The organism is Streptomyces spiralis (assembly GCF_014654675.1).
Lineage (GTDB): Bacteria > Actinomycetota > Actinomycetes > Streptomycetales > Streptomycetaceae > Streptomyces > Streptomyces spiralis.
On the sequence record NZ_BNBC01000034.1, the window covers coordinates 1 to 55,745 of the forward strand.

Sequence of the window (55,745 nt, forward strand, 5' to 3'; positions counted from 1 at the left end):
GCGGCCTCGGGGACGGGGTTGCCGTCGCCCTTGGGCATGATCATCAGGGTCTGCACCGTCTGGCGCAGGACGTTCCACAGACCGGCGTCGTAGGCCCACGCCGGGTCGAGGGGCGCGGGGGCTTCCTTGGAGGCGGCGAACCGGTCCGTGGTGCCGACGACGATGGCGTCGCCACTCTGGCTGCCGCTGTCGGACCCGCCGCACGCGGCGAGTACCGGCGCGAGCAGACCGGCCACGGCCGGCAGCACCAAAGTCTTGCGGTTCATGCTCGAGTTTCTCCAGGGCTGTCATGTCCGTGTACCCGGCATGCAGGGGTGGTGCGGCCGTTCACGGGAGTGGGGCGATGTTCTCGCGACGAGATTAGTCCGCGCCCGCAGAAGGGTTCGCGGCCACCGGAGTTGAGTCGCCATCACGCAGCGGAATCGGGTGTGGACGCACCGAAAACGCGCCACTGGAATGATTCGTGCAGCCTCTCATCAATCGGGACACAAAGACGCGTGGACGGCTCCTCGTGCGAGGGGGGCTGCACACACCGACGCCCCTGTCGACCCCCCATCGAGTGGCGAACGTCACACCACTAACTCGACGCGGGGGTATCGGGATTCGGTCATCCCGCGACCGGGGTCCTGCTCGGGCCTAGGGGGTGTCTCGTCGATCAGGCCGGATCAGGGAGCGGTGGCTGGTGGTGGGGGCACCTCCCACGCCGTTCAGGCAGTGGGGGAACATCGCAAGGCGGAGGAGGGAGCCGATGCGGAGCATCGGCGACCGACGACAACGCGGCGAGGTGCGGTGCCAGGCGCCGCGAGCCCGGCATGATCGGCGAGACACCCCCTAGCCCAGGTACGTCATCAGCCCCTGGAGGAAGGGCAGGTCGACCTCTTCGAGCGAGGTCACGACGGTGCGCCGGGGTGCCGGGGGGATGGGGGCCACGGAGGGGACGGCGACCACACGGCAGCCGGCGGCCTCGGCCGCGGCGACCCCGGTGGCGGTGTCCTCGACGACCGCGCACCTGGCCGGATCCGCTCCCAGGCGGGTGGCGGCCAGCAGATAGGGGTCCGGGTGCGGCTTGGTGCGCGCCACCTCGTCACCGGCCACCGAGAAGGAGAAGTGCTCGGGGCCGAGCGAGATCATGACGCGGTCGATGATGCGCCGGTGGGAGGCGGAGACCAGGGCGGTGGGGATCTCGTGCGCCGACAGTTCGGCCAGCAGCCGCGCCGCGCCCGGCATCAGCGGCAGGGCGCGGTCGATACGATCCTCGAAGCCCTGGTTGAGCAGCACCGTGAGCTCGGCGAGGGTGATGGCGGCGCCGGTGGCCTCGATGAGGAAGCCCGCGCTGCGGGTCATGGGGCCGCCGACGACGACATGTCTCCATGCCTCGTCGAGCGTGTGGCCGAGGGCCGCGAACACCTCGACCTCGACGTCCCACCAGAAACCCTCCGTGTCCACCAGGGTTCCGTCCATGTCGAGGAGCACGGCCTGCAGGGCGGAGCCTTCGGCCGTTCGGGTGCCTAGCGCGGGGACCGTACTGGTCATCCGGCGTACCTCCTTGAGGGACGATCAGGCCGGTTCCCGCGCGGGGAACCGGCCTGCAGTGGACCGACCAGTGTACGACGTGCAAGGGACGAACGCCTCGTCGAGACCACGCCCGGCCGGGATGTCCCCTGTTCAGCGGTCTCAGCGTGCGTTGAAGTACTTCGCCTCCGGGTGGTGGATCACGATGGCGTCGGTGGACTGCTCGGGGTGCAGCTGGAACTCCTCGGAGAGGTGCACCCCGATCCGCTCGGGCTCCAGGAGCGCGGCGATCTTGGCACGGTCCTCCAGGTCGGGGCAGGCGCCGTAGCCGAGGGAGAAACGGGCTCCCCGGTACTTCAGGGCGAACATGTCCTCGATGTCGCTCGGGTCCTCCCCGGCGAAGCCCAGCTCGGCGCGGACGCGTGCGTGCCAGTACTCGGCGAGCGCCTCGGCCAGCTGCACGGACAGACCGTGCAGCTCCAGATACTCACGGTAGGAGTCGGACGCGAACAGCCGGGCCGTCTCCTCGCCGATCTTCGAGCCGACGGTGACGACCTGGAAGCCGACGACGTCCCGCTCCCCGGACTCCTCCGGGCGGAAGAAGTCCGCCAGGCACAGGCGGCGGCCGCGGCGCTGGCGCGGGAAGGTGAACCGGGTGCGCTCGTTGCCCTGCTCGTCCAGGACGATCAGGTCGTCGTCCTTGGACACGCAGGGGAAGTAGCCGTGGACGACGGCCGCCTCCAGCAGGTTCTCCGTCTGGAGCCGGTCGAGGAGGCCGCGCAGCCGGGGCCGGCCCTCGGTCTCCACCAGCTCCTCGTACGTCGGCCCGTCGCCGGTACGGGCCTGGCGCAGGCCCCACTGGCCCTTGAAGAGGGCGCCCTCGTCCAGCCAGGACGCGTAGTCCTTCAGCGGGATGCCCTTGACCACCCGGGTGCCCCAGAACGGAGGCTCCGGGACCGGGTTGTCGGTGGCCACGTCCGAGCGGACATGGCCCTCCTGCGGCCGCTGGTCCTCCTCCACCACCGCCGCGGTGGCGCGGACCCGCCGCTGCCGCAGTTCGGGCAGCTTGGCGCCGGGCACGCCGCGCTTGACGCCGATCAGGGCGTCCATCAGGCGCAGGCCCTCGAAGGCGTCGCGGGCGTAGCGGACCTCGCCCTGGTACAGCTCGTGCAGGTCCTGCTCCACGTACGCCCGGGTCAGGGCGGCGCCGCCGAGGATGACCGGGAAGCGGGCGGCCAGGCCGCGGGCGTTGAGCTCCTCCAGGTTCTCCTTCATGATCACCGTGGACTTCACCAGCAGCCCGGACATGCCGATCACGTCCGCCTTGTGCTCGTCGGCGGCCTCCAGGATCGCCGAGACCGGCTGCTTGATGCCCAGGTTGACCACGTTGTAGCCGTTGTTGGACAGGATGATGTCGACCAGGTTCTTGCCGATGTCGTGCACGTCGCCGCGCACGGTGGCCAGCACGATGGTGCCCTTGCCGGCCTCGTCGGTCTTCTCCATGTGCGGCTCGAGGTGGGCGACGGCGGCCTTCATGACCTCGGCGGACTGGAGCACGAACGGCAGCTGCATCTGCCCGGAGCCGAACAGCTCACCGACGACCTTCATGCCGTCCAGCAGGGTGTCGTTGACGATGTCCAGCGCCTTGCGGCTCTGCAGCGCCTCGTCCAGGTCGGGTTCCAGGCCGTTGCGTTCGCCGTCGATGATGCGCCGCTTCAGCCGCTCCTCCAGCGGCAGCGCGGCCAGCTCCTCGGCCTTGCCCGCCTTCAGGGACTTGGCGGTGGCGCCCTCGAACAGCTGCATGAGCTTCTGCAGCGGGTCGTAGCCCTCGCGGCGGCGGTCGTAGATCAGGTCCAGGGCGGTGGTGACCTGCTCCTCGTCGAAGCGGGCGATCGGCAGGATCTTGCTCGCGTGGACGATCGCCGAGTCCAGGCCGGCCTTGACGCACTCGTCCAGGAAGACGGAGTTCAGCAGGATGCGGGCGGCCGGGTTCAGGCCGAAGGAGATGTTCGACAGACCGAGGGTCGTCTGCACCTTCGGGTGCCGCTTCTTCAGCTCGCGGATGCCCTCGATGGTGGCCAGGCCGTCCTTGCGGGACTCCTCCTGGCCGGTGCAGATGGTGAAGGTCAGGCAGTCCACGAGGATGTCCTCCTCGAGGATGCCCCAGTTGCCGGTCAGGTCGTCGATCAGCCGCTCGGCGATCTCGACCTTCTTCTCGGCGGTACGGGCCTGGCCCTCCTCGTCGATGGTCAGCGCGATCAGCGCCGCACCGTGCTCCCGGGCCAGCTTCGTGACCTTCGCGAACCGCGACTCGGGGCCGTCGCCGTCCTCGTAGTTGACGGAGTTGATCACCGCGCGGCCGCCCAGCTTCTCCAGCCCGGCCTCGATCACGTCGACCTCGGTGGAGTCCAGCACGATCGGCAGCGTGGAGGCGGTGGCGAACCGTCCGGCCAGCTCGGCCATGTCGGCGACGCCGTCCCGGCCGACGTAGTCCACGCACAGGTCGAGCATGTGCGCGCCCTCGCGGATCTGCTCCCGGGCCATCTCCACACAGTCGTCCCAGCGGCCCTCGAGCATGGCCTCACGGAACTTCTTCGACCCGTTGGCGTTCGTCCGCTCCCCGATCGCCAGGTACGACGTGTCCTGGCGGAAGGGGACGGTCTGGTAGAGGGAGGCGGCGCCCGGCTCCGGGCGCGGGCTGCGCTCCACCGGGGCCAGCTCCCGCACCCGCTCCACCAGCTGCCGCAGATGCTCCGGCGTCGTACCGCAGCAGCCGCCCACCAGCGACAGGCCGTAGTCGCGGACGAAGTTCTCCTGCGCGTCCGCGAGGCCCTCCGGGTCCAGCGGGAAGTGCGCGCCGTCCTTGGTCAGCACCGGCAGACCCGCGTTCGGCATGCACAGCAGCGGGATACGGGAGTGGCGGGTGAGGTAGCGCAGGTGCTCGCTCATCTCCGCCGGGCCGGTGGAGCAGTTCAGGCCGATCATGTCGATGCCGAGCGGCTCCAGCGCGGTCAGCGCCGCGCCGATCTCCGAGCCGAGCAGCATCGTGCCGGTCGTCTCGAACGCCATCGACACCAGCAGCGGCACCTCGATGCCGGCGGCCTCCATGGCCCGGCGGGCGCCCAGCACCGACGCCTTCGTCTGCAGCAGGTCCTGCGTGGTCTCCACGATCAGCGCGTCCGCGCCGCCCGCCAGCAGACCTTCGGCGTTGGCCTGGTAGCCGTCGCGAATGGTGGTGTAGCCGACGTGGCCGAGGGTGGGCAGCTTGGTGCCGGGGCCGATCGAGCCGAGCACCCAGCGGGTGCGGCCGTCGCGGGCGGCGTACTCGTCGGCGACCTCGCGGGCGATACGGGCGCCCGCCTCGGACAGCTCGTGGACCCGGTCGGAGATCTCGTACTCCGCCGCCGCCGTGTGGTTGGCGCCGAAGGTGTTGGTCTCCACGCAGTCGACGTCCGCCGCGAAGTAGGCGTCGTGGACCGAACGGACGATGTCGGGCCGGGTCAGGTTCAGAATCTCGTTGCAGCCTTCCAGGGTCTGGAAGTCCTCGAGCGTGGGCTCCTGGGCCTGGAGCATGGTGCCCATCGCTCCGTCGGCCACCACCACTCGGGTGGCGAGCGCCTCGCGGAGGGCGGACACACGGGTCCGGCTGTCGGCGGAAGGGGTCGGCGGCAACGAGGCCATGAAGGGGCTCCCTTAGGTGCGACGGCTGTCGGCTTTGCGCCTTCCCAGGTGGTTCGCGAGGACTCACACCGGAGCCTCCCGAGGAAGGCGCACGCGGCAAGCCTAGCCGGGTCCGCCACCCGATGGTCGGGGCGTCCACCACGCGGACGAGGATGACCGCCGGGCCACCCGCCGGAGGCCCGGCTCGTAACAGGTGTCGACCGACCATTAGCGGAGAGTCGACAAGGACCGGTAGTGTTCGACATTGCCGAACGGCGGCAGACGAGGTCGACCGCCGGCGGTCGAAGGGGACGGAGGCAGGACGGCGATGGCACGGAACATCCAGTCGCTCGAACGGGCGGCCGCGATGCTGCGCTTGCTCGCGGGCGGCGAACGACGGCTCGGCCTGTCGGACATCGCCTCTTCTCTGGGCCTCGCCAAAGGCACCGCCCACGGCATACTGCGCACCCTCCAGCAGGAGGGGTTCGTGGAGCAGGACGACGCCTCCGGCCGCTACCAGCTCGGCGCGGAGCTGCTGCGCCTGGGCACCACGTACCTCGACGTGCACGAGCTGCGGGCACGCGCCCTGGTGTGGACGGACGACCTGGCGCGCTCCAGCGGTGAGAGCGTCTACCTGGGGGTGCTGCACCAGCAGGGCGTGCTGATCGTGCACCACGTCTTCCGCCCGGACGACAGCCGGCAGGTGCTGGAGATCGGGGCGATGCAGCCCCTGCACTCCACGGCCCTGGGCAAGGTCCTGTCGGCGTACGACCCGGTCGCGCACAGCGAGGCGGTGGAGGCCGACCGCAAGGCGTTCACGGACCGGACGGTGTGCGACATGGAGGACTTCGAGCACATCCTCGACCTCACGCGCGCGCGGGGGTACGCGGCCGACGTGGAGGAGACCTGGGAGGGCGTCGCGTCCATCGCGGCGCCCATCCACGACCGGCGCAGGATGCCGGTCGGCGCCGTCGGGATCACCGGAGCGGTGGAGCGGGTGCGCCGGGACGGCGAGCTGCGTCCCGAGCTGATCGCGGCCGTGCGGGACTGCGCCCGCGCCGTCTCGCGGGATCTGGGCGCCGGGCGGTTCTGAGCGCCGCGAGAAGAGCCGCGGAAGACCGCGAGAAGACCACGAGAAGACCACGACAGGCCGGTACACCGTCGGTGTGCCGGCCTTTCGCATGCCCGCGGCGGACTTTCGCGTGCCCGCGGCGAACGGCTCCCGACCCGGCGATCAGTAACGATCGTGCTTTCGACTACAGAACTCTTGACGCCTGTGTCACGGCGAGGTGAGACTCGCGTCCATCGGTCGGCATTGTCGAACACCTTGCGGCAATACGCGCTAGAGTGTGGCAGCGCCAAGGGCCGGCATCGCTCTCACCCCCGAGGGCGCCAGACCCCCGGAGGGACCCGGGGTTCGGCTACCCCTGGACGAAGGACAAAGGAGTCGCGGGTGTCCAGCTCCGACATCTTCATCGGCGAGACCATCGGTACCGCCATACTCATCCTGCTCGGCGGCGGCGTGTGTGCCGCCGTCACCCTGAAGGCCTCCAAGGCCCGTAACGCCGGCTGGCTCGCCATCGCCTTCGGGTGGGGTTTCGCCGTGATGACGGCCGTGTACATCTCGGGCCCGCTGTCCGGGGCCCACCTGAACCCGGCTGTGACGGTTGCCCTCGCCATCAAGGACGGCGACTGGTCGGACGTGCCGATCTACTTCGCCGGTCAGCTGCTCGGCGCCATGATCGGCGCGGCCCTGGTGTGGGTCGCCTACTACGGCCAGTTCCACGCCCACCTGACCGACAAGGAGATCGTCGGAGGTCCGGGTGCGCAGGCCACCGCCGCCAAGGCGGTCGAGGCCCAGGAGAAGGGCGCCGGCCCGGTGCTCGGCATCTTCTCGACCGGCCCGGAGATCAGAAACGTGGTGCAGAACCTCGCCACCGAGATCATCGGCACCGTCGTGCTGATCCTGGCGGTCCTCACCCAGGGCCTGAACGCCAAGGGCGACGGCCTCGGTGTCCTCGGCGGCCTGATCACCGCGTTCGTCGTCGTCTCGATCGGTCTGTCGCTCGGCGGCCCCACGGGCTACGCCATCAACCCGGCCCGTGACCTCGGCCCGCGCATCGTGCACGCGCTGCTGCCGCTGCCCAACAAGGGCGGCTCCGACTGGAGCTACGCCTGGATCCCGGTGGTCGGCCCGCTGATCGGCGGGGCGATCGGCGCCGGCATCTACAACGTCGCGTTCGCCTGACGACCGCCGCGCTCGCGGCCCCCGGGCGGCGAGCGCCGCGGCCGACCCCATGCGTCCGCACCACCGCGCCGTACTTCAGCACCACTGATCACCGACCACGGACCACGGACCTTCAGGACCTCAGGACCCTCAGGAGCACACAGTGACCGACGCCCACACCGCCGGCATCGCATCCCACGGGCACGGCCCGTTCATCGCCGCCATCGACCAGGGCACCACCTCCTCGCGCTGCATCGTCTTCGACCGGGACGGCCGGATCGTCTCCGTCGACCAGAAGGAGCACGAGCAGATCTTCCCCAAGCCGGGCTGGGTCGAGCACGACGCCGCCGAGATCTGGACCAACGTCCAGGAGGTCGTCGCCGGCGCCATCGAGAAGGCCGGCATCACCCGCGACGACATCAAGGCCATCGGCATCACCAACCAGCGCGAGACCACCGTGCTGTGGGACAGGAACACCGGTGAGCCCGTCCACAACGCCATCGTCTGGCAGGACACCCGCACCGACGCCCTGTGCAGGGAGCTCGGCCGCAACGTCGGCCAGGACCGCTTCCGCCGCGAGACCGGCCTTCCCCTCGCCTCCTACTTCGCCGGTCCCAAGGCCCGCTGGCTGCTCGACAACGTCGAGGGCCTCAAGGAGCGCGCCGAGGCGGGCGACATCCTCTTCGGCACCATGGACACCTGGGTCATCTGGAACCTGACCGGTGGCACCGACGGCGGCAAGCACGTCACCGACGTGACCAACGCCTCCCGCACCATGCTGATGAACCTCCACACCATGGAGTGGGACGAAAAGATCTGCGAGTCGATCGGCGTCCCCATGCAGATCCTGCCGGAGATCCGCTCCTCCGCCGAGGTCTACGGCGAGATCACCGGCGGCAAGCTGGGCGACCTGCTCGGCGGCATCCCGGTGGCCTCCGCGCTCGGCGACCAGCAGGCGGCCCTGTTCGGCCAGACCTGCTTCTCCGAGGGCGAGACCAAGTCCACGTACGGCACCGGCACCTTCATGGTGATGAACACCGGCGACAAGATCATCAACTCCTACGCGGGCCTGCTGACCACCGTCGGTTACAAGATCGGCGAACAGGACACGGTCTACGCCCTGGAGGGCTCGATCGCCGTCACCGGCTCGCTGGTGCAGTGGATGCGCGACCAGATGGGCCTGATCTCCACCGCCGCCGAGATCGAGACGCTCGCGCTCTCGGTCGAGGACAACGGCGGCGCCTACTTCGTGCCGGCCTTCTCCGGCCTGTTCGCCCCGCACTGGCGCTCCGACGCCCGCGGTGTGATCGCCGGCCTGACCCGGTACGTCACCAAGGCACACCTCGCGCGCGCCGTCCTGGAGGCCACCGCCTGGCAGACCCGGGAGATCGCCGACGCCATGACCAAGGACTCCGGCGTCGAGCTGTCCACCCTCAAGGTCGACGGCGGCATGACCGCCAACAACCTGCTGATGCAGACGCTCTCGGACGTCCTGGACGCCCCCGTGGTGCGCCCCATGGTCGCCGAGACCACCTGCCTCGGCGCCGCCTACGCCGCCGGTCTCGCCGTCGGCTTCTGGACCAGCACCGACGACCTGCGCGCCAACTGGCGCCGGGCCGCCGAGTGGACCCCCCGCATGGACGCGGAGACCCGCGACCGTGAGTACAAGAGCTGGCTCAAGGCCGTCGAGCGGACCATGGGCTGGCTCGAGGACGAGGAGTAAGAAACCGCAATGACCAGTCAGTCCACCCTGCAGTCCGTGCCTGCCCTGGGGACGCGTCCGGCCTCCGGCTCCCACGCGAGCCGCGCCGAGACCCGGGAGCAGCTCTCCAAGGCGACGTACGACCTCCTCGTGATCGGCGGCGGCATCCTGGGCATCTCCACCGCCTGGCACGCCGCGCAGTCCGGACTCAGGGTGGCCCTGGTCGACGCCGGCGACTTCGCCGGCGCCACCTCCTCCGCCTCCTCCAAGCTGCTCCACGGCGGTCTGCGCTATCTGCAGACCGGCGCGGTGAAGCTGGTGGCGGAGAACCACTTCGAGCGCCGTGCGGTCTCCCGCCAGGTGGCCCCCCACCTGGCGAACCCGCTCACCTTCTACCTCCCCGTGTACAAGGGCGGGCCGCACGGCGCGGCGAAGCTCGGGGCGGGCGTGTTCGCCTACTCCGCGCTCTCCGCGTTCGGTGACGGCGTGGGCCACCTGCTCTCGCCGGCCAAGGCCGCGCAGGACGTGCCCGAGCTGCGCACCGAGAACCTCAAGGCCGTCGCCGTGTACGGCGACGACCAGATGAACGACGCGCGCATGGCGCTGATGACGGTCCGCGCGGCCGTCGAGTCGGGCGCGGTCGTCCTCAACCACGCCGAGGTCACCGGCCTGCGCTTCACCAGGGGCCGGGTCACCGGTGCCGAGCTGAAGGACCGGCTGTCCGGTGACGAGTTCGGGGTCGACGCCCGGCTGGTGCTGAACGCGACCGGCCCGTGGGTCGACCACCTGCGCAGGATGGAGGACCCGAATGCCGCGCCGTCCATCCGGCTGTCGAAGGGCGCGCATCTGGTCCTGAAGCGCACCTCCCCCTGGAAGGCCGCGCTGGCCACCCCGATCGACAAGTACCGGATCACCTTCGCCCTCCCCTGGGAGGACATGCTGCTGCTCGGCACCACCGACGAGGAGTACGAGGGCGACCCCGCGGACGTCGCGGTCAACGACAAGGACATCGCGCAGATACTCGACGAGGCCGCGTACTCCGTCCGCGACCAGCAGCTCGAGCGCGACCTGATCACGTACGCCTTCGCGGGCCTCAGGGTGCTGCCGGGCGGCCCCGGCGACACCGCCAAGGCCAAGCGCGAGACCGTGGTCACCGAGGGCAGGGGCGGCATGCTGTCCGTGGCGGGCGGCAAGTGGACGACCTTCCGGCACATCGGCCGCACGGTGATGAAGAAGCTGGAGTCGCTGCCCGGCCGGCCGCTGGGCGAGGACTTCGAGCCGATCTCGACGCTGCCGAGGAAGCTGCCGCTGCCCGGCATCGCCAACCCGCGCGCGGTGGCGCACCGGCTGCTGGTGGACCGTCCGGCGCCCGGCCCGCGGATGGCCGCGGACACCGCCCGGCACCTGGCCACGCACTACGGCTCGCTGGCGTTCGACATCGCCCGCCTGGCCAACGAGAACCCGCAGCTGGGCGAGCGGGTCCACCCGGACGCCCCGGAGATCTGGGCGCAGGTCGTGTGGGCCCGGGACCACGAGTGGGCCGAGACGCCGGACGACGTGCTGCGCCGCCGTACGACGCTGACGATACGCGGTCTGGCCACGGACGAGGTGCGGGCCAAGGTGCAGGACCTGCTCGACAGGAAGTGACCGTGATCGCCGGGGGGCAGCGCCAGGCCCCGCCGGCCTGAGGACCGAGGGCCGGCCCCCGCCGCACCGGGGGCCGGCCCTCGTCGTTCGGGGTCCCCGCGTATTGGATCATGGGTGTTCGACCGTCTCGGACGGGGCAGTGATGCGTTCACTCCCCCGTGCAAGGGGGCTGCGGGCGCCCCCGCGGCACGCCGTAAGGTTGGTGGGTCAAGCGAGGGCACGTCGGAAGGAGGCACTGGGTGATCGAGCTCGAGGGGGTTCCCGAGCTGATCGACCCGGTCATGGTGGCCGCGTTCGAGGGCTGGAACGATGCCGGCGACGCCGCCTCGACCGCGGTCGCGCATCTGGAGAGGGAGTGGAAGGGCGAGGTGTTCGCGGCGCTGGACGCCGAGGACTACTACGACTTCCAGGTGAACCGCCCCACGGTGTTCATGGACAGCGGCGTGCGCAAGATCACATGGCCGACCACACGGCTTTCGGTGGTCCGGATCGGCGGCGACAAGCCGCGTGACCTGGTGCTCGTGCGCGGGATCGAACCGTCCATGCGCTGGCGCTCGTTCTGCAACGAGCTGCTCGGCTTCGCGCACGAACTGGGCGTGGAGCTGGTGGTCATCCTCGGTGCGCTGCTCGGCGACACCCCGCACACACGTCCGGTCCCGATCAGCGGGACCACGTCCGACACGGACCTGGCCCGCCGGATGGACCTGGAGGAGACCAAGTACGAGGGGCCCACGGGCATCGTCGGCGTACTGCAGGAGGCCTGCACGCACGCGGGCGTCCCGGCGGTCTCGCTGTGGGCGGCCGTCCCGCACTACGTCTCGCAGCCGCCCAACCCGAAGGCCACGCTGGCCCTGCTCAACCGCCTGGAGGACCTGCTGGACCTGCGGATCCCGCTGGGCGAGCTGCCGGAGGACGCGCGCGCCTGGCAGGTGGGCGTGGACCAGCTGGCCGCCGAGGACAGCGAGGTCGCCGAGTACGTCCAGACGCTGGAGGAGGCCCGGGACACCGCCGAGCTGCCCGAGGCGTCGGGCGAGGCGATCGCCCGCGAGTTCGAGCGGTATCTGCGGCGCCGGGACGGCGGCGGCCCGTCGTCCGGCGGGCACGCCACGGCGGACGGCGGCGAGGGCGGCTCCTATCTGCGGGACAGCCCCAGCGGACGGACCCGGCCGCCGAAGCCCCCGAAGCCGGAGACCGGGACGGGGCCGGAGAGCGAGACGGGGCCGGAGACGGGACCGGACGCCGACGACGAGGACTCCCCGGAGGACTGAACCGGACCAGGACGGACATCAGGGGCGGTGCGCTGCACAGCGCACCGCCCCTGATGGCGTCGGCGACCGGGTGCCGGCCGCCGGAGAGCCGTCAGACAGCCACACCCAGCAGGGCGTCCACCGCTCGCGAGACCAGGCCCGGAGCACCGGTGTCGGTGCCGCCGCGCTCCTGCTGGAGCGCCGCCCAGCGGTCGACCGCGGCGAGCGCGGCCGGGGCGTTCAGATCGTCGGCGAGGGCCTCGCGGATCTCCTCGACCAGCGCGTCGGCGGACGGGCCGTCGGGCCGGGAGACGGCGGAGCGCCAGCGGCCGAGCCGGGCCACGGCGTCCTGGAGGACCTGGTCGGTCCACTCCCAGTCGGAACGGTAGTGGTGGGCGAGGAGCGCCAGCCGGATGGCGGCCGGGTCGACGCCGTCGCGCCGCAGCCGCGAGACGAAGACCAGGTTGCCCTTGGACTTGGACATCTTCTCGCCGTCCAGCGCGACCATGCCGGCGTGGACGTACGCCTTGGCCATGGGGAACTCGCCGGTGAGCACCTGGGCGTGCGAGGCGCCCATCTCGTGGTGCGGGAAGGCGAGGTCGGAGCCGCCGCCCTGGACGTCGAAGCCCATGCCGAGGTGGTCGAGGGCGATGGCCACGCACTCGATGTGCCAGCCGGGCCGGCCGCGGCCGAGCGAGCCGCCGTCCCAGCTGGGCTCGCCCTCACGGGCCGCCATCCACAGCATCGGGTCGAGCGGGTTCTTCTTGCCGGGGCGGTCGGGGTCGCCGCCGCGCTCGGCGGACAGCAGCCGCATCGCGGCGGCGTCCAGGCGGGAGACCTCGCCGAAGTGCGGGTCGGACTCGACGGAGAAGTAGACGTCGCCGTCGAGTTCGTACGCGGCGCCCAGGTCCCGCAGCCGTTCGACCAGCGGGACGATGCCGGGTATCGCCTCCACGGCGCCTATGTAGTGCTTCGGGGGCAGCATTCGCAGGGCGGTCATGTCCTCGCGGAACAGGGCCGTCTCCTGCTCGGCCAGCTTCACCCAGTCGACGTCGTCGCGCTGCGCCCGCTCCAGCAGCGGATCGTCGACGTCGGTGACGTTCTGGACGTAGTGAACCTGCCGCTTGGTGTCGAGCCACACGCGCTGAACGAGGTCGAACGCGTTGTAGGTCGCCGCGTGACCCATGTGGGTCGCGTCGTACGGAGTGATGCCGCAGACGTAGATACGGGCGACGGGACCGGGCTGGAGGGAGACCAGACCCCCGGTCGCTGTGTCGTGGATCCTCAGGTCGCGGCCCTGACCTGGCAGGGCGGGGACCTCGGAAGCGGGCCAGGCATGCATGTCATGAGCGTAACCGGACCGCGGTCCCGTCTACGAACCGGACCGCTCCGGATGACCGGTAAGGCACTCTTGCGGGATCCCGGCGCGTGTGCTTGGCCACGCGCCGGGCGGCCCCGCTACACCGGTGGCCAGGGGATCGCCGGCCAGTCGCCGTTCGGTCCGGGGTGGGTGCCGGAGGCGAGGAGGGCGTCCACACGCGCGCGTGTGGCGTCGATCTCGTCCGGGGTGATCAGGTCGGCCAGCCGGACGGCGAGACGGCCGCCGTCGCTCAGGGCGTCCTTGAGGCCCTTGAGGACGTCGAGGGCCTCCGGGGGCAGAGGCTCGCCCGCCCAGCCCCACAGGAGGGTGCGCAGCTTGTTCTCGACGTTGAAGGTGACGCCGTGGTCGATGCCGTACAGCCGCCCCTGCGAGGTGGGCAGCAGATGGCCGCCCTTGCGGTCGGCGTTGTTGATCACGGCGTCGAGCACGGCCAGCCGGCGCAGCCGCTCGTCGTCGGCGTGCACGAGCAGCGCCGTGCGGCCCTCGCCGACCTCGGCGAGGGCGATCGCCTTCCAGCCGGGTCCGGGTTCCTCGGCGTCGACCAGCGCGAGCAGCCCGGCGTCGCCGCCCTCATCGCCGTCACCGTCGCCGTCGCCGTCGGTGGTCGCCTCGATCCACAGCTGGACCATGCCCTCGCCGTACGGGCCGTCGCGCAGCACGGTGGGCGGGATCAGGCCCCAGCCGGTCGCCTCGGAGACCTCGTAGGCCGCCACCTCGCGGCCGGCCAGGGTGCCGTCGGGGAAGTCCCACAGCGGGCGCTCCCCGGCGACCGGCTTGTACACGCACGACGCCTCCCGGCCGTCGTGGGCGATCGTGCAGAACAGCGCCGCGTTCGAGGCGTCGCGGATGCGGCCGCGCACGGTGAGCTCGCCGTGGGAGAGCAGCTCGACGGAGGCCGCGTGGGGCGGGGGCGTCACGCCCCGCGGCGGTATCCGTTCTGGCGCGGACATACGTGTCCTTCCGGGTCCAGGGGCAGGCTGCACAGCGGGCACGGCGGCCGCCCGGCGTTGACGACGTCGAGGGCGCGTTTGGCGAAGGCCCTCGCCTGGGCGCCGGTGAGACGGACCCGCAGCATCGGGGGGCCGTTCTCCTCGTCCTGGAGCAGCCGCTCCTCGGCCTCCGCGAGGTCCTCCTCGGACTCGGCGTCGAGCTCGACGAGGGCCTGTGCCTCGACGATCATGCGCTGCTCCTCGCCGTCCCAGGCGAGTGCCATGGTGCCGACGCGGAACTCCTCCTCGATGGGGCTGTCCAGCGGGGCGGTGTCGGTGATCTCGGTGGGCGCCATCGCGGGGACGGAGGCGTTGCCCCCGCTGCGGCGCACGACCTCGTCAAGCAGCTCGTCCATGCGTTCGGCGAGCGCGGCGACCTGGGTCTTCTCCAGGGCCACGCTGGTCACCCGGGAGCCGGCGGTGGCCTGGAGGAAGAACGTACGGCGCCCGGGCAGTCCGACCGTGCCGGCCACGAAACGGTCCGGGGGGTCGTAGAGGAACACCTGACGGGACACGTCCTGTCTCCATGGGAATCGTGGGAACGGGCGGATGCTGGGGGTCGGGAGGCCGACGGGGACCGCTTCACCCTACTGCGGCCGACGATCACGGTGCGCCCGCGCCGCCTCCGACCGGTGCGTCGTCGCCGGGCGGCTCCTCGCGCGGCGCCAGGGACGCGAAGTCGCCGGTGTCGCCCAGCCGCACGAGGAACGGCCGCAGCCGGGTGTAGCGGATCGCGGTGACGGAACAGGGTTCGACGGAGATCCGCTGGAAGAGGTCGAGATGCAGGCCGAGCGCGTCCGCGACGAGGGACTTGATGATGTCACCGTGGGAGCACATCAGGTATACCGCGTCGGCGCCGTGGTCGCGCTCCACGCGCGCGTTCCACTCGCGGACGGCCTCGGCGGCGCGGGTCTGCATCGCGCGCAGGGACTCGCCGCCGGGGAAGGCCGCCGCCGAGGGATGCGCCTGCACCACCTCCATCAGCGGCTCGTCCTTGAGCTCGCTGAGCTTGCGGCCGGACCAGTCGCCGTAGTGGCACTCCCCGATCCGCTCGTCGGTGTGCGCGGCCAGGCCCGGCCGGGCGTCAAGGAGCGGCTGTACGGTTTCCTGGCAGCGTTGCAGCGGGCTGGTGACGACCTCGGTGATCGGCAGCCCGGCGAGCCGGCCGGGCAGTGCGGCGGCCTGCTCGGTGCCGCGTTCGTCGAGGGCGACGCCGGGAGTCCAGCCGGCGAGCAGGCCCGCGGTGTTGGCGGTGGAACGTCCGTGCCTGACAAGGATCAGCGTGGGCATGCGGCCAGGGTAGGCGTACGGGCGGCTCCGGCGTCGGCCGGACGAAAGGGGAACACACTCCGTGATCGTCGACTGTGGCATCTACCGTGACGGGCACCGCGCCGAGGGTCCGCGGGACTTCTCCGACGCCCTGGCCGAGGCGCGGACGGCCGGGGGGTTTGTGTGGATGGGGCTGCACGAGCCGAGCGTGGAGGAGTTCGACCTGGTCAGCGCCGAGTTCGGACTGCATCCGCTGGCGGTGGAGGACGCGTTGAAGGCCCATCAGCGACCCAAGATGGAGATCTACGACGACTCGCTGTTCGTGGTGCTGAAACCGGTGGTCTACGAGCCGCGCAGCGACGCCGTCTCGACGGGCGAGATCATGATCTTCCTCGGTGACTCGTTCGTGGTGACGGTCCGCCACGGCGAGGGTGTCGGACTGAGCCTCGTACGGCGCCGCCTGGAGCAGGAGCCGGAGATGCTCGGCAAGGGGCCGACGGCGGTGTTGTACGCGATAGCCGACTCGGTCGTCGACCACTACCTGGACGTGGCGACCGAGTTGCAGACCGACCTGGAGGAGCTGGAGGCGGAGGTCTTCTCCCCCGAGCGGGGCGGCACCCGGCACACGGCGTCCGGGATCTACAACTTCAAGCGCCAGATCACCGAGTTCCGGCGGGCCACGGGTCCACTGGCACTGCCGATGTCCCGGCTCGGCGGCACGGCCCAGAGCGCCTTCGCCACGGCCGTCCCGTTCGTGGACGACAAGGCGCGGCCCTTCTTCCGGGACGTCAGCGACCACCTCACCCGGGTCAACGAGTCCGTGGAGAGCCTGGACCGGCTGGTCTCGGACATCCTGTCGGCGCATCTGGCGCAGACCAGCGTCCAGCAGAACGACGACATGCGGAAGATCTCCGCGTGGGCGGCCATGGCAGCGATCCCGACCATGATCGCCGGCATCTACGGCATGAACTTCGAGCACATGCCCGAGCTGCACTGGATCTGGGCGTATCCGGCGGTGATCGCCCTGATGGCCGTCCTGGAGGTGCTGCTGTACCAGATGTTCAAGCGGCGGGGATGGCTGTGACGGCGGGATGGCTGTGACGCAGAGCCGGCTGTGACGGCGGGGTCGGCGACGACAGGGGTGATGGCGGCTGTGCTCAGGCGAACTCGGGGGCCGGGGTGTGCGGGTCACCGAGGGCGTCGCGCCGCTCGGGCATCGCGAGGGTGACCATGCGGCGCCAACCCGCGAGGCGTTCGTAGGCGTAGACCACGTGGATGCCGGCCGCCAGGAGGGCGGAGCGCCTCCGTGACCAGCCGAGGATGCGGCCCATGCGGGCCATGACGGCCAGGCTCACGTCGCGGTGGACGCGGATCTCGGCGAGCGCGCAGGCGCGCAGGATCCGCTGGATGGTGCGGCCGTGTCCGGCGGCGGCGAGGCGGAGCAGTTCCTCGTGGCAGTAGGCGAGGTGATTGTCCTCGTCGCTCGCGATCATCTTCACGGCGCGGCCCAGGTCGGGGTGGTCGCCGAAGTGCCGGCGCAGCAGGCCCATCTGTTCGGAGGCGCGCTGTTCGGTGACCCGGCTGTGCGCGAGGTAGACGATGATGTCGGTGTCGGTGAGCGGTTCGTCGGACCTGAGCCGGTCGTGGGCCAGGCCGATGCCCTGCCGTTCCAGGAGCATGGTGTAGTCGGTCTCCGGGGGCACCGCGACGAGGTCCAGCCCGCGTCTCCTCAGCAGGGCGCGGAAGATCCGGCCGTGTTTGTCCTCGTCCGCCCCGTGCCGTGCGATCTTGGGGGCGAGTTCGCGGGCGGTCGCCGGTACGAGGGCGGCGATCCGTCCGTTCTCCCAGCCGCCCTGCGCCTCTCCGCCGGAGGCGATCGAGCAGAACAGACGGAACGACTCGTCGTGGTCGAGGACCTCCTGGAACAGACCCCTGGGTGAGAGCATCGTGGGCCACCTCCCTGCCGGACCGCCGGACCGCCGCGAAGGCCGAGTCAAGGCGAGTCAAGTGGGGGTGCGGGGGTGCCGCAACAGGTGCGGGAGCGGGCTGCGCCGAACGGAGCAGCGGCACGCCGGAGCGGTCGGCTGCGACGGGAGCGTAACCGCACGGTCCCGGGCGCGTTGTTCTCGGTGACGGCCGTGGCGGGGAAGACCCCCCGAGCCCCCACCACGGCCGCAGAAAGCCCGCGGAGACCCGCGGAGACCCGCCGACGGGCTCCGACCGCTCCTCGGTGCCGCTGGGTGCCGCTATGCCAGCCCGGCGCGCTCCAGGGCCTCGGTGCCGGCGCGGAGCGCGGCGATCCGCTCGTCCAGGGTGAAGCCCGCGGGGGCCAGGGTGAGCGTGGTGACTCCGGCCGCCGCGTAGGCCTGCATCCGGTCCGCGATCCGGTCGACGGAGCCCAGCAGCGTGGTCTGGTCGATGAGCTGCTGCGGGACGGCGGCCGCGGCGCCCTCCTTGTCGCCGGACAGGTACTTGTCCTGGATCTCGGCGGCCTCCTTCTCGTAGCCCATGCGCTGCGCGAGCTGGTTGTAGAAGTTCTGCTTGCGGCTGCCCATGCCGCCGACGTAGAGCGCGGTGTAGGGGCGGAAGGTGTCGGCGAGGCGCGCCACGTCCTTGTCGTCGCCGAGGGCGAGCGGCAGGGTCGGGCAGACGTCGAAGCCGTCCATGGTCTGCCCGGCCTTCTCGCGGCCGGCGCGCAGGTGCTTGAGGGCCGTCTCCTCGAGGTGGTCGGAGGAGGGGAAGATGAGCAGTGCGCCATCGGCGATCTCACCGGTCTGCTGAAGGTTCTTGGGGCCGATCGCGGCGATGTAGAGCGGGATGTGCTCGCGCTGCGGGTGCACGGTGAGCTTGATCGGCTTGCCGGGGCCGCCGGGCAGCGGCAGCGTCCAGTGCTCGCCTTCGTAGGTCAGCCGCTCGCGGCTCATGGCCCTGCGGACGATCTCCACGTACTCACGGGTGCGGGCCAGCGGCTTGTCGAACCTGACGCCGTACCAGCCCTCGGAGACCTGCGGGCCCGAGACGCCGAGGCCGAGGCGGAACCGGCCGCCGGAGAGGGAGTCGAGCGTGGCGGCGGTCATCGCGGTCATCGCCGGCTGCCGGGCGGGGATCTGGAAGATGGCCGAGCCGACGTCGATGCGCTCGGTCTGCGCCGCGACCCAGGCGAGCACGGTGGCCGCGTCCGAACCGTAGGCCTCGGCCGCCCAGCACACGGCGTAGCCGAGCCGGTCCGCCTCCCGGGCGACGGCCAGATTGTCCGCGTCCATCCCGGCACCCCAGTAGCCGAGGTTGATCCCGAGCCGCATACCGATCCCCTTACCCATGAGTAACGTGCCCTGTGCGCCAGACCCTAGCGCGTGGCCGTGGCGTACGGCAGGCCACGACGCGGGTGTGACCGGTGCCTCCCCGACGCGGCGGCACGGGGGAAAGTTGGGTTATCCACAGGTAACCCATGTGCCGGCCGTGGCCAGTAATCTCGGCGTTCATGGAGCAGAGGCATCTCGGCCGTACGGGCCTGCGCGTGTCCCGCATCGGCCTCGGCACCCTGACCTGGGGCCGGGACACCGACGAGCACGACGCCGCGGACATGCTGAAGGCGTTCTGGGAGGCGGGCGGCACCCTCGTCGACACGGCCGACGTGTACGGCGACGGAGAGGCCGAGTACCTGCTCGGGCGGCTCATGGAAGGACTCGTGCCCCGCCACGACCTGGTGATCTCGACGAAGGCGGGCAGTGTCCCGGACCCGGACCGCCGCTTCGACGGCTCCCGCGGCCATCTGCTGGCGGCGCTGGACGCCTCGCTCGTCCGGCTCGGCACGGACCACATCGACGTGTGGCACGTGCACGCCTACGACCCGTGCACCCCGCTGGAGGAGACCCTCCAGGCCCTGGACCTGGCCGTGAGCAGCGGCCGGGTGCGCTACGCCGGGGTCTCCAACTTCTGCGGCTGGCAGCTGGCCAAGGCGGCGACCTGGCAGCTTGCCGCGCCGGGCACCCGCACCCGGCTGGCCAGCACCCAGATGGAGTACTCGCTGCTCCAGCGCGGCGTCGAGCGCGAGGTGCTGCCGGCCGCGCTCGACCTGGGCATCGGCCTGCTCCCCTCCTCCCCGCTGGGCCGCGGCGTGCTCACCGGCAAGTACCGCAACGGGACCCCGACGGACTCCAGGGGCGCCTCCGAGCACCTCGCGCCGTTCGTCGAGCCGTACCTCGACGACACCGCGAGCCGCATCGTGGACGCCGTGACCACGGCGGCGGACGGGCTGGCGGTGACCCCGCTCCAGGTCGCCCTCGCCTGGGTCCGGGACCGGCCCGGGGTGGCCGCCCCGATCCTCGGCGTGCGCACCGCGCAGCAGCTCACGGCGGCATTGTCAGTGGAGGCGCTTAGTCTTCCTGACGAGATCTGCCGGGCGCTCGACGATGTGTCGGCGCCCGTGCACCGCTATCCCGATCACGACTGGAGCACGCTGTGAGCACGGAGCCGGAGACCACGGAGGGCACCGAGCCGGGGACCCCGGACACCGCGCCGCAGGCCGCCGCCCCGAGCGACGACCCGGCGACGGAGAACACCGACCCGGCGTCCGAGAGCACCGACCCGGCGGCGGAAAGCGCCGACCCGCCGGCCGAGGTCCCGGACGCCGGTGCCGACACCGGCGCCGCGGACGGCGGTGACGGCGACGCGGCCGAGAAGTCCGAGGCCGAGGCCGAACTCGCCGCCCAGCGGATGGAGCGGGAGCGGATCGAGCGCCGGAAGGCGGAGAAGAAGGGGCCGATCGAGAGCGGGGGCAAGCTCAGCGGCACGGCGGCCGATCTGCTCGCTGCTGTGCGGGCCGTGGAGAGCGGCGCCAAACCCGCCGCCACCGCCTTCGCCACACCCGAGGCGGAGCCGGTACGGCGACCGGGGCCGGTGTCGGCCGAGGCGGCCACCGCGCCCACGGCCCCCGCGTCGCAGACCGTCCAGGCCGTGCGCGAGGTGCTGAGCGAGGGGGGCGCCCCGGAGACGCTCGCCCTCCCGGCGGCCGCGGCCCTCGGCGAGGGCGCGGAGGAGCGGCTGCGGGCCGACCCCTGGCAGTTGCTGCGCGTCACCGGCGTACGGCCGGAGCAGGCCGACGGCTTCGCCCGGGCCCTGCTCGGCGCGGACTGCGGTCCCGACGACGAGCGACGGGGCCGGGCGTTCACCGTCTGGCTGCTGGAGCAGGCGGCGCTGGCCGGTCATACGTCCCTGGAGGCGCAGGCCCTCACCGCCGCCCTGGCCCAGCGCGGGGTGCCCGACCCGGACGCGGCCCTGCAGGGCGCGCTCGCCGAGGGCGACGCCCTGGTGTTCCAGGACGCCCTGGACGAGCCGGGCGCGCCTGCCGCCCAGGACGGCGACGAGGACGACTCGGAGCGCCCGGTGCGGGTCCTCGTCGGCCTGGAGCGGTACGCGCTCGCCGAGGAGAGCCTCGCCGACGGGCTGGCCCGGCTGGTCAACTCGGTGCCGAAGGAGGACGGCCCGGCGCAGGACTGGGAGCGGGCCGCCGCCTCCGCCCAGGGCTCCGCCGCCGAGCTGATCCGCGCGGTCGCCGCGCACGGCCTGGTGCTGCACACCGGCGGCGAGGCGTCCCGCGTCGAGCCGGCCCGTCTGCTGGACGAGGCGCACCGTCTCGGGCTGCGCGCCTGGGCCGCCACCCACAGCCCGCTCGGCCGCGACGGCTTCGCGGAGCTGACCGCCCAGGAGCCCGGCCCCGCGCGAGCGGACGGCCCCGCCGTCGTCACCGTGGCCGGGCTGCTGTCCGGCGCCGAGGGGCCCGGCCGGGACGCGGACGGAGCGCTCGACCTGGACCTGCTCGTCGTGCTCGACGCCCCGCAGCTGGACGTGGAGACGGCGGCGCTGCTCGTGGAGTCGCTGCCGGACGGGGCGCGGCTGGTGCTGGCCGGGGACCCGGCGGTGCTGTGGTCCGTGGGCCCCGGACGGGTCTTCGCGGATCTGCTGGCGGCCCGGGTGTGCCCGCACGTCGCCTCCCGGGTGCCCGACCCCGGACCGCTGGGCGAGCTGGTCTCCGGGATCGGCGTCGGCGAGCTGAACCAGGTGGAGGCGCCGGGCAAGGAGGTCGTGATCGTCCCGGTGCGGGACGCCGGCGAGGCCGTGCACCGGACCGTGCAGCTCGTCGCCGATTCGGTGCCCCGGGCGATCGGCGTCCCGCCCGAGCAGACCGTGGTGATCACCCCCGGTCACGGCGGTGCGGCGGGCACGCGCGCGCTCAACGCCGCGCTCAAGGAGCGCCTCAACCCGGGCCCCGGCCGTTTCGGCGGGTTCGACCCGGGCGACCGGATCGTCTACTCCCCCGTCCCCGGCCGTGCGCTGCCCGGCCATGTGGTGGGAGCCGACGCCGAGGGCCTGCGTCTGTCGTGCTCCGGTGTCCCCGTGGTGGTGCCGAAGGAGCACGTGGACGGCTGGGTGCGGCACGGATGGGCGCTGACCGCGCACCAGGCCGTGGGCGGCCGGTGGCCCGCCGTGGTCGTGGTGCTGCCCGGCGACGCGGCGCAGGCGCTCAGCCGCCCGTGGGTCTACACGGCGTTCGGGCGGGCGAGCCGTCATCTGTCCGTGGTGCACGGCGTGGAGCAGGCGCTTCCGCGCGCGGTGGCCGAGGTGCCGGCCAGACCCCGCACGACCAGGCTGCCCGCCCTTCTGGGCACGCAGACGCACGCGGAAGCACAGGCACCGGCACCCGCAGGGGACTGAGACGAGGCAGCGCCCGGGCGGTGGTCACGGAATCCGCCTTCCGTGACCGCCCCCGGCCGACGGCGGTCTCCTCAGCGCTCTCGCGCCTCCAGCGGCTCCGGTTCCCCGTCGTCCAGGTCGTCGTCCTCGTCGAGATCGGTGTCGAGGTCGTCGTAGTCCTCGATCTCGTCGTCCTCGACGTCGTCGCCCTCGTCCGGGTCGTCCTCGTCCAGTTCGTCGTCGAAGACCGCGCTGACGTCGAAGCGGCAGACCACCCGCTGCGGATCGACGTGCTCGAAGGGCGCCTCGAGCCATTCGCCCGGGTCCGCCGGCTCGTCCGAGGCCGTGACCCACAGGGTCGAGTCGCCCTCCTCCAGGCCGAACTCCTTGTGCCGGGAGGCGATCTCGTCCGGTTCGAACTCGCCGAACAGGGTGCCGAGCGCCCCGTGCACCGTGCCGGGGGCGCCGTCGCCGATGCCCGTGCCGGTCTCGACGTCCGCGGCCTCCACGCGCTGGGCCTGGGACAGCAGCCGCTGAGGCTCCACCACGGCGTAGTCGCGACGGATCAGCACGCTGATCGCGTTCGGCTCCTCCGGGCCCGTGTACGGCGGCAGCGTGTCGTCACCGGGGATCTCGAAAGGTGTGACCTCGTCGTAGCGGTCGTAGAGCAGCTCGTCGTACGTCTCCGCGGCCGCGGCCAGCTGGTTGAACGCCTCGTAGACGGCCGGGTCGTCCTCTCCCGACCTGCGCTCGACCGCGGCGAGATGGCGGTCGAGCGCGGCCTTGACCGCCTCGGCGGCGGCGCGTACCTCGGCAGCGGTGGGCTGCGCAGCATCAGACATAGTGCAGACGCTATCCGTACCGGGCCCCAGCCCGCACAATAGATGCGATGCCGGAATACGAATTTGTCGACGTGTACGTACCTCGCGGGGTTTCCCGCAAGGAGACGACGCGTCTGCTGACGGACCACGCCGAGTACGGACACTGGGAGTTGTACCGCCTGAGCGTGCTGCGCGACGGCAGCCGCAGGGTGCGGTTGCGCAGGAGGATCATCCGCCAGGTGCGCGCCACGTGGTGAGCTGAGACGGACCGGACCACAGCGGGCCCCGCACATGCGGGGCCCGCTCTGTCGTGCACGCGCACGCGTGTGGCCGTCGGACGCGTTCGGACACCCTTCTCACCGGACCGGGCGCCCTCCCGGGATCAGGCCGAGGCCCGCGCCTTGCGGTACAGCAGGGCGCCGGCCAGCAGCGCACCGGCGCCTGCCGGCAGGGCGAGGCCCATCGGCAGGTCGCTGCCGGTGTGGGCGAGCTGGGCCCCGCCGCCCGGCGCGGTGACGGTCTGCGTGCCCGGCTGGTTGACGTGCGTCGAGCCGCCGGGCGTGTTCCCGCCCGTGGAGGGCGGTGTGCCCGGGTGACCCGGCGTGCCCGGAGTTCCGGGGTGACCCGGCGTACCCGGGTGACCCGGCGTACCCGGGTGACCGGGCGTCCCGGGATTCCCCGGATGACCCGGGTGACCAGGGTGGCCCGGGTGACCGGGGTGGCCCGGGTGACCGGGCGGGTTGCCGTGGCCGCCTCCCGGAGGCGTCTGGTGCCCGCCGGAACCGCCCGCGTCGGCGCACTCGTTGCCCAGGGCCGCGTTGCCCACGCCGATCACATTGACGCTGTTGCCGCACGCGTTGACCGGTACGTCGACCGGCACCTGGACGTGGTTGCCGGAGCCTACGCCCGGTGAACCGCCGGTGTGTCCGCCGGCGTGCGCGCCGCCGCCCGAGCCGCTGTGACCGTGTCCGCCGTGGCCGTACCCCCCGGACGAGTCGCTGCCGCCGCCGTGGTTGACGCACGTGTTGCCCACCGCCGGGTTGAGCAGCCCGACGACGTTCACGGTGTTGCCGCAGACGTTCACCGGCACGTGCACCGGCACCTGCACGGTGTTGCCGGACAGCACGCCCGGCGAGCCGGACGCGGCACCGGCCGCGCCCGCGTCGGCGTGTGCCGCGCCGCTCGCGGCGGCAATGACGCCGGTGGCCGCGGCCACGGTCAGCAGGCCCTTGCGGGTGACCTGTCGCATTTTGCTGAATCCCTGCCTTCGACTTTTCCTTGCGAACCTTCCGGAACGCGCTTTCCCGTCCGGCGGGAATCCGCCGTCGTGACCGCGCGAGAAAACCGGTCGACCCCGGAGCGCATGGCTCGCGCTCCGGGGCCGACGGGTTCAGACCCCCCACGGAGTCGATGGAGTCAGACCCTCACGGGGCGGGCCACGACGTCACTTGTTGATGCAGGTGTTGCCGAAGGCGGGGTTCAGCAGCCCGATCACCGAGATCGTGTTGCCGCAGACGTTCACCGGCACGTGCACGGGCACCTGGATGACGTTGCCGGAGACGACGCCCGGGTTCTGCACAGCGGCACCCTGAGCTCCGGAGTCGGCGGCGGCCAGGCCCGCGCCCGCGAGGACCAGCCCACCGGTGGCAACCGCGGCAGCGACGACCTTCTTGATCATTATTCCTCCTAGTTGGCAATAGCGATCTCATGTTGCTGATCGCATTACCTGTAACGAGGAGGGAGTAATGGAGCTACGAGCTTATGGTCGCATTCACCCTTACCGGTCGTCGCCGCACATGCGGCCGATTACCGAGGTCAACCGCGTGATGACCGGGGTCAGGACGCGTCGATGAACCGGTCCAGGACCCGCACGCCGAACTTCAGCCCGTCCACCGGCACCCGCTCGTCCACGCCGTGGAACATGCCCGCGAAGTCCAGCTCCGGCGGCAGCTTCAGCGGCGCGAAGCCGAAGCCGCGGATGCCCAGGTCGTCGAAGGACTTGGCGTCGGTGCCGCCGGAGAGCATGTACGGGATGGCCTTGGCGGCCGGGTCCTCGGCGAGCAGCGCCGACTGCATCGCGGCCACCAGCTCCCCGTCGAAGGTGGTCTCGACGGCCTTGTCGGAGTGCACGTCCTCGCGCCTCACCTTGGGCCCGAGGATGCGGTCCAGATCGGCCAGGAACTCCTCCTCGTACCCGGGCAGGAAGCGTCCGTCGACGTGGGCCGTGGCCTCGCCCGGGATGACGTTGACCTTGTAACCGGCACCGAGCTGGGTGGGGTTGGCGGTGTTGCTCAGGGTCGCGCCGATGAGCTTGGCGATGCCGCCGAGCTTGGCGAGGGTGCCCTCCATGTTCTCCGGGTCGAGCTCGGTGCCGAGGGCGTCGCCGAGTTCGTCGAGGAAGGCCCGGGTGGTCTTGGTCACCCGCACCGGGAACTTGTGCCGTCCGAGCCGGGCGACGGCCTCCGACAGCTCGGTGATCGCGTTGTCCCGGTGGATCATCGAGCCGTGCCCCGCCGTGCCGGCCACGGTCAGCTTCATCCAGTGCATGCCCTTCTCGGCCGTCTGGATGAGGTAGAGCCGCCGCTGCTCACTGACGGTGAAGGAGAAGCCGCCGACCTCGCTGATGGCCTCGGTGACGCCCTCGAACAGGTCCCGGTGGTTGTCGACCAGGTGGCGCGCGCCGTACGTGCCGCCCGCCTCCTCGTCGGCGAGGAAGGCGAGCACGATGTCCCGCGGGGGCCTGCGTCCGCTGCGCAGCCGGTCGCGGACGACGGCCAGCGTCATCGCGTCCATGTCCTTCATGTCGACCGCGCCACGGCCCCATACGCAGCCGTCCGCGACCTCGCCGGAGAAGGGGTGGTGGGTCCAGTCGTCGGCGTTGGCCGGCACGACGTCGGTGTGGCCGTGGATCAGCAGCGCGGGCCGGGACGGGTCCTCGCCCTCGATGCGGGCCACGGTGGAGGCCCGGCCCGGGTGCGACTCGAAGATCTTCGGCTCCAGTCCCACCTCGGCGAGCTTCTCGGCGACGTACTCGGCGGCCTTGCGCTCGCCCGGCCCCGAGTGGTCCCCGTAGTTGCTGGTGTCGATCTGGATCAGCTCGCGGCAGAGGTCCACGACCTCGTCCTCGCCGGTGACGCCCCTGGCCGTGTCCGTCTCGCTCACGCTGCTTCCTCCCGCTGTGTACCGGTGGTCAGCTCATCCTCCCCCCTGCCCCGGTCCCGGCCCAAGAGCGGTCCCGCCCCGTCACACCCCGTTCACAGCGGACCATGGGATCCGCCGGGGGCGATGCAGTCGGCTCCACCGGCGATGATCGGTGATCGGGCACGCGCGAAAGCCTGGTAATGTTTACGTCGTCGCCGCGGGGAGAACCCGCACGGCACACACCCTGTCCGGGTGGCGGAATGGCAGACGCGCTAGCTTGAGGTGCTAGTGCCCTTTATCGGGCGTGGGGGTTCAAGTCCCCCCTCGGACACAGCGAGAAGCGGTGTCGACCGGAAACGGTCGGCACCGCTCTTTCGTGTGCTCACACATGGGCCGGCGCCATGTGGTCCGTGAACCAGTCGCGGGCCAGGTCGGTCACCTGTTCCAGCGTGCCCGGCTCCTCGAAGAGGTGGGTCGCGCCGGGCACGACGGAGAGCCGGTTCTCGCAGGTCAGCTGGGACTGGGCGCCTCGGTTGAGGTCCAGCACGGTGTGGTCGGCGCCGCCGACGATGAGCAGTGTGGGCGAGGTGACGACCGCCAGCCTGGGGCCGGCCATGTCGGGCCGGCCGCCGCGGGAGACGACGGCGGCGATGCGCGCGTCCGGTACCGCGGCGGCCCACAGGGCGGCCGCGGCCCCGGTGCTGGCGCCGAAGTAGCCGATGGCGAGCCCTTCGGCGGCGCTCCGGCCCCGCAGCCAGCCGGTGGCGTCGGCGAGCCGGGCGGCGAGCAGCTCGGTGTCGAACACATTGGCCCGGTCGCGCGCCTCCTCCTCGGTGAGCAGGTCGAACAGCAGCGTGCCGAGGCCGGCCCGGTTCAGCCCGGTGGCCACGAACTGGTTGCGGGGGCTGTGCCGGCCGCTGCCGCTGCCGTGGGCGAAGAGCACGACGCCGGACGCGTCCGCGGGCACGGTCAGATGCCCGCCGAGCCGTACGGCACCGGCTACCACCTCGACCTCCTGGTCCACGGACTCGGGGTCCCCGCCGGACGCCTCCGTGACGGAGGGCTGCCGCCGCAGACAGGCGACGACGTCCTCGTCCTCGAGCTGGGCGAAGTCCTCGTAGAACTGGCCGACCGCGAAGAAGCCGGGCGGGGTGTCCAGGGAGATGAGCTCGTCGGCCTCCCCGGCGAGCCGTGCGGTCCAGTCCGGCGGTGCGACCGGCACCGCCAGCACGGTCCGCGCCGCTCCCCTGGCCCGGACCGTCCGGCAGGCGGCCCGGGCGGTCGATCCGGTGGCCACCCCGTCGTCGACCACCACGACGGTCCGGCCCTCGACGGCGAGCGGCGGGCGCCCGCTCCGGTAGCGCTCGGCGCGCCGGACCAGTTCCTGGCGCTCGCGTTCCTCCACGTGCGACAGCGCGTCCGAGGGCACACCCGCCTCGCGTACGACCATGTCGTCGACGACGCGCACGCCGTCCTCGCCGATCGCGCCCATGGCCAGCTCCGGCTGGGAGGGCACCCCCAGTTTCCGTACCAGGCAGAGGTCCAGCGGTGCGCCGAGCGCCGCCGCGACCGCCGCGGCGACCGGTACGCCTCCTCGGGGCAGCCCGAGCACCACGACGTCCTGGCCGGCGAGGTGCGCGAGGCGGGCGCCGAGCCGCCTGCCTGCTTCGTCACGATTCGGGAAGAGCACCGCTGAACTCCCTCACTCCCTGGGCGACCAGAGCGGAGCGGGAGGTGTGGCCTCCGGTGCCCCCATCGCCTCGATGTCGCCCGCCGCGTTGCGCAGCAGCTCGCGGCCCAGCGCGATCAGCGCCCGGCCGGCGGCGAGTTCGTCACCGATCTCGGGCACGGCCGAGTCGTAGGGGTTGCGGCGGGCCTCCGCGCAGGTCTCCACGACGTTGTCACCGGTGTCCAGGACGATCCGGGCCGTTGTCTCCGGGTCGTGCTCGGACAGGTACAGGTTCAGCCGCCACTCCTTGACCGACTGGGGCCTGCTGTCGACGGGTCGCGTCATCGTCCGTCTCCCCTCGTTCCGGGGCGGGACGCCGCTCCGGTGCGGACACCGGCACACCGTTCCACCTCTTCCACTTCCACTGTGCCTCGCACGGCCGGTGACCGCACGGGTCTCCGACGCGGGCCGGGGTGAGGGCGGGGCACGGCCGGGGCGCCGGCGGAAGGCGGGCAGAATGTGGGCCATGACCACGCGTTCCTGCCCGTGCGGGCTGTCCGAGCCGTACGAGAGGTGCTGCGGCCGCTACCACAGCGGTGCCGCCGCCGCGCCGACCGCCGAGGCCCTGATGCGCTCGCGGTACTCCGCCTTCGTGCGCGGGGACGCGGGGTATCTGCTGCGGACCTGGCATCCGCGGACCCGGCCCGCGCGGCTCGACCTGGACCCGGGGATGCGCTGGACGGGCCTGGAGATCCTCGGCACGACGGACGGTTCCGCGTTCCACACCACCGGGACGGTGACCTTCCGGGCGTCCTACCGGGGCGGTTCGCTGCACGAGCGCAGCCGGTTCGAGCGGGTCGACGGGGCGTGGGTGTACGTCGACGGGGACTTCCTGGAGTAGACGGGGACTTCCCGGAGCAGGCCGCCGGTCGTGGCGACAGGCCGCCGGGACGGCTGGACACCCCTAGGGCGCCAGGATGTCCAGTTCGTGCAGGGCGCCGACGGTGATCTCCCGGGTCAGCCGCTCCGCGCGTTCGGCGTCGCCCTCGCGGACGGCCTCGGCGACTTGGACGTGAAGGGTGACGGCGGCCGGGTCGGGGTCCTCGAACATGACCTCGTGGTGGGTGCGGCCGGCCAGGACCTCGGCGACGACGTCGCCGAGGCGGGCGAACATCTCGTTGCCGGAGGCGTTGAGGATCACGCGGTGGAAGGCCACGTCGTGGAACAGGTACTCCTCCAGCCGGTGGCCGCGTGAGTTGGCCACCATGCCGAGGGCGCACTCGGTGAGCTCCGAGCACTGCTCGGGCGTGGCGTGCTTGGCGGCCAGCCCGGCGGCGGCCGGTTCGACCGCCGAGCGCAGCACGGTCAGCGAGCGCAGCTGGCGCGGGCGGTCGGCGCCGGCCAGACGCCAGCGGATCACCTGCGGGTCGTAGACGTTCCACTCCGACTGCGGGAGCACGGTCACGCCGACGCGGCGGCGGGAGGCGACCAGGTGCATGGACTCCAGGACCCGTACGGCCTCTCGCATCACGGAGCGTGACACGTCGAAACGCTGCGCCAGTTCGTCGGTCCGCAGGACGCTGCCCGGCGGGTACTCACCCGCGGTGATGGCGGGGCCGAGGGTGTCCAGTACGTGGCCGTGCAGCCCCCGGCCCGGTGTGCTCATGCACTCAGCGTACGGGTTGGATCACGGATCCAAAAAGTCAGACTTATATGTCACAGACTCTTGAATTCGTCGTACCTAATGGGTTTCAGTGTGGCGACGCCGGATGTCGGCGTCGCATGTCGAGGAAGACAGCGAGGCAGTGATGCGCACCCCCCACGTCGTCGTGGTGATGGGCGTCGCCGGCACGGGCAAGACCACCATCGGTCCCCTGCTCGCCGACCGGCTCGGCGTCCCGTACGCCGAGGGCGACGACTTCCATCCGCAGGCCAACATCGACAAGATGACGGCCGGTGTTCCGCTCGACGACGACGACCGGTGGCCGTGGCTGGACGCCATCGGCGCCTGGGCGCACGGGCGGGCGGGTCTCGGCGGGGTGGTGAGCAGCTCGGCGCTGAAGCGGTCGTACCGCGACCGGCTCCGGGCGGCGGCTCCCGGCGTCGTCTTCGTCCATCTGACGGGCGACCGGAAGCTCATCGAGGACCGGATGTCGCACCGCCAGGGTCACTTCATGCCGACGGCGCTGCTGGACTCCCAGTTCGCCACGCTCCAGCCGCTCGAGGCGGACGAGCGGGGCGTCGCGGTGGACGTCTCCGGATCCCCGGAGGAGATCACCGCGCGCGCCGTGGCCGCTCTCGACGACCTCGACAGCTCCACGCGGCCGGCCCGGGTCGAACCGTCCCCGCGGTAAGGCCTGTCCCCCACGGTCACCGACCGCCGCACCACCTGTCCCCACCGTCCCACTTCACCCCCAAGGGAAACCCGTGACCAGACTCAGCGTCGAGATGCTGGCAGCGGACGCGCCCCCGCCGATCACCTCGGCCGGACACGCTCAGCTGGGCATCGCCGTCCTGGCGGGCATCGCCGTCATCGTTCTGCTCATCACCAAGTTCAAGCTGCACGCCTTCCTTTCACTGACCATCGGGTCACTGGTGCTCGGCGCGGTCGCCGGGGCGCCGCTGGACAAGGCCATCACCAGCTTCACCACCGGCCTCGGCTCGACGGTCGCCGGCGTCGGCGTGCTGATCGCGCTGGGCGCGATCCTCGGCAAGCTGCTCGCCGACTCCGGCGGCGCGGACCAGGTGGTGGACACGATCCTGGCGAAGGCCGGGGGCCGGGCGATGCCGTGGGCGATGGTCCTGATCGCCTCCGTGATCGGCCTGCCGCTGTTCTTCGAGGTCGGCATCGTGCTGCTGATCCCGGTGGTGCTGATGGTCGCCAAGCGCGGCAACTACTCCCTGATGCGCATCGGTATACCCGCGCTGGCCGGTCTGTCCGTGATGCACGGCCTGATCCCGCCGCACCCCGGCCCGCTGGTCGCCATCGACGCGGTCAAGGCCAACCTGGGTGTGACGCTGGCGCTGGGCATCCTGGTCGCCATTCCCACGGTGATCATCGCCGGTCCGCTGTTCTCCAAGGTGGCGGCCCGCTGGGTCGACGTCCCCGCCCCCGACCGCATGCTCCCGCAGCGCCCCTCCGAGGAGCTTCAGCGGCGTCCCGGCTTCGGCGCGACGCTGGCCACCGTGCTGCTGCCGGTCGTGCTGATGCTGGCCAAGGCGCTGGTGGACATCGTCGTCGACGACCCCGCCAACCTGACCCAGCGCGTCTTCGACGTCATCGGCTCCCCGCTGATCGCTCTGCTGGCCGCCGTGATCGTCGGCATCTTCACGCTGGGCCGCCCGGCCGGGTTCTCCAAGGAGCGGATCACCTCCAGCGTCGAGAAGGGCCTGATGCCCATCGCGGGCATCCTGCTGATCGTCGGTGCGGGCGGCGGCTTCAAGCAGACGCTGATCGACTGCGGGGTGGGCCAGATGATCCTGGACATCTCCAAGGACTGGTCGATCCCGGCGCTGCTGCTGGCGTGGCTGATCGCGGTGGTGATCCGGCTCGCGACCGGTTCGGCGACCGTGGCGACCGTCTCGGCGGCCGGTCTGGTCGCCCCGCTGGCGGCCGACATGTCGACCACCCATGCCGCCCTGCTGGTCCTGGCCGTCGGCGCCGGCTCGCTCTTCTTCAGCCATGTCAACGACGCCGGCTTCTGGCTGGTGAAGGAGTACTTCGGACTGAACGTCGGTCAGACGATCAAGACCTGGTCCGTCATGGAGACGATCATCTCCGTGGTGGCCGGCGGTCTGGTCCTGCTCCTGTCCCTGATCATCTAGAGCATCCGGGAGTACGGCGATGACGGCTCACCCCCTCTTCGACATCGGCGGCCGTACGGCCCTGGTCACCGGGTCCTCCCGCGGGATCGGGCTGGCCCTGGCCCGCGGGCTGGCCGAGGCCGGCTGCACGGTGGTCCTGAACGGACGCGACGGCGAGGCACTCGCCAAGGCCGCCGCCGGGCTGCCCGGCGACCGCGTGCACACCGCCGCGTTCGACGTGACCGACGGCGCCTCGGTGGCGGCCGGGATCGCGGACGTCGAGGAGCGGGTGGGCCCGCTCGACATCCTGGTGAACAACGCGGGCATGCAACTGCGCGCGCCCTTGCTGGAGTTCACGGACACGGACTGGCACCGGATCCTGGACACCAACCTCACCAGCGCGTTCCTGGTCGGCCGGGAGGCCGCCCGGCGGATGACGGAGCGGGGCCACGGCAAGATCATCAACATCTGCTCGTTGCAGAGCGAGGTGGTCCGCCCCGGCATCGCGCCGTACGCGGCGACCAAGGGCGCGCTGAAGATGCTCACCAAGGGCATGTGCGCCGACTGGGGCCCGTACGGGGTGCAGGTCAACGGCCTCGGGCCCGGCTACATCGAGACCGAGCTGACCCGGCCCCTCGTCGAGGACGAGGAGTTCAGCGCCTGGGTGCGCCGCCGCACCCCGGCCGGCCGCTGGGGCCGTACCGAGGACCTGGTGGGCGGGGTGCTGTTCCTCGCCTCCCCGGCCGCGGACTTCGTCTCCGGGCAGGTGCTGTACGTCGACGGCGGCATGACGAGTGTGCTCTGAAGAGCTCCTGGGGAGGCGCGGGCGATGCGTGCGGTGGTGATCCACGGTCAGGGTGACCTGCGGGTCGAGGACTTGCCGGTGCCCGTGCCCGGCCCGGGGCAGGCGCTGGTCGCCGTCCGCTACGGCGGGGTGTGCGGCTCCGACCTGCACTACTGGCGGCACGGCGGGGTCGGCGACTTCCGTCTGAAGGAGCCGATGGTGCTCGGCCACGAGGTGGTGGGCACGGTCGTCTCCTACGGCCCCGGAGCCACCGGCCCGCGGCCGGGCACGGCGGTGGCCGTGCACCCGGCGACCCCGTGCGGGGCCTGCCCGGAGTGCGCGGGCGGACGGCGCAACATCTGCCGTGACACCCGCTATCTGGGCAGCGCGGCCCGCTTCCCGCACGTCCAGGGCGCTTTCGCGGCGCGAGTGACCGTACCCGCCGAGCAGTTGAGACCGCTTCCGGCCGGGCTGGCACCGCGCCGGGCCGCGCTCGCGGAGCCGCTGTCGGTGGCGCTGCACGCGCTGCGGCGGGCGGGCGAGGTGGCGGGACGTCATGTGCTGGTGACCGGCGCCGGGCCGATCGGCTGCCTGGTGGTCGCGGCGGCGAAGGCGGCGGGCGCCGCCCGGGTGACCGTCACCGACCTTCTCCCGCGCGCGCTGCGGTACGCCTCGGCGGTGGGCGCGGACACGGTCGTACGGGCCGACGACCCGGACGACGACGGGTGGCCGCCGGAGGTGGACGTGGCCGTCGAGGCCTCCGGGGTGGCGGCCGGGCTGGACACCTGTCTGCGGCTCGTGCGGCGCGGCGGGGTGGTGGTCCAGCTGGGCATGCTGCCGCCCGGCCGGTCCCCGTTCGCCGGGAACCTGGTGGTCAGCCGGGAGCTCGAGCTGCGCGGTGCGTTCCGCTTCGACACCGAGTTCGACGAGGCCCTGCGGCTGCTGGCCGTCGAACCCGCCTTCGACGCGCTGCTCAGCGCGGTGGTCCCGGTGGGCGACGCCGAGTCGGCGTTCGTGCTGGCGGCGGACCGCGACCGCTCGTGCAAGGTGCTGCTGGACTTCGGGGACTGAGCGGGCTTCATCCCTTCCACAGCGGGTGCTCGCTGTCCGCCCACTCCCTGCGCACCAGCCCGGTGCGCAGGCCCCGGCGGGCCTCCGGGTCGCCGAGGGCCATGCCGATGTGGCCGCCCAGGACGATGCCGATGGTCAGGGCCAGCCAGTCGTGGACGAAGGTGGCGCTGGTGCGCCACTGCAGCGGGGTCAGGTGGGTGAACCACATCAGCAGGCCCGTGCCGAGCATGACCAGGGTGGCCCCGGCGATCCAGGCGGCGTAGATCTTCTGGCCGGCGTTGAACTTGCCGGCCGGCCGCTCGGAGGGGCGCCGGTCGCGGCGCAGGGCGGCGCGCAGCCAGACCTTGTCGTGCGGGCCGAAGCGGTTGAGGAAGCGCAGGTCGGCGCGGAAGGCGCGGGAGGCCAGGCCCAGCAGGACCGGCACCGGCAGCGCGAGGCCGGCCCACTCGTGGAGGCGGACGACGAGTTCACGGCGGCCGACGAGCACGGCGAGCTGGGGGATGTAGAGCCAGGCCGCGGTGACCACGCACACACCCATCAGCGTGGCCGTGGTGCGGTGCACCCACCGTTCGGCGCGGGTGAAGCGGCGGATGTGGGTGCCGGGCGGGGCGGGGGTCTCAGCTCGTAGGGACATCGCCGCGTCCGTTCGAGCGGCCGACCCAGGCGTCGACGTCGTAGCCCCGCTCCTCCCAGTAGCCGGGCTCGACCGCGTCGGTGACGGTGATGCCGGAGAGCCACTTGGCGGACTTGTAGAAGTACATGGGAGCGACATAGAGGCGGACCGGGCCGCCGTGGTCGTGGCCGATGTCCTTGTCCTGCATGCGCAGGGCCACCAGGACGTCGGCGCGGCGGGCCTGGGCGAGGGTCAGGCTCTCGGTGTAGGTGCCGTCGAAGCAGGTGAAGCGCACCGCCTTCGCCGTGGAGCGGACCCCGGCGGCGTCCAGCAGGCGGGAGAGGCGGACGCCCTCGAAGGGCGTGCCGGGCACCCGCCAGCCGGTGACGCACTGGACGTCGCGGACCAGGCGGGTCTGGGGCAGGGCTCTGAGCTCGGGCAGCGTGTACGACGTCGGGTGGTCGACCAGGCCGTCGACGGTCAGGCGGTAGTCGGTGGCGTCCTTGTGCGGGACGGAGGCGGCGACCGAGTAGTAGCGGAAGCCGCCGCCGTTGGGCAGCAGGCCGGTCAGACCGGTGGGGTCCTTGCCGGAGGCGGCGCCGAGGACGCCCTCCAGTCCGCGCTGCAGGGTGGGCGCCGCGGCAACGCCGAGGGCGCCCAGGGCGAGGGTGCCGAGGAAGACGCGGCGGCCGACGGGGCGGCCCTCCGCCTCGGACGGTTCGGGGTTCACCCCTACATTCGAGCACCCGTGCCGCGTACGGGCCAGGGATCGCGGGTGCCCGTCAGACTTCCGTCATCGTTTCCCGCGCTGTGCCGCCGTGGCGCTGCAAGGCCGTGGCGCCACGGCGGCGTGGCGCTACGACGCCGACTCGGCCGCCTTCTCCAGCTGGAACGCCTCGTTGCCGAGCCCGATCCCGGCGTGGGCCTCGGGGCGGCGGACGCGCAGGACGGCGCCCTGCACCAGGCCGACCACGGCGGCGAGGCCGATGATGCCGGGCAGGACCCAGCTCAGCGCCGAGTCCGGGCCGGTGCCGACCAGGACGTCGAAGTCCTTGACCGTGTAGAAGGCGATCACCAGCAGGGCGATTCCGGCCAGCGCGGAGGTGACCAGCCGCCAGGCCTGCGCGCCCGCCGCGCCGCGCCGGGCGAAGAAGACGATCACCGACAGGGAGGCCGCCGCCATCAGCAGGATCACGCCGAGCGCGCCGATGTTGCCGCCCCAGGTGAACAGGCGCAGCACGGGGGCGGTCGGGTCACCGGTCGGCTTGCCGTCGGTGACCGCGAACGCGACCACCACGACCAGCGAGAAGACGGTCTGCGAGAGCGAGCCGATGGCGGGGGCGCCGCTGGCGCTCGAGGTCCGGCCGAACGCCGCGGGCATCAGTCCCTCACGGCCCATGGCGAAGGCGTACCGGGCGACGACGTTGTGGAAGCTGAGCATGGCCGCGAACATGCCGGTCACGAACAGGACGTGCAGTACGTCCGTGAAGGTGCCGCCGAGCCGTGACTCGGTGAGCGAGAACAGCAGCCCCGCGCTCTCCTTCTGCGAGGTGCCGACGATCGCCGACGGGCCGGTGGCCACGGTGAGCGCCCAGCTGCTGATCGCGAAGAAGACGGCCACGCCGGCCACCGCGAGGAACATCACGCGTGGCACCAGGACGTGCGGGCGGCTGGTCTCCTCGGCGTACACGGGGGCCTGTTCGAAGCCGAGGAAGGCGGCGATGCAGAAGCACAGCGCGGTGCCGATGCCGGCGCCGCTGAGGGTGTCCGGGTTGAAGGCGTGCAGCGACAGGCCCTCCTTGGCGGGGTCGCCGATCGCGGCGGCGTCGAAGATCACGACGAGGACGACCTCGATCACCAGCAGCACGCCGAGCACGCGCGCGTTGACGTCGATCTTCAGCCAGCCGAGCGCGCCGACGACGGCGACGGCCGCGAGGGCCGGTATCCACCAGGCGAGGGTGACGTCGGCGTAGGTGGCGAACAGGTTGGAGACCTCGAAGCCGAAGATGCCGTAGATGCCCGCCTGGAGGGCGTTGTAGGCGACGAGGGCGACGAGCGCGGCGCTCGCGCCGGCCGTGCCGCCCAGGCCCCGCGAGATGTAGGCGTAGAAGGCGCCCGCGTTGTGGACGTGGCGGCTCATCTCGGCGTAGCCGAGGCTGAAGAGGACCAGCACCACGCCGAGGATCACGAAGAGCAGCGGCTGGCCGACGATGCCCATCACCGCGAATGTGGTGGGCATGACACCGGCGACCACCATGAGCGGGGCGGTCGCGGCCAGGACGGAGAGCAGCAGGCCCCCCGTGCCGAGGCGGTCGGCGCGCAGCGCGCGCTCCTGCCCCTTGAAGGTGCTGATGCCGCCGCCGTCGGCGGTGGGTCTGCTCGTGCTCGAACTGCCCGTCGTCATCGGGGGATCGTCCTTTCGGCCTCGGGATCTCGACTCGCGCTTCGGTCGTACTGCGTCGTGCGTACTGCGTCGTGCGTGCGGGGTGCGGGCTTGCGGCTTGCGGGCTTACGACTTGCAGGCTTGCGGCTTGCGGGTCCGGCGGGTCACACGGCGCCGAGCGCACTGGCGCGGGCGGTGCGGAACGCGACGACCGGGTCCCGCTCGGGGTACGACCACGGGGCGGAGGTGGCGTGGTCCCCGATCCGGTGGAACAGGGCGGCGGCCTCGGCGCCCCGGCCCTCGCAGTACTTGGCGTGGGCGAGGTAGTTCAGGTCGACCATCCGCCGCGGGTGCCCCTCCTGCCCCCACTCCAGCCACCAGTCGAAGGCCGTCTTCATCACCTGCCGGGCCCGCCGGCCGGCCCAGTGCCCGGAGGAGCCCGGGTCGGGCGGCGCCTGGCCGCCGGCGGCCAGGGCGCGGTAGCGCTCGGCGTGCGCGACCACGGGCAGGATGGCCAGCGGCGAGTCGGCGGGTGCCTGTTCGGCGGCCCAGTTGGCGAAGTCGTAGACCTCGTGCAGCGGGTCCGGGCCCGCGGCCGCGTGGCGCTCGGCGAGCGCCGCCACCATCACATGGTGGGCGTGGTGGTGGTCGGGGTGGCGCAGGCGCACCTCGTCGAAGAGGCGGACCACGTCCTCCTCGGCGCCCAGGCTGCGCTCCAGCAGGAGCAGACCGAGCCACGGAGTGGGGTCGGCGGGCGCGAGCGCGCTCGCCGCCCGGCAGGCCTCGCGGGCCCGCTCGGGTCTCTCCCTGCCGCGCAGGGCGCTCTGGACCAGACACAGGCCGAGCAGCACGGAGGCGTCCGCGGACTCGGGTTCGGCGAGCAGCCAGTCGCGGACCCAGGGGCCGGCGTGCGGTTCCTGGGCGAGAACGGTGACGCGGTGGCCGCGGCGGTCCCAGTCGTCACCGGTGCGGACGAGCAGCGAGCGGACCGCCTGCCACCGGCCCTGTGCCAAGGCCGCGCGGGCGCCGACGAGTTCCGTGTCGTCGAGAGCGGCGTCGAAGACCTGGGCCGCACGCTTGCGGCCGCGGCCGAGGGGAGGCGGGGGTGGGGACACCGCGGGACTTCCTCACGCGCTCTTTATCTGTGCTGTGTTCAGACTGGGCTCATGTCGCTGCGGCGCCGTGGCCGTGTGGTGCGGTCGGCCCTGTTGCCCCGGCCGTCGGCTCGCCATCGACTGATCACGGAAAGCAAACCCTCAGCCCCTGCTCGGAGTCAAGGGCGATCGGCGTGTTACACGCGTCAACTGGACTAGTCCATGCGGCACTTGTGACGGAAACCGACACCCGCGCCGTCCGGGCGGCCGCACGATCCGTCGCGGGGTCAGGTCCCGGGCCCCGCCTCACCCGTGTGGCCCACGCCATGGCGCGGGTCCGGGACGCGTCCCACCATGGCCGTACGGCCGTGCCGTCGCCCCGGCGCCGCGGGCTCCCCTGGCCGGGCCGACTGCCCGGATCCGGGTCCGCGCGGCGGCGGGCCGCGCCACGGGACGCTACAGTCGGCCACTACGCACCCCGTGGCCCGACCGGATGATCGAGGTACGCAGCGTGTCGGTTCTGGTTCTGATTCTCGCCGTGAGCGCCGCCTGCTGCCTGGGCTTCGGATTCGTGCTCCAGCAGAACGCGGCCCAGCGGGCGCCGCTCAGCGACTTCCTCTCCCCGCGGCTGCTGCTGGACCTGGTGAAGGTCCCCCGCTGGCTCGGCGGTCTCGGACTGATGATCGTCGGCATGGTGCTGGGCGCGATAGCGCTGGGCCGGGGCGAGATCTCGCTGGTGGAACCGCTGCTGGCGACGAACCTGCTGTTCGCGCTCGCGCTGTCCCGCAGACAGACCCGGCAGCCGCTGGGCCGGCAGGGCTGGTGCGGACTCGTGCTGCTGGCCGGCGGTGTGACGGCGTTCATCCTCGGGGGCCAGCCACGCGCGGGCAGCGCGGTCACCGACCCGCTGCGCCACTGGCTGATCATCGGGATCGTGGTGGGCCTGGCCCTGCTGCTGACCACCTTCGCCAAGCGCTCCCGGCTCAGCTGGGGGCCGGTGCTGCTGGCGGTGGCCGCCGGGCTGCTGTACGGCGTGCAGGACGCGCTGACCCGGGTGAGCGGACAGCGCTTCTCGGCGGGCGGCTGGACGGGGCTGCTGACCGGCTGGCAGCCGTACGGCCTGCTGGTCATCGGCATCCTCGGACTGATCCTGGTGCAGAGCGCCTTCGAGACGGCGCCGCTGCGCATGTCGCTGCCCGCGCTCACCGCCGCCGAGCCCCTGGCCGGGATCGCCTGCGGTGTGGGCTTCCTCGGCGACCGGCTGCGCACCGACGTCGGCGCGCTGACCTGGGAGGCGGCCGGCCTGGCCGCGATCGTCACGGGCATCGTCCTCCTCGGCCTGCACCCGGCCATGCCCTGCGGCCCGGCGGTGCGCACCGAGCAGCGCGACCTCCAGCACCGCTGACCTTCGGCCGTTCGCGGCGGCCGCTGCTTGGATGTCGGTATGAACCCTGCGGAAAACACTCCGGAAAGCCCTGCGGACGAGATTCTCGACATCGTCGACGTCGACGACCGGGTCGTGGGACAGCTCCCGCGCGGCGAGGTCTACCGCAGGGGGCTTCGCCACCGCTGCGTCTTCGTGCAGGCCCGGGACGCCGACGGCCGGCTCTTCGTGCACCGCCGCACCGCGACCAAGCTGGTCTTCCCCTCCCTCTACGACATGTTCGTCGGCGGGGTCGTCGGAGCCGGCGAGAGCTACGACGACGCGGCCCTGCGCGAGGCCGAGGAGGAACTGGGGGTGACGGGGCTGCCCCGTCCGGAGTATCTGTTCAAGTTCCTGTACGACGACGGTGCCGGCCTCAGCTGGTGGTCGGCGGTGTACGAGGTCCGCTGCGAGCTGCCGGTGCGGCCGCAGGCCGAGGAGGTCGCCTGGCACGACTTCCTGCCGGAGGGCGAGGTGGAGCGCAGGCTGGGCGAGTGGGAGTGGGTGCCGGACGGTCTCGCGGCCTACGAACGGCTGCGCGCCTACCGGTCCGCCCCGGCCGAGTAGGGTCCCTCGCGTGATCGAATTCGTACGGAACGCCCGCCTGTGGTTCGCCCCCGAGGAGGTCAGGCAGGACGGCAGCACCCCCGACTACCGCTTCTCGCTGGCCAACGAGCGCACGTTCCTGGCCTGGCTGCGCACCGCCCTCGCACTGATCGGCGGCGGTTTCGCGGTGGACCAGTTCCTGCCGGACCTGCGCTGGGGCTGGCGCATCGGGCTCGCGCTCGCGCTGCTGGCCGTGGGCGTGCTGTGCTCGCTGCGCGCGATCAACCACTGGGTGCGCTGCGAGCGGGCCATGCGGCGCGGCGAGGATCTGCCCACGTCCCGGTTCCCGGCGCTGCTGAGCCTGGTCGTCGCGTTCGTGGCCGTGGCCATGGTCGTGGTGGTCCTCGCCGGCTGGGCGGGCTGAGATGGGCGCGACGAGCGGTGTGGCGGGGGCGGGCGGGGACGGAGCCGGCGGCGACGGCGCGGGCGCGGCGGCAGCCGTGCGGGACCCCGGCCTGCAGCCGGAGCGGACGCGACTCGCCTGGCGTCGTACGACGCTGTCCAGCACCGTGGCGGCCGTACTGGCCGTGAAGGCGGCCCTGCACGGCGGCGTGTCGACCGCCGGTGCCGTCGTCTGCGGCCTGTGCTGTGCGCTCTGGCTGGGCTTCCTGCTGGTCGCCCAGTTCCGCATCCACTGCCTGGCGCGGACGGTCACCCCGCCGGCCCTGGCCCCGCGGCTCGCCACGGCGGCGGTGCTGTGCACGGCCGGCGTGGCGGTGTGCGCGGTGGCCCTGGTCGTCTAGGGGGCGTCTCGTCTAGGGGGCGTCTCGTCGATCAGGCCGGCATGATCGACGAGACATCCCCTACGACTCGTTGCGAAAAACCCGCGGTCTCACGGACGGAGAGCCCGCAGCAGCAGGTCGGCCAGGTGGTCGGCGACCTCCTGGGGGGTGAGCGGGCCGTCGGGGCGGTACCAGGTGGACAGGTGGTGGACGGAGCCGAAGTGGTAGTCGACCACCAGGTCGGCGGGCGTGGCCCTGGAGAAGACGCCCTGTTCCTGGCCCTCCTCGATGAGCGCGCGGAAGCGCTCGTGGTAGCGCCGGCGCTCGGAGCGCACCTGCTTGTTCTTCTCCGGGCTGAGGTGGTGCATGGACCGGAAGAAGATCATCGCGTCGTCGAGGTTCTCGATGGTCGTCACCACGACGTCCGCCGCCGCTTCCCGCAGCCGCTTCTCCACGGGGGCGTCCATGCCCGCGAAGTGGTCCAGGCGCTCCTGCTGGACGCGCAGCACGCGCGCGTACACCTCGTGCAGGAGGTCGTCCTTGGAGCCGAAGTAGTGGTAGAGCGCCCCCTTGGTGACGCCGGCCGCCTCCACGATCTCCTGGACCGAGGTGCGGTCGTAGCCCTGCTCGGCGAAGAGCCGGGTGGCGGCCGCCAGGAGCCGCTGCGGCACAGGAGTCCCGGCTGAGTCCGTCGTCCTGGGCACTGCCGCCACCTGCCTTTCTGTTCTGCTGCTAGTCGTCGTCGGTACGGGAACGCAGCTCCCGACGGAGGATCTTCCCACTCGCCGTTTTCGGCAAGTCGGGCAGTACCTCCACCTGACGCGGGTATTTGTAGGCGGCCAGTCTCTCCTTGCAGTACACCGCGAGTTCATCCGGGTCCGCCGTGGCGCCCGGACGCAGGCTGATGTAGGCCTTCACGGTCTCCCCGCGGTAGCCGTCGGGCACCCCGACGACGGCCGCCTCGCGCACCGCCGGATGGGTGTAGAGCACGTCCTCGACCTCGCGCGGCCACACCTTGAAGCCGGAGGCGTTGATCATGTCCTTCTTGCGGTCGACGACGTACAGCCAGCCCTGCTCGTCCATGAACCCGATGTCACCGGTGCGCAGCTCGCCGCCGGGGAAGGTCTCGGCGGTGGCGTCCGGGCGCCGCCAGTAGCCGGGCACGACCTGCGGCCCGCTGACGACGATCTCGCCCGGCTCACCGAAGGGCATCTCCCGCCCCTCGTCGTCGACGATCCGTACCACGGTGTCGGGGCCCGGCACACCGACCGCGAGCGTCCCGGAGACCGGGTCGACGGGGGCCTCCCGGCCCGGCGGCACGGAGGCGCAGGGGGCGGTGCACTCGGTGAGGCCGTAGCCGTTGCGGATGTACGGCCCGAAGCCGGCCCGGAACTTCTCCACCAGCGCGGGCGGCAGGGGCGCGCCGCCGGAGGAGATGACCTCGAAGGAGGAGAAGTGGTCCGGGGCGACGGCCGGGTGGGCGGCCAGCGCCATGAAGGCGGTGGAGGGGCCGACCGTGTAGTGCGGCCGGTGCTCGGCGAAGGCGTCGAGGACCACGCCCGCCTCGAAGCGGTACGCGAGCACCAGCGTGCCCGCGCTGTTCAGGCAGGCGCCGAACTGGCAGACCATGCCGGTGATGTGGAACAGCGGCGCCAGCGCGAAGTAGACCGGTGCCTCGGGCAGGCCCAGGCCGGTGCGCTGCCGTTCGGCGTTGTACATGATGTTGGCGTGTGTGTTGGTGGCGCCCTTGGGGGTGCCGCTGGTGCCGGAGGTGTAGCTGATCAGCGCGACGTCGGCGGGCGCGGGGTCGCGGTCCTCGGGCGCCCGGTGGCCGGCGCGGGCGACGGTCACCAGGTCGTCGGCGTCCGACGCCTGCGGAAGCCGTTCGAAGGTGAGCACGCGCGCGTCGTCGCGGGTCTGGAAGTCCAGCTCGCAGCCGGTGAGCACGATCCGCACCGGGGAGTCGGCGGCCGTGTCGCGCAGATACGACTCCCAGGCCCGGTCGGAGCAGATCAGCGCGGCCACCTCGCCGTCCTTCAGGACGTGGGCGACCTCGGCCGACTTGTACATCGGGTTGACCGGGACGACGGTGGCGCCCGCCTTCCAGGCGCCGAGGACGGCGAGCACGAAGTGCGGGGAGTTCTGGAGCAGGACCGCCACCCGGTCGCCCGGCCGAAGGCCGCGCGCGACGAGGTGGCCGGCCACCGAGTCGCTGAGCTCGTCCACCTCGCGGTAACCGAGGCGGGCGTCGAAGTAGGCGAGGAAGGTGCGGTCCGGTGCCTGGGCGGCCGACCGGCGCAGGGCGTGCACGAGCGAGTCGGCGGGGTCGACCGGGGCGCGCTGGGCCTCGTCGAGCAGGTGCAGCCAGGGCTTGGCCGCGTAGCGGGAGGCACTCGTGCCGGTCATCGGGTCTCCTCCCACCTCTGCTGGATGCGGTTCATGTTCGTCAGCCAGCGGTCGGGGTCGGCGGCGCGAGCCTCGTAGAAGCCGGCGACCTCGGGGTGCGGCAGGATCAGGAAGCGGTCCTCCTCGATGCCCTTGAACAGGGCGTCGGCCACGTCCTCCGCCTCGATGGCGGTCGGCTGGAGCACCAGGTCGCCGGCGCTGCCGGTGGCGGCCAGCATGTCGGTGCGCACGCCCTGCGGGCAGATCGCGTGGACCTTGATCCCGCGGTGCCGGTACGTCAGCGACAGCCACTCGGCGAAGGCGTAGGCGCCGTGCTTGGTGACGCTGTAGGGGGCGGCGCCGATCATGGTGAGCAGCCCGGCGGCGGAGACGGTGGCGACGAACCGGCCGCTGCCGCGTTCCAGCCAGGCCGGGAGCAGTGCCTCGGCGGCGCGGACGTGGGCCATGACGTTGACGTCCCAGGCGCGCGCCCAGACGTCCTCGCCGGAGGCCTCGGAACCGCCGGAGGCGACGCCGGCGTTGGCGCAGTAGACGTCGACCGTCCCGCCGAGCGCGTCGCGGGCGTCGGTGATGATCGTGGAGGCGTCGCCCGGCAGCGCGATGCCGCCGATCTCCTCGGCCACGGCTTCGGCCCGCGCGGCGTCGAGGTCGTTGACGACGACTCTCGCGCCCTCGGCGGCGAACCGGCGGGCCAGCGCGGCCCCGATGCCCCCTCCGGCCCCGGTGACGACCACTCCCGCACCCTGAACGGCTTGCACCATCGGTCTCCTTCGACACGGCTGCGACGCATCGGCGCATCGGCTCTGCCGCGCCACACTAACCGGTCGGTATGTGCCAGGGAAGAGGCGACTCGCAACCGGCTCCTCCAGTGGTGTGGACCATAGACGGTGCCGACGGTTCGTTCCCTGCCGCCCGGGGCGCGCGCTAGCGTGCGTGACCATGACACGTGCAGCGATCACGGAGGTCACCGCATGAAGCTGTCCAGGCGGAGTCTGCTCGCCACCACCGCCGCCGTCGCGGCCTCGGCCGTCCCGGCCGCACAGGCCCAGGCCGCCCCGCAGGGCCGGGGCCGGCCGCTGAGCACCGGCTTCGAGCGGCTCGCGGCGGGCGGCTACGCACAGCTCGCCGGGCAGCGGGTCGGCATCGTCACCAACCCGACCGGCATCACCCGGGACGTGCGCCACATCGTGGACGTCATGCACGCCGACAGCCGGGTGAACCTGGTCGCCGTCTTCGGCCCGGAGCACGGCTTCCGCGGCACCGCGCAGGCGGGCGGCTCCGAGGGCCGCTACGACGACCCGGCCACCGGTCTGCCGGTGTACGACACGTACCTGAAGAGCGGGCAGCCGCTCGCGGACGTCTTCACCGCCTCCGGCGTGGACACGGTCGTCTTCGACATCCAGGACGCGGGCGCCCGCTTCTACACGTACATCTGGACGCTCTACGACTGCATGGAGGCCGCCGCACTGGCCGGGAAGCGGTTCGTGGTGCTCGACCGGCCCAACCCGGTGACCGGGCGGGAGGCGCTGGGCCCCGTGCTGCACAAGGAGTTCGCGACCTTCGTGGGGCGGCAGCCCATCTCCCAGGCGCACGGCATGACGGTCGCGGAGCTGGCGCGGCTGTTCAACGGCGAGTTCCTGGCCACGCCGGTGCCGCTGGAGACCGTCCTGATGACCGGCTGGGAGAGGTCGGAGTTCTACGACGCCTCCGGGCTGCCCTGGGTACCGCCGAGTCCGAACATGCCCACCCCGGACACCGCCCTCGTGTACTCCGGGACCTGTCTGTTCGAGGGCACCAACCTGTCGGAGGGCCGCGGCACCACCCGCCCCTTCGAACTGCTCGGCGCGGAGGGCGTCGACGGGCGCTGGGCGGACGCGGCGAACGCGCTCGGGCTGCCGGGCGTGCGCTTCCGGGAGGCCTACTTCGCGCCCACCTTCTCCAAGTTCCAGGGCAAGACGGTCGGCGGGGTGCAGATCCACGTCCACGACCGGGCCGCCTACGACCCCGTACGGACCGGGATCGCACTGCTGGTGACCGCCAAGCAGGTCTGGGACGGCTTCGCCTGGCGCTCGGACAACTGGATCGACAAGCTCACCGGCTCCACCCAGGTCCGCACGATGATCGACGCCGGGGCGGACACCGACGAGGTGGTCGCCGGCTGGCGGGACGAACTGGCCGCGTTCCGCAGGGTACGCGCGGAGTATCTCCTCTACCGATGAACCGGGAGGCGATTGCCGTCCCCGGATGAGCCGTGACGTATGGCCAACTCCCCCTGTTGGCAGGACGATGCACCACACATCGCACCGCTTCGGGGGACGAGGGGGTCGGCAGCCATGGCGGATCCGGGGATGAGCGTGGCTCCCTACTGGGAGCTCACCTTCGACGCGGACGGGGACGTGGACGGCCCCGAGCGGGACCGGCTGCTCGCCGGGGTCACCGCCCGGGGCGTGCGCGACCTGATCGTCTTCGCGCACGGCTGGAACAACGACCGCTCGGGCGCCACCCGCCTCTACAGTGCCTTCTTCGCCCCCGTCCCGCGGCTCGCGCCGACCGCGCGGATCGGGTACGTGGGCGTGGTGTGGCCGTCGATGCGCTTCAGCGACGAGCCGATCCCCGACTTCCCGCGTCCCACCGCCGCCGAGCCGGTGCCCCGCCCGGCCCTGGACAAGGACACCCGGCACGCGCTCCTGGAGACCTTCCCCGGCCGGGCCACGGTGGTCGACCGGCTCGCGCGGATTCTGAACCAGCATCCGCGCGAAGAGGCGGGGCTGGAGGAGTTCGGACGGCTGGTGCGGCTGCTGGTCGAGGTGGTGCCGCCGGGGCCGCAGGGCCTATTCGCCGCGGACACGGAGGCGGAGGGCGTGCCGCAGAGCGAGCCGGGGATCTTCTCGCGGCCCACGGCGGACGTCTGCGCCGAGTTCGCGCAGGCCCTCGCCCGGCTCGAGGCACCGGAGGGACGGGAGTCCTTCTCGCTGCCGAACCCGTGGGACGGCGCCAAGGAACTGCTGCGGCAGGCGACGTACTACGCGATGAAGCGCCGGGCGGGCACGGTCGGCGAGCGTGGGCTCGGCCCGGCGGTCGGCCGGCTCGCACAGGCGGCGCCGGACCTGCGGATCCATCTGGTCGGGCACAGCTTCGGCGGGCGCCTGGTGTCGTTCGCGCTGCGCGGGCTGCCCGCGGGGGTGCGGGCGGTGAAGTCCGTGACCCTGCTGCAAGGCGCCTTCTCGCACTACGCGTTCGCCGCCCGGCTGCCGGACGACCCGCGCGCGGGCGGGGTGCTGCAGGGCCAGGAGCACCGGATCGACGGTCCGCTGGTGTGCTGCCACTCCAGCTTCGACTCGGCCCTCGGCACGTTCTATCCCCTGGCCTCACGCATGGCGGACGACGACCGGTCGGTGCTGGGCGTCGACGTGGGCGCCGTGCTGGGGGCCAGGTGGGGTGCGATGGGGCACGACGGGGTGCAGGCGGTTCCGGGCACGCGCGCGTGCACCCTCGCCGCCGCCCTGGGTGCGCCGCTGCCGGCGTCCGGGTGCGTGAACGTCGACGCGTCCGACGTGGTCCGGCGCGGCGGGCCGCCGAGCGGCGCGCACAGCGACATCGTGCACCCGGAGCTGGCGCGGCTGGTGCTGGCGGCGGGCCGCGTCCGCTGACCCGCCGCCAGGCCCCGGCCTCAGACCCGGGCGGGCATCACCGGTGTGAGGTGAACTCCACCACCTGCTGATAGGTGGGCCGGTTCTGCCAGCTGATCCGGTAGTGCTTGATGCCGCCCAGGGGACGCTGGGTGATCGAGTCGGCGCACCACTGGTCGCCCGCCGAGCACTGGTCGTCGCCCGGGTAGACCTGGGCCGCCGTCATGCCCGCCGCCTGCTTCAGGGTGCCGAGCAGGACGTCCCGGCAGCCGGTGAGGCTGCCGCCGCCGCAGTACTTCTGTGCGAGCGGTCCCCGAACCGGCTCACCGAGCACCGCCCGGATGTCCTTGTCGACATAGCTCCACCAGCCGTACTGGAAGGAGCTTCCGGCGTGCGCGCCGGTCGGGCCGTGCCCGGCGGACGGGGCCTCGTCGACGGGCAGGTTGCCGGTGAAGGCGGTGTACAGGTCGCTGCCGAGGCCCGGTTCGAACTCGGCCTTCACCAGCAGCGGCCACCAGGCGTCCAGGATCCGGATCGCGTCGGCGTCGGCGTACGTCTTCGAACCCGCCGAGGTCTCGGTGCGCCGGGCGCCCGCGGACACCCAGGCCCGCAGTTTGTTCACCGCCGTCGCGGTCGCCGGGTCGGTGACCTGCGCGCTGTCGATCACCTTCAGCAGCTTCGGCAGCACGTCCTCGGCCCGCAGATCGGCCAGGGCCGCGTCCGCCATGGCCTTGGTGAGCGCGGCTCTCGTCACGCCGCCGGACGCGGCCAGTTTCTTCACCCGGTCCTCCAGCAGGTTGCCCCGGTGCACCGACCCCTCGCCCCAGGGCGCGGCCGTGTAGTCCTCGGCCTGCTTGTTGTTCCAGGAGATGTAGTAGTCCTGGTCGATGGAGTTCGGGTGCCCCGAGGGCGGGGTGTACTCGGCGGTGTTGGTGGCCGGGTCCCAGTTCCGCCACTCGTACGCCGGCCGCGCCCACACCGGGAACTCGGCGTCGACGCCGCTCGCCCGCACCGGGTTGTCGCCGCTGTTGTAGTAGGCGGTGTGCCGTGAGTCGGCGTAGAACCAGTTGAACGTGTAGTTGATGTGCTGCGCGGCCTGCTGGAAGTCCTGCGGGCCCTTGACGAAGCCGGGGTCGTTGAGCATCTGGAAGCCGATGATGGAGTCGGCCTCGTGCAGATAGGAGGAGCGCAGGGTGGTGTAGGCGACCTTCTTGCCGCCGACCGTCGCGCGGTACTGGACCGGGCCGTACTCGGTGCGCCACACGCGCATGGTGTACGAGCCGGCGGCCGTGCCGTCGGCGACGGTGGGCTTCCAGGCATCCTTCTGCTCGACCTGGTCCATGGCCGTGCAGGTGCCGTGGTACAGGTAGTGGTGGTCGTCCTGGCACAGCTCGACGGCGTAGGTGTCGATGATGTCCTGGCCGGAGGTCGTGGCGCTCCACGCGTAGTCCTGGCCGCGGCCGAGCTCGACGTACATGCTCAGGCCCGCGAAGGAGGCGCCCCGGGCGCTGATGCCCGGTCCCTGGATCTCCTGGAGCAGCAGCAACTGGGGCGCGAAGTAGCCGGTCTGCGGGCCGAAGACGGCGACCGGATGGCCGCTGGCGGTGTGCTCGCCGCTGACGACGAGGGCGTTGGACATGCCGCGCCGGGCGGAGGACAGGGTCGTCCTCGCGGCCGTGGTCGAGGCGCTCTTGGCGGCGGAGGTCGCCGCGCTGCCGGCGCGGTCGTAGACGAGAGGCTCCTGGGTCACCGAGCCGGCGTCGGGCAGTGCCTCGCCCTGGGGGCTGTCCGGCTTCGTCGCGTACGGGAAGCTCCGGCCGTCGTGGACGGTGAGGACGGCCTCGGGATCGTTGCGCTCCCGGAAGGACTCCCAGACCCTGGTGCCCTCCTCCACGCCGTACTTGGCCTGGGCGGCCAGCAGGGACAGGGCGTTGTTCACCTCGCCGCCCCCGCCGGAGCCGAACAGGGAGCCGACCACGGAGGCCAGCGCGACCAGGTCGGTGACCTTGAAGTGCTCGATGGTGCCGGCGTTGGTGATGGCGTCCTTGTGGCCGGTCAGGACGTACTCGCCGGGGAAGTAGCGGCCGGAGTCGGAGGCGTCGATGTAGGCGTTGACGCCCGCGAGGTAGGCATTGACGTCGGCGAGGGCCTGCTGCCCGCGCGCACCGTTGCCGGCCACCGCGTTGTCGATCTGCGCCTGGAGGTCGGCCTCGGTGTACGGGGCGTTGCGGTAGAACTGCTGCTCGAGGCCCTGGTTGGCGGGTGCGCCGCCCGCGAACGAGGTCAACTGGCCGCGGCCTACGTGCCGGAAGACGTCCATGAGCCACAGCCGGTCCTCGGCGGCGGCGTACCCGGCGCCGAACTCGGTGCCGTAGCGGGTGGTGCCCGTGATGTGCGGCACACCGGTCTTCTTGTCCCGGACGATGGTGACGTCACCGCGTCCGGCGGGTTTCTCGGTGGAGGCGACCTGGTCGGCGGGGACTCCGAACGAGGCGTCATCGAAAAAGGCGTTCACCTTGTCGTCGGTGAGTGCCGGGTAGCCCTTGGCCAGGTCGGCGTAGGGGCCGAGCTGGTCCTCGGCGTGGCCGGGCTGGGTGCCGAAGGCCTGGTTGAGGAGGATCTGGGCGAGCGTGGCGTTGCCGTTCTCGCCGGGCGGCAGGATGTCCGAGCACCGGCCGCCGCAGTAGTCGTTCGCGGCCGTCGCCGCGGGTCTCGCCTCTGCCGCCACCGCTGGGGAAAACGGTGACAAAAGACCGGTAATGAGGACGCATACGGATGCCGTCTTCAGGAACCCGTGGAATCTGCGGGGAGTTCTCACTGTGTCGAGCGCGAAGTGTGGGGTGCGCCGTGGCATGGCAGCAGCTCCTCCCGACGGGGGTGGGGAGGGACGTTACCGGCGGTATCCCCGAGTTGGAAGATGAGCATGCGTCACTTTTTGGAGTCATCTCGTGGCGGACATGACGGTCAACCAGGGCGAAGTTATGGCGGACATCGGAAATCGGATGGAGCCGGATCGCCGGTCGGCACGTCTACTCGGCGACGTCCGTACGACGACTCCGTACGACGGACCGTGCGACGGGCCGTACGACGACGCCGAAGTGACCGAAGTGCAGGTGCAGGTGTGACGGAGGTGCAGGGCGATGGCCGGTTTCCGGAGTCTGGCGAGACAGGTGAGGGACCCGCGGTGCGATCTGGCACTGCGACGCTACTCACTGCGCAAGTGCCTTGAGCGGTTCGCTCCCTACGGGCACAGGGCGACCTGGGACCATTTGTGCTCGCGGGCCGGGTTCGGCCCCGAGGACCGCTCCCCCGACCCGGTGCGGCTCGTGGCCGCACTGGAGGAGCTGGAGGAGGCGCGTTCGGTGTGGCTCGACTACGAGGTCGAGTTCGCCCGCCGCCGCAGGAGGGAGAAGCACGACGGGCTGCGCAGGCCGGGCAGCGTGGACGACTGGCACCGGCTGACCTGGGGCGGTTTCGGGGTCGCCTGGTGCGACGACCCGCGGGTGCATCCCGCCGAACCGCTGGCCGAGGTGCTGCGCCGGCTGATCGCCGCACTGGAGCGCGAGCCGGGCGCGGCCTGCCCGGTGTGCGCCGGGGAGCGGCTGGTCTGGAAGTACGGCCTGGACCACGAGCCGTCGACCGGGCCGGTGTGCGTGGACTGCGGCATCCTGGTGCCGCGGCCCGTCCTCACTCCCGGGGCGCTGGCGAGTGCCAGGCGGGGCAGGCTGCTGGTGTCGGCCTGAGGAAAGACGAGGGGTGCGCAGGGGGTGCCGCACCCCTCCGGAAACGGGGGCACGGTCCGGTGATGCAGGTCTGTCTCAACGGGTCCCGCACGGCGGCGGACGGCGCGGTGGTGCCGCTGACGCCGGAGGCGATGGCCGAGTCGGCGGCCGGCGCCGTCGCGGCCGGGGCCACGGAGGTCCATGTCCATCCCAGGACGCCGTGCGGGCGGGAGAGCATGTCGCCGCGCGTGGTCGCGGCGGCGGTGGAGGCGATCCGGGCACGGGTGCCGGTGCCGGTCGGGGTGACCACGGGCGCCTGGACGGAGCCCGATCCGGCGGCCCGCCCGGCGCGCGTGCGCGGCTGGACGGTGCTGCCCGATGTCGCCTCGGTCAACTGGCACGAGCCGGGCGCGGAGGAGCTGGCCGCGGCGCTGCTCGCGCGGGGCGTCGGCGTGGAAGCGGGCATCTGGTCCGGCACGGACGGCGCGGCCCGGTTCGCGGCCTCGCCGCTGGCGCCGCGGGTGCTGCGCGTGCTCGCGGAGGTGACGGACCCGGCCCCGGAGACGGCCGCGGAGTCCGCCCGGGCGCTGCTCGCCGAGCTGGGTGACGCGCATGGGCGGCCCGTGCTGCTGCACGGCGAGGACGGGGGTGTCTGGGCGGTGCTGCGGGTGGCCGGGCGGTTGGGGCTGGACGCGCGGATCGGTCTGGAGGACACGATGGTCCTGCCGGACGGGGAACGGGCTCGGTCCAATGCCCAGTTGGTGAGTGAGGGGTTGGTGCAGTACGGGGTGGGGCGGGGGGCGTCGTAGGCCGGGGGCCAAGTGTGGTGCGGGGGGTGCGCTTGCCCCGCGTGGGGGTGCCTCCCCCGGAGGGGGCACCCCCGGCGCCCACCCGTGCCGCCTGGGGGTACCTCCCAGGCGTCAAGCACTGGGGGAGGCACGACTGCCCGCAGGCTGCGCGGCGACTGCTGGGCTATGGGGTCTTGCGTTCCACCATCAGGCGGGAGCCCACCTGGCGTTGGCCGATCGCGTCGTCGGGGTTGGAGAGCACGCAGGTGTCCAGGGACAGGCAGCCGCAGCCGATGCAGTCGGTGAGATGGTCGCGCAGCCGGTTGAGCTGCTTGATGCGCTCGTCGAGCTCGGTGCGCCAGGCCTCGGACAGGCGGGCCCAGTCCTCCCGGGTGGGGGTGCGTTCCTCAGGGAGTTCGGCGAGCGCCTCGCGGATCGTGGCCAGCGGGATGCCGACGCGCTGCGCGGCCCGGACGAAGGCGACCCGGCGCAGGGTGTCACGGGTGTAGCGGCGCTGGTTGCCTGCGGTGCGGCGGCTCCTGATCAGGCCCTTGGACTCGTAGAAGTGCAGGGCGGAGACCGCGGCGCCGCTGCGCGCGGACACCTGCCCGACGGTCAGCTCGTGGATCTTCTCGGGAATCTGGGGCATCCCTCAGAGCCTACCCACCGTGTCGCACTCCGTTTCCGTTGACATGGGCCGTCGACCCGAGCATGCTAAGCAGTTGCTTAGACATGATGTGCGACGCGAGAGGCCGGGACATGGCAGAGCCGAGGATCTTCACCTCCGCCGACGACCTGAAGTCGGCGGTGGGCGAGCAGCTGGGGTACACCGACTGGCTGGAGATCGACCAGAAGCGGATCGACCTGTTCGCCGAGGCGACCGGCGACCACCAGTGGATCCACGTGGACCCGGAGAAGGCTGCCGCCGGCCCGTTCGGCACCACCATCGCCCACGGTTATCTGACCCTGTCGCTGCTCCCCCTGTTCGGGCCGCAGCTGCTCACCGTCGAGGGCGTGAAGATGGGGGTCAACTACGGCACCAACAAGGTGCGCTTCCCCGCCCCCGTCCCGGTCGGCTCCCGGCTGCGCGCCACCGCGACGATCAGCGGCGTGGACGACGTGCCGGGCGGGGTGCAGGTGACCGTCGCCTTCACCGTCGAGCGCGAGGGCGGGGACAAGCCGGTGTGCGTGGCGGAGTCGGTGTCCCGGTACTACCTGTAGGACCAGGGTCTTTCCGTTCGGATCGGCCCGGCCCGGTCCGAACGAGAGGCCCTACGTCCGGTCGGGCTGCTTCGCCCCGACCATGCGCAGCACGAGGTCGGCGTAGAGCGCGCCGACCTCCTCGGGGGTGCGCGGGCCGTTCACGCTGAACCAGCGGGCCACGTCGATGCACAGCGACAGCACGGCGAGGGTCGTGCCCTGCACGTCGAGCACGTCGAACTCGCCCGCGGCCACACCGTCCTCGATGATCCCGCGCACCTCGGCGTCGACCTGACGGCGCAGGGCGACGATCTCGGCGCGGGCGTCGGGGCCGAGCGCGTCGAGTTCGTACTGCACGATCCGCGCGGTGGTGCGCCGTCCGGCGTGCCAGCGGACGAAGGAGCTGACCGCGTCGGCCAGCCGCTCCTTGGCGCTGCCCTCACGCTGCGCCGCCGTGCGCAGGATGTCGAGGGCCTTGTCGTGGCCGATCCGGCTGATCCGGTGGAGCAGCTCTTCCTTGGTCTTGTAGTGGATGTAGAGCGCGGCCGGGCTCATGCCGGCGCGCCCGGCGATGTCGCGGGTCGTCGTCGCGTGGTAGCCGCGCTCGGCGAAGGCCTCCACGGCGGCGACCAGCAGCCGCCGGGCCGCGTCAGGGGTGACCTCGTCCCACGGCTCCGCTTCGCCGCCGGTCGTCTCCTCCGCCGTACTCATCGCTCGCTCGCCCCTCTCGGTGACAGGAGCACCACCATACCGCCGACGGTGAGCGGGCGCTTAGTGTGGCCTTCGGCGGGGGCTCACAGCTTCTCGAAGGGGTCGTGCTCGGCGAGCAGCTTCTCCAGGCGGGCCTGGTCGACCCGGCTGACGATCTGCCCGGCCTCCTGCCGGTCCCGGATCACCTTGGCGAGGGTGAAGGCGGAGGTGACGAGGTAGAGGACGGCGATGGCGAGGAAGGCCCGCACCCAGGCGTCGGTGTTCAGCTGGTAGATGCCGACGGCGGTGGCCGACATGGCCACGGCGAAGGACGCGACGGCCTGGCCGTAGAAGGCGGCCGTGTTCTGCTGCTTGACGGGTGTGTCACTCATGACAGAGAGCATCGGCGAACGTGGCCTGCGCCACATCCGCCGAAATACTCAGAACGTACTCAGAACGCCGAGACGCCCGTCAGCGCCCGCCCGATGACCAGCTTCTGGATCTGGCTGGTGCCCTCGTAGAGGGTCATCACACGGGCGTCGCGCAGCAGCTTGCCCGCCGGGTACTCGTCGATGTAGCCGTAGCCGCCGAAGACCTGGAGGGCGTTGTTGGCGGCCCGTACGGCGGCCTCGGAGGCGAACAGCTTGGCCTTGGAGGACTCCACGGCGAACGGCTGCCCTCGGTCGATGAGGTCGGCGACCCGCCAGGTCAGCAGGCGGGCGGCGTCCACGTCCACGGCGATGTCGCTGATCAGCTCCTGGACGAGCTGGTGGTGGGCGATCGTCCTGCCGAACTGCTCGCGTTCGCCCGCGTACCTCACGGCCGCATCCAGCGCGGCCTGGGCTATGCCGACGCAGCCGGCGGCCACCGACATCCGGCCCTTGGCGAGGGCGGACATGGCGACCGAGAAGCCCTTGCCCTCGGGTGCCAGCATCGCGGAGGCGGGGACGCGCACGTCCTCGAGCACCAGCTCGGCGGTCGCCTGGCCGCGCAGGCCCAGCTTGCCGTGGATGGTGCGGCGGGTCAGGCCGGGGGTGTCGGTGGGGACGAGGAAGGCGGTCACACCCTTGTGGCCGGGGGCGTCGGTGGAGCGGGCGAAGAGCAGCACGACATCGGCCCAGGTGCCGTTGGTGATGAACATCTTGGTGCCGTTGATGACGTAGTCGTCGCCGTCGCGCACCGCCCGGGTGGTCAGGTTGCCCGCGTCGGAGCCGGTGCCGGGCTCGGTGAGGCCGAAGCAGCCGACGTACTCGCCGGAGGTCAGGCCCGGCAGCCAGCGCCGCTTCTGCTCCTCGCTCCCCCAGGCGGCGATCGTCTTGGCGACGAGGCCCAGCGAGACGGACACGATGCCGCGCACGGAGGAGTCGCCGCGGCCCAGCTCCTCGGTGACCAGGCAGTACGCCAGATGGTCCCCGCCCGAGCCGCCGTACTCCTCGTCGATGGTCAGGCCCAGGAAGCCGACCTCGCCGAGCTTCTTCACGACGGCGCGGTCCACTTCCTCGGCGCGGTCCCAGGCGACCACGTCGGGTGCGATCTCGCGCTCCACGAAGTCCCGGGCGAGCCGCCGGATCGCGGTCTGCTCCTCGTTGAGCTCCAGGTTCACCACGAGATCACCCCACAGACGACGTCGGACGACGCCAGACGGACGTCATACGGACGCCGGACGACAGATCTTGAAAGCCGGACATTTAAATTAGCACTGCTAGTTTAATGCCGCAGCCCTACTATGTGCGCCATGGCCCGACCACGCAAGCCCCTCCTCAGCACCGACCGCATCGTCGCGACGGCACGGGACCTCGTGGACGGTGAGGGCCTGGCGGCAGTCTCCACGCGCCGGCTCGCCGCCGAACTCGGCGTCAGCGGACCCTCGCTCTACAACCACTTCCGCACCAAGGACGAGATCCTGGAGGCGGTCGCCGACTCGGTGAGCGCCCAGGTCGACCTGTCGATGTTCGAGGACGGCCGCGACTGGCGGAGCGCGCTGCACGACTGGGCGGTCTCCTACCGGGCCGCCCTGCGCGACCATCCGAACATCGTCCCCGTCCTGGCCCGCGGCCCCGGCCGCCGCCCCGCCGCGCTGCGGCTGGCCGACGCGGTCTACGGCGCGATGGTCGACGCGGGGTGGCCGCCGGCCCAGGCCACCTCCATCGGCGCGCTGATGCGGTACTTCGTCATGGGCTCCGCGCTCGGCTCCTTCGCCGGTGGCTTCGTGGGCGACGCCGGGGCCTACGACCCCGCCGACTATCCGCACCTCGGCCAGGCCCACCTGCTGGCCGACCAGCAGGAGAAGATCGACGAGCGGGCCTTCGAGACGGGGCTGACCGCCCTGCTGGACGGCCTGGCACAGCAGTACGAGCAGGTCGGGCGGACCGCGCAGGCGACGTAGCCGGAAGGCGGCGTCACAGTTCGGTGACCGCCGAACCGTCCGTGCCGCATGCTGGACGCATGACCACCAGGGATCGTACCCACGACCCCCAGGCTCCCGGCCTGGCGGCGCTCGCCGGGCTGATCGCCGACGAGACCCGGGCGGCCTGTCTGCTGGCGCTGCTCGACGGGCGGGCCTGGACCGCGGGCGAGCTGGCCCGGCACGCGGGCGTGGCCGCGTCGACCCTCAGCGAACACCTGGGCAAGCTCGTCGCGGGCGGCCTGCTCAGCGAGGAGCGCCAGGGCCGGCACCGGTATGTGCGGCTGGCCGACGCCCGGGTGGCCCAGCTGGTGGAGGATCTGGCCGCCCAGGTCTCCCCGCGGGTCTCGCGCCGCCCCCGCTCGCTGCGGGAGTCGAGCGCCGGTTCGGCGATGGCCCGGGGCCGCACGTGCTACGACCACCTCGCGGGGCGGCTGGGCATCGCGGT

53 protein-coding genes, 1 tRNA gene and 1 pseudogene (1 of these 55 running past the window's edge) are annotated in these 55,745 nt (G+C 72.1%); 27 read left to right on the top strand and 28 right to left on the bottom strand.

Annotation, left to right across the window (positions count from 1 at the left end; genetic code table 11):
- The 3 genes and pseudogenes from IE318_RS29370 to metH all read right to left on the bottom strand — a co-directional run.
- Positions 1-266: pseudogene (locus tag IE318_RS29370) on the bottom strand (ABC transporter substrate-binding protein); the annotation flags it as partial.
- Positions 267-831: 565 nt separating this feature from the next.
- On the bottom strand, positions 832-1,533 hold the full coding sequence (locus IE318_RS29375) for an HAD family hydrolase (protein ID WP_189905207.1): 702 nt from the start codon (positions 1,531-1,533) through the stop codon (positions 832-834).
- A 141-nt stretch (positions 1,534-1,674) separates the two neighbouring features.
- Positions 1,675-5,193, bottom strand: coding sequence for a methionine synthase (metH, locus tag IE318_RS29380; RefSeq protein ID WP_189905209.1), 3,519 nt, complete (start codon positions 5,191-5,193; stop codon positions 1,675-1,677).
- Between the two features lie 307 nt (positions 5,194-5,500).
- On the opposite strand from metH, the gene IE318_RS29385 reads away from it, so the two are divergent.
- From IE318_RS29385 to IE318_RS29405, 5 genes are all read left to right on the top strand, one after another.
- Positions 5,501-6,265 (top strand): IclR family transcriptional regulator, encoded by a 765-nt coding sequence (locus IE318_RS29385; protein ID WP_030179212.1) that lies wholly within the window; start codon positions 5,501-5,503, stop codon positions 6,263-6,265.
- A 360-nt stretch (positions 6,266-6,625) separates the two neighbouring features.
- The gene (locus IE318_RS29390; RefSeq protein WP_030179213.1) at positions 6,626-7,420 is read left to right on the top strand and encodes an MIP/aquaporin family protein; all 795 of its coding nucleotides are present in this window, start codon (positions 6,626-6,628) and stop codon (positions 7,418-7,420) included.
- A gap of 142 nt (positions 7,421-7,562) precedes the next feature.
- Positions 7,563-9,122 (top strand): glycerol kinase GlpK, encoded by a 1,560-nt coding sequence (glpK, locus tag IE318_RS29395; protein ID WP_189905211.1) that lies wholly within the window; start codon positions 7,563-7,565, stop codon positions 9,120-9,122.
- Positions 9,123-9,131: 9 nt separating this feature from the next.
- Positions 9,132-10,748, top strand: coding sequence for a glycerol-3-phosphate dehydrogenase/oxidase (locus IE318_RS29400; protein ID WP_030179216.1), 1,617 nt, complete (start codon positions 9,132-9,134; stop codon positions 10,746-10,748).
- Positions 10,749-10,987: 239 nt separating this feature from the next.
- Entirely contained in the window at positions 10,988-12,016 is a 1,029-nt protein-coding gene (locus tag IE318_RS29405; protein ID WP_189905213.1) for a PAC2 family protein, read from the top strand.
- Positions 12,017-12,107: 91 nt separating this feature from the next.
- Here IE318_RS29405 and mshC read toward each other — a convergent pair whose 3' ends face one another.
- The 4 genes from mshC to IE318_RS29425 all read right to left on the bottom strand — a co-directional run bounded on the left by mshC (position 12,108) and on the right by IE318_RS29425 (position 15,655).
- On the bottom strand, positions 12,108-13,337 hold the full coding sequence (mshC, locus tag IE318_RS29410; RefSeq protein ID WP_189905215.1) for a cysteine--1-D-myo-inosityl 2-amino-2-deoxy-alpha-D-glucopyranoside ligase: 1,230 nt from the start codon (positions 13,335-13,337) through the stop codon (positions 12,108-12,110).
- 116 nt (positions 13,338-13,453) lie between these two features.
- The gene (locus IE318_RS29415; protein ID WP_189905217.1) at positions 13,454-14,326 is read right to left on the bottom strand and encodes an SCO1664 family protein; all 873 of its coding nucleotides are present in this window, start codon (positions 14,324-14,326) and stop codon (positions 13,454-13,456) included.
- Complete coding sequence (locus tag IE318_RS29420; RefSeq protein WP_189905219.1) at positions 14,290-14,880, bottom strand: DUF3090 domain-containing protein; 591 nt, start codon at positions 14,878-14,880, stop codon at positions 14,290-14,292. Before IE318_RS29420 ends, IE318_RS29415 begins: the two co-directional genes overlap by 37 nt.
- Positions 14,881-14,968: 88 nt before the next feature.
- Positions 14,969-15,655 carry a histidine phosphatase family protein gene (locus IE318_RS29425; protein WP_189905221.1) on the bottom strand — a complete coding sequence of 229 codons (687 nt, stop codon included), beginning with the start codon at positions 15,653-15,655 and terminating at the stop codon, positions 14,969-14,971.
- A gap of 61 nt (positions 15,656-15,716) precedes the next feature.
- Between IE318_RS29425 and corA the strand changes: the two genes are divergently transcribed.
- Positions 15,717-16,718, top strand: a complete 1,002-nt coding sequence (gene corA / locus IE318_RS29430; protein ID WP_189905223.1) for a magnesium/cobalt transporter CorA — start codon at positions 15,717-15,719, stop codon at positions 16,716-16,718.
- Between the two features lie 73 nt (positions 16,719-16,791).
- On the opposite strand, the gene IE318_RS29435 is transcribed toward corA, so the two are convergent.
- Together IE318_RS29435 and IE318_RS29440 are read right to left on the bottom strand one after the other, a co-directional pair.
- Entirely contained in the window at positions 16,792-17,580 is a 789-nt protein-coding gene (locus IE318_RS29435; protein ID WP_189905225.1) for a ferritin-like domain-containing protein, read from the bottom strand.
- 300 nt (positions 17,581-17,880) lie between these two features.
- Positions 17,881-18,936: an LLM class F420-dependent oxidoreductase gene (locus IE318_RS29440; protein WP_030179236.1), complete on the bottom strand. Its 1,056-nt coding sequence runs from the start codon at positions 18,934-18,936 to the stop codon at positions 17,881-17,883.
- A gap of 179 nt (positions 18,937-19,115) precedes the next feature.
- Here IE318_RS29440 and IE318_RS29445 point away from each other — a divergent pair, with 179 nt between their 5' ends.
- Positions 19,116-20,099 carry an aldo/keto reductase gene (locus IE318_RS29445; protein ID WP_189905227.1) on the top strand — a complete coding sequence of 328 codons (984 nt, stop codon included), beginning with the start codon at positions 19,116-19,118 and terminating at the stop codon, positions 20,097-20,099.
- Positions 20,096-22,348, top strand: coding sequence for a helix-hairpin-helix domain-containing protein (locus IE318_RS29450; RefSeq protein WP_189905229.1), 2,253 nt, complete (start codon positions 20,096-20,098; stop codon positions 22,346-22,348). Before IE318_RS29445 ends, IE318_RS29450 begins: the two co-directional genes overlap by 4 nt.
- 71 nt (positions 22,349-22,419) lie before the next feature.
- Here IE318_RS29450 and IE318_RS29455 read toward each other — a convergent pair whose 3' ends face one another.
- Positions 22,420-23,169 carry a hypothetical protein gene (locus IE318_RS29455; protein WP_189905231.1) on the bottom strand — a complete coding sequence of 250 codons (750 nt, stop codon included), beginning with the start codon at positions 23,167-23,169 and terminating at the stop codon, positions 22,420-22,422.
- 47 nt (positions 23,170-23,216) lie between these two features.
- Here IE318_RS29455 and IE318_RS29460 point away from each other — a divergent pair, with 47 nt between their 5' ends.
- A complete protein-coding gene (locus IE318_RS29460) occupies positions 23,217-23,405 on the top strand; it encodes a DUF5703 family protein (protein ID WP_030179243.1) in 189 nt (62 codons plus the stop codon).
- A 125-nt stretch (positions 23,406-23,530) separates the two neighbouring features.
- On the opposite strand, the gene IE318_RS46360 is transcribed toward IE318_RS29460, so the two are convergent.
- From IE318_RS46360 to IE318_RS29475, 3 genes are all read right to left on the bottom strand, one after another.
- Complete coding sequence (locus IE318_RS46360; protein ID WP_189905233.1) at positions 23,531-24,397, bottom strand: chaplin; 867 nt, start codon at positions 24,395-24,397, stop codon at positions 23,531-23,533.
- 195 nt (positions 24,398-24,592) lie between these two features.
- Positions 24,593-24,826: a chaplin ChpH gene (chpH, locus tag IE318_RS29470; RefSeq protein ID WP_030179248.1), complete on the bottom strand. Its 234-nt coding sequence runs from the start codon at positions 24,824-24,826 to the stop codon at positions 24,593-24,595.
- 158 nt (positions 24,827-24,984) lie between these two features.
- Positions 24,985-26,310, bottom strand: coding sequence for a M20/M25/M40 family metallo-hydrolase (locus IE318_RS29475; RefSeq protein WP_189905235.1), 1,326 nt, complete (start codon positions 26,308-26,310; stop codon positions 24,985-24,987).
- Between the two features lie 225 nt (positions 26,311-26,535).
- Here IE318_RS29475 and IE318_RS29480 point away from each other — a divergent pair.
- Positions 26,536-26,620, top strand: a tRNA-Leu gene (locus IE318_RS29480).
- Between the two features lie 51 nt (positions 26,621-26,671).
- Here the strand turns inward: IE318_RS29480 and IE318_RS29485 are convergent.
- Together IE318_RS29485 and IE318_RS29490 are read right to left on the bottom strand one after the other, a co-directional pair.
- Entirely contained in the window at positions 26,672-27,979 is a 1,308-nt protein-coding gene (locus IE318_RS29485) for a phosphoribosyltransferase family protein (protein ID WP_189905237.1), read from the bottom strand.
- Positions 27,980-27,991: 12 nt separating this feature from the next.
- Positions 27,992-28,303 (bottom strand): dsRBD fold-containing protein, encoded by a 312-nt coding sequence (locus IE318_RS29490; protein ID WP_030179255.1) that lies wholly within the window; start codon positions 28,301-28,303, stop codon positions 27,992-27,994.
- A 181-nt stretch (positions 28,304-28,484) separates the two neighbouring features.
- Here IE318_RS29490 and IE318_RS29495 point away from each other — a divergent pair, with 181 nt between their 5' ends.
- Entirely contained in the window at positions 28,485-28,859 is a 375-nt protein-coding gene (locus IE318_RS29495; RefSeq protein WP_189905239.1) for a YchJ family protein, read from the top strand.
- Positions 28,860-28,922: 63 nt separating this feature from the next.
- On the opposite strand, the gene IE318_RS29500 is transcribed toward IE318_RS29495, so the two are convergent.
- Positions 28,923-29,624, bottom strand: a complete 702-nt coding sequence (locus IE318_RS29500; RefSeq protein WP_189905241.1) for a FadR/GntR family transcriptional regulator — start codon at positions 29,622-29,624, stop codon at positions 28,923-28,925.
- 142 nt (positions 29,625-29,766) lie between these two features.
- Between IE318_RS29500 and IE318_RS29505 the strand changes: the two genes are divergently transcribed.
- From IE318_RS29505 to IE318_RS29520, 4 genes are all read left to right on the top strand, one after another.
- Positions 29,767-30,312, top strand: coding sequence for a gluconokinase (locus IE318_RS29505; RefSeq protein ID WP_037869403.1), 546 nt, complete (start codon positions 29,767-29,769; stop codon positions 30,310-30,312).
- Between the two features lie 73 nt (positions 30,313-30,385).
- Positions 30,386-31,783 carry a GntP family permease gene (locus tag IE318_RS29510; RefSeq protein WP_189905243.1) on the top strand — a complete coding sequence of 466 codons (1,398 nt, stop codon included), beginning with the start codon at positions 30,386-30,388 and terminating at the stop codon, positions 31,781-31,783.
- A 19-nt stretch (positions 31,784-31,802) separates the two neighbouring features.
- Positions 31,803-32,567 (top strand): SDR family oxidoreductase, encoded by a 765-nt coding sequence (locus tag IE318_RS29515; RefSeq protein WP_189905246.1) that lies wholly within the window; start codon positions 31,803-31,805, stop codon positions 32,565-32,567.
- A gap of 24 nt (positions 32,568-32,591) precedes the next feature.
- Positions 32,592-33,617, top strand: coding sequence for an L-idonate 5-dehydrogenase (locus tag IE318_RS29520; RefSeq protein ID WP_189905248.1), 1,026 nt, complete (start codon positions 32,592-32,594; stop codon positions 33,615-33,617).
- 7 nt (positions 33,618-33,624) lie between these two features.
- On the opposite strand, the gene IE318_RS29525 is transcribed toward IE318_RS29520, so the two are convergent.
- From IE318_RS29525 to IE318_RS29540, 4 genes are all read right to left on the bottom strand, one after another.
- Entirely contained in the window at positions 33,625-34,251 is a 627-nt protein-coding gene (locus tag IE318_RS29525; RefSeq protein WP_189905250.1) for a cytochrome b/b6 domain-containing protein, read from the bottom strand.
- The gene (locus IE318_RS29530) at positions 34,235-34,960 is read right to left on the bottom strand and encodes a molybdopterin-dependent oxidoreductase (RefSeq protein ID WP_189905251.1); all 726 of its coding nucleotides are present in this window, start codon (positions 34,958-34,960) and stop codon (positions 34,235-34,237) included. The genes IE318_RS29525 and IE318_RS29530 overlap by 17 nt, the downstream gene beginning before the upstream one ends.
- A gap of 126 nt (positions 34,961-35,086) precedes the next feature.
- The gene (locus IE318_RS29535; RefSeq protein WP_189905253.1) at positions 35,087-36,634 is read right to left on the bottom strand and encodes an APC family permease; all 1,548 of its coding nucleotides are present in this window, start codon (positions 36,632-36,634) and stop codon (positions 35,087-35,089) included.
- 143 nt (positions 36,635-36,777) lie between these two features.
- The gene (locus tag IE318_RS29540) at positions 36,778-37,728 is read right to left on the bottom strand and encodes a hypothetical protein (RefSeq protein ID WP_189905255.1); all 951 of its coding nucleotides are present in this window, start codon (positions 37,726-37,728) and stop codon (positions 36,778-36,780) included.
- A gap of 490 nt (positions 37,729-38,218) precedes the next feature.
- Between IE318_RS29540 and IE318_RS29545 the strand changes: the two genes are divergently transcribed.
- The 4 genes from IE318_RS29545 to IE318_RS29560 are packed head-to-tail and all read left to right on the top strand — an operon-like array spanning position 38,219 to position 40,479.
- On the top strand, positions 38,219-39,112 hold the full coding sequence (locus tag IE318_RS29545) for a DMT family transporter (RefSeq protein WP_037869410.1): 894 nt from the start codon (positions 38,219-38,221) through the stop codon (positions 39,110-39,112).
- A 39-nt stretch (positions 39,113-39,151) separates the two neighbouring features.
- Positions 39,152-39,697 (top strand): NUDIX hydrolase, encoded by a 546-nt coding sequence (locus IE318_RS29550; protein ID WP_030179286.1) that lies wholly within the window; start codon positions 39,152-39,154, stop codon positions 39,695-39,697.
- Positions 39,698-39,707: 10 nt separating this feature from the next.
- On the top strand, positions 39,708-40,100 hold the full coding sequence (locus IE318_RS29555) for a YidH family protein (protein WP_030179288.1): 393 nt from the start codon (positions 39,708-39,710) through the stop codon (positions 40,098-40,100).
- Between the two features lies 1 nt (position 40,101).
- Complete coding sequence (locus IE318_RS29560; RefSeq protein WP_189905258.1) at positions 40,102-40,479, top strand: DUF202 domain-containing protein; 378 nt, start codon at positions 40,102-40,104, stop codon at positions 40,477-40,479.
- An 89-nt stretch (positions 40,480-40,568) separates the two neighbouring features.
- Here the strand turns inward: IE318_RS29560 and IE318_RS29565 are convergent, their stop codons facing one another.
- Genes IE318_RS29565 through IE318_RS29575 form a run of 3 tightly spaced genes read right to left on the bottom strand, consistent with a single transcriptional unit; the run spans position 40,569 to position 43,625 of the window.
- Positions 40,569-41,162 carry a TetR/AcrR family transcriptional regulator gene (locus IE318_RS29565; protein ID WP_189905260.1) on the bottom strand — a complete coding sequence of 198 codons (594 nt, stop codon included), beginning with the start codon at positions 41,160-41,162 and terminating at the stop codon, positions 40,569-40,571.
- 28 nt (positions 41,163-41,190) lie between these two features.
- On the bottom strand, positions 41,191-42,864 hold the full coding sequence (locus IE318_RS29570) for a class I adenylate-forming enzyme family protein (RefSeq protein ID WP_189905262.1): 1,674 nt from the start codon (positions 42,862-42,864) through the stop codon (positions 41,191-41,193).
- Complete coding sequence (locus IE318_RS29575) at positions 42,861-43,625, bottom strand: SDR family oxidoreductase (RefSeq protein WP_189905264.1); 765 nt, start codon at positions 43,623-43,625, stop codon at positions 42,861-42,863. The genes IE318_RS29570 and IE318_RS29575 overlap by 4 nt, the downstream gene beginning before the upstream one ends.
- A 210-nt stretch (positions 43,626-43,835) precedes the next feature.
- Here IE318_RS29575 and IE318_RS29580 point away from each other — a divergent pair, with 210 nt between their 5' ends.
- Both IE318_RS29580 and IE318_RS29585 read left to right on the top strand, forming a co-directional pair.
- Entirely contained in the window at positions 43,836-45,083 is a 1,248-nt protein-coding gene (locus tag IE318_RS29580; protein WP_189905266.1) for an exo-beta-N-acetylmuramidase NamZ family protein, read from the top strand.
- 114 nt (positions 45,084-45,197) lie between these two features.
- The gene (locus IE318_RS29585) at positions 45,198-46,514 is read left to right on the top strand and encodes a serine-threonine protein kinase (protein WP_189905268.1); all 1,317 of its coding nucleotides are present in this window, start codon (positions 45,198-45,200) and stop codon (positions 46,512-46,514) included.
- Between the two features lie 37 nt (positions 46,515-46,551).
- Here IE318_RS29585 and IE318_RS29590 read toward each other — a convergent pair whose 3' ends face one another.
- Entirely contained in the window at positions 46,552-49,347 is a 2,796-nt protein-coding gene (locus IE318_RS29590; RefSeq protein WP_189905270.1) for a penicillin acylase family protein, read from the bottom strand.
- Positions 49,348-49,441: 94 nt separating this feature from the next.
- Between IE318_RS29590 and IE318_RS29595 the strand changes: the two genes are divergently transcribed.
- Genes IE318_RS29595 through IE318_RS29605 form a run of 3 tightly spaced genes read left to right on the top strand, consistent with a single transcriptional unit; the run spans position 49,442 to position 51,024 of the window.
- Positions 49,442-49,618, top strand: coding sequence for a hypothetical protein (locus IE318_RS29595; RefSeq protein ID WP_189905272.1), 177 nt, complete (start codon positions 49,442-49,444; stop codon positions 49,616-49,618).
- Positions 49,619-49,633: 15 nt separating this feature from the next.
- Entirely contained in the window at positions 49,634-50,236 is a 603-nt protein-coding gene (locus tag IE318_RS29600) for a hypothetical protein (protein WP_030179305.1), read from the top strand.
- A gap of 59 nt (positions 50,237-50,295) precedes the next feature.
- Entirely contained in the window at positions 50,296-51,024 is a 729-nt protein-coding gene (locus IE318_RS29605) for a 3-keto-5-aminohexanoate cleavage protein (protein WP_189905274.1), read from the top strand.
- A 163-nt stretch (positions 51,025-51,187) separates the two neighbouring features.
- Here the strand turns inward: IE318_RS29605 and soxR are convergent, their stop codons facing one another.
- Positions 51,188-51,652 (bottom strand): redox-sensitive transcriptional activator SoxR, encoded by a 465-nt coding sequence (soxR, locus tag IE318_RS29610; protein ID WP_030186601.1) that lies wholly within the window; start codon positions 51,650-51,652, stop codon positions 51,188-51,190.
- Between the two features lie 110 nt (positions 51,653-51,762).
- Here soxR and IE318_RS29615 point away from each other — a divergent pair, with 110 nt between their 5' ends.
- The gene (locus IE318_RS29615) at positions 51,763-52,224 is read left to right on the top strand and encodes a MaoC family dehydratase (RefSeq protein WP_030186600.1); all 462 of its coding nucleotides are present in this window, start codon (positions 51,763-51,765) and stop codon (positions 52,222-52,224) included.
- A 51-nt stretch (positions 52,225-52,275) separates the two neighbouring features.
- On the opposite strand, the gene IE318_RS29620 is transcribed toward IE318_RS29615, so the two are convergent.
- The 3 genes from IE318_RS29620 to IE318_RS29630 form a co-directional block, all read right to left on the bottom strand.
- Positions 52,276-52,914, bottom strand: coding sequence for a TetR/AcrR family transcriptional regulator (locus IE318_RS29620; protein WP_030186599.1), 639 nt, complete (start codon positions 52,912-52,914; stop codon positions 52,276-52,278).
- Between the two features lie 83 nt (positions 52,915-52,997).
- Positions 52,998-53,285 (bottom strand): YiaA/YiaB family inner membrane protein, encoded by a 288-nt coding sequence (locus IE318_RS29625; protein ID WP_030186598.1) that lies wholly within the window; start codon positions 53,283-53,285, stop codon positions 52,998-53,000.
- Between the two features lie 59 nt (positions 53,286-53,344).
- Positions 53,345-54,496 carry an acyl-CoA dehydrogenase family protein gene (locus IE318_RS29630; protein WP_189905331.1) on the bottom strand — a complete coding sequence of 384 codons (1,152 nt, stop codon included), beginning with the start codon at positions 54,494-54,496 and terminating at the stop codon, positions 53,345-53,347.
- 132 nt (positions 54,497-54,628) lie between these two features.
- On the opposite strand from IE318_RS29630, the gene IE318_RS29635 reads away from it, so the two are divergent.
- Together IE318_RS29635 and IE318_RS29640 are read left to right on the top strand one after the other, a co-directional pair.
- Positions 54,629-55,279: a TetR/AcrR family transcriptional regulator gene (locus tag IE318_RS29635; protein WP_030186592.1), complete on the top strand. Its 651-nt coding sequence runs from the start codon at positions 54,629-54,631 to the stop codon at positions 55,277-55,279.
- A 59-nt stretch (positions 55,280-55,338) separates the two neighbouring features.
- Positions 55,339-55,745, top strand: partial view of an ArsR/SmtB family transcription factor gene (locus IE318_RS29640; protein WP_189905276.1) — the 5' portion only. It continues 316 nt past the right edge of the window; the window shows 407 of its 723 coding nt (coding positions 1-407); it begins with the start codon at positions 55,339-55,341; its stop codon lies off the right edge, out of view.

Coding starts and splice junctions, on each gene's coding strand:
- IE318_RS46360 (WP_189905233.1), bottom strand. CDS start 24,397: ATGCGACAGGTCACCCGCAAGGGCCTGCTGACCGTGGCCGCGGCCACC.
- IE318_RS29400 (WP_030179216.1), top strand. CDS start 9,132: ATGACCAGTCAGTCCACCCTGCAGTCCGTGCCTGCCCTGGGGACGCGT.
- IE318_RS29495 (WP_189905239.1), top strand. CDS start 28,485: ATGACCACGCGTTCCTGCCCGTGCGGGCTGTCCGAGCCGTACGAGAGG.
- IE318_RS29525 (WP_189905250.1), bottom strand. CDS start 34,251: ATGTCCCTACGAGCTGAGACCCCCGCCCCGCCCGGCACCCACATCCGC.
- metH (WP_189905209.1), bottom strand. CDS start 5,193: ATGGCCTCGTTGCCGCCGACCCCTTCCGCCGACAGCCGGACCCGTGTG.
- IE318_RS29425 (WP_189905221.1), bottom strand. CDS start 15,655: ATGCCCACGCTGATCCTTGTCAGGCACGGACGTTCCACCGCCAACACC.
- IE318_RS29455 (WP_189905231.1), bottom strand. CDS start 23,169: ATGTCTGATGCTGCGCAGCCCACCGCTGCCGAGGTACGCGCCGCCGCC.
- IE318_RS29535 (WP_189905253.1), bottom strand. CDS start 36,634: ATGACGACGGGCAGTTCGAGCACGAGCAGACCCACCGCCGACGGCGGC.
- IE318_RS29505 (WP_037869403.1), top strand. CDS start 29,767: ATGCGCACCCCCCACGTCGTCGTGGTGATGGGCGTCGCCGGCACGGGC.
- IE318_RS29615 (WP_030186600.1), top strand. CDS start 51,763: ATGGCAGAGCCGAGGATCTTCACCTCCGCCGACGACCTGAAGTCGGCG.
- IE318_RS29635 (WP_030186592.1), top strand. CDS start 54,629: ATGGCCCGACCACGCAAGCCCCTCCTCAGCACCGACCGCATCGTCGCG.
- IE318_RS29385 (WP_030179212.1), top strand. CDS start 5,501: ATGGCACGGAACATCCAGTCGCTCGAACGGGCGGCCGCGATGCTGCGC.
- IE318_RS29600 (WP_030179305.1), top strand. CDS start 49,634: ATGGCCGGTTTCCGGAGTCTGGCGAGACAGGTGAGGGACCCGCGGTGC.
- IE318_RS29445 (WP_189905227.1), top strand. CDS start 19,116: ATGGAGCAGAGGCATCTCGGCCGTACGGGCCTGCGCGTGTCCCGCATC.
- IE318_RS29435 (WP_189905225.1), bottom strand. CDS start 17,580: ATGCTCTCACCCAGGGGTCTGTTCCAGGAGGTCCTCGACCACGACGAG.
- IE318_RS29575 (WP_189905264.1), bottom strand. CDS start 43,625: ATGGTGCAAGCCGTTCAGGGTGCGGGAGTGGTCGTCACCGGGGCCGGA.
- IE318_RS29570 (WP_189905262.1), bottom strand. CDS start 42,864: ATGACCGGCACGAGTGCCTCCCGCTACGCGGCCAAGCCCTGGCTGCAC.
- IE318_RS29590 (WP_189905270.1), bottom strand. CDS start 49,347: ATGCCACGGCGCACCCCACACTTCGCGCTCGACACAGTGAGAACTCCC.
- IE318_RS29620 (WP_030186599.1), bottom strand. CDS start 52,914: ATGAGTACGGCGGAGGAGACGACCGGCGGCGAAGCGGAGCCGTGGGAC.
- IE318_RS29520 (WP_189905248.1), top strand. CDS start 32,592: ATGCGTGCGGTGGTGATCCACGGTCAGGGTGACCTGCGGGTCGAGGAC.
- IE318_RS29580 (WP_189905266.1), top strand. CDS start 43,836: ATGAAGCTGTCCAGGCGGAGTCTGCTCGCCACCACCGCCGCCGTCGCG.
- IE318_RS29460 (WP_030179243.1), top strand. CDS start 23,217: ATGCCGGAATACGAATTTGTCGACGTGTACGTACCTCGCGGGGTTTCC.
- IE318_RS29500 (WP_189905241.1), bottom strand. CDS start 29,624: ATGAGCACACCGGGCCGGGGGCTGCACGGCCACGTACTGGACACCCTC.
- IE318_RS29585 (WP_189905268.1), top strand. CDS start 45,198: ATGGCGGATCCGGGGATGAGCGTGGCTCCCTACTGGGAGCTCACCTTC.
- IE318_RS29375 (WP_189905207.1), bottom strand. CDS start 1,533: ATGACCAGTACGGTCCCCGCGCTAGGCACCCGAACGGCCGAAGGCTCC.
- IE318_RS29515 (WP_189905246.1), top strand. CDS start 31,803: ATGACGGCTCACCCCCTCTTCGACATCGGCGGCCGTACGGCCCTGGTC.
- soxR (WP_030186601.1), bottom strand. CDS start 51,652: ATGCCCCAGATTCCCGAGAAGATCCACGAGCTGACCGTCGGGCAGGTG.
- IE318_RS29550 (WP_030179286.1), top strand. CDS start 39,152: ATGAACCCTGCGGAAAACACTCCGGAAAGCCCTGCGGACGAGATTCTC.
- IE318_RS29490 (WP_030179255.1), bottom strand. CDS start 28,303: ATGACGCGACCCGTCGACAGCAGGCCCCAGTCGGTCAAGGAGTGGCGG.
- IE318_RS29415 (WP_189905217.1), bottom strand. CDS start 14,326: ATGTCCGCGCCAGAACGGATACCGCCGCGGGGCGTGACGCCCCCGCCC.
- mshC (WP_189905215.1), bottom strand. CDS start 13,337: ATGCATGCCTGGCCCGCTTCCGAGGTCCCCGCCCTGCCAGGTCAGGGC.
- IE318_RS29560 (WP_189905258.1), top strand. CDS start 40,102: ATGGGCGCGACGAGCGGTGTGGCGGGGGCGGGCGGGGACGGAGCCGGC.
- IE318_RS29625 (WP_030186598.1), bottom strand. CDS start 53,285: ATGAGTGACACACCCGTCAAGCAGCAGAACACGGCCGCCTTCTACGGC.
- IE318_RS29440 (WP_030179236.1), bottom strand. CDS start 18,936: ATGCGGCTCGGGATCAACCTCGGCTACTGGGGTGCCGGGATGGACGCG.
- chpH (WP_030179248.1), bottom strand. CDS start 24,826: ATGATCAAGAAGGTCGTCGCTGCCGCGGTTGCCACCGGTGGGCTGGTC.